Raw genomic sequence first — 57,671 nt, forward strand, 5'->3', positions numbered from 1 at the left:
AAAGAAAAATCTTTTTCTTTACGGGCTTTGAGCCAAGCAGTATGTGCTTTTGACGTAGCTGCGGAAGCCGCCATCGCCAACTCATTGGGTACATTTTTTTGCAATTCATATTCTTCTTTGACTAATTGATACGCAGCTTTCCCTACTTCTGATAATTCATCTGGGTGTTTCCCGAAATAGCTGATCGCTTCTTGGATTGGTTCCCCCACTTTTTTGTCAAAGTATAGACCATATAAATAGCTGTCAACTTCCGCACGGTAATCACTGGCTTTTTCTGGCATCCCTGTTTGATTATCCCAGCCTAAGATCCCCATTGCTTGTTGTAATAGATCGATTTCTTTTAATTCTTTCAGAAATTCTTGTTCTTTCATTCAGCAGACTCCTTTTTGCGTGGCGGACGTTGTCCCCAGTATTGGAAGAGATCGGTACGAATCGCACCGTTGTATAATTTGCGTTTTTTTGTCGCTTTTTCGCCGTAATGGGTCTCAAAAGTCAAGTCACTGGTCAAAAAGTACTTGCTCCAGGTTTTTAGCGGCCGAAACACTTGGCCCATTTCCTGATACAGTCGCTGAACGGACGCTTCTTCTCCTAAGCGTTCACCATAAGGAGGGTTAGCTACAACGACACCATACTCTTTTTCTGTTTTAAAGTCTTTAACGGCTTGTTGTTTGAAGGTGATCGAATCTCCTAGACCGATTTCTTCCGCATTTCTGCGGGCGATCTCAATCATTCGACCATTGATATCCGAACCGGTAATATCTAATTCGACATCATAATCTGCTGCTTCATCTGCTTCTTTCCGTACTTTTTCAAATACTTCTGCTGGGAACCAATCCCACGTTTCGCAAACAAATTCCCGATTAAAGCCAGGGGCGATATTGTGACCGATCAACGCTGCTTCAATGCACAACGTGCCTGATCCACAAACGGGATCGACAAACGGCTTGTCTTTGTACCAATTTGTCAGCATCACTAAAGCCGCAGCCATGTTTTCTTTCAGCGGCGCGCCTCCTTTTTCTAAACGATAGCCACGTTTAAACAAACTAGGGCCAGTCGTATCCAATGTGATCATCGCATGGTCTTTCAATAAAGCGACTTCTAATTGGAAAAAAGCGCCCGTTTCAGTCAGCGGCACACTTGCTGGACGATGGTATACTTCTCTTAAGCGATTGACGATTGCTTTTTTGGTAATCGCTTGACAATCAGGTACACTATACAATTTTGATTTGATTGATTTTCCAGCTACCGGAAATTCAGCATCTAAAGGTAAAAAGTCTTCCCACGGTAACGCTTTAACTTCTTCAAACAGCTGATCGAAAGTCAATACGTCAAATTCCCCGACGACAATTTTGATACGGTCCGCTGTACGGAGCCACAAGTTCGCGGTAGCAATGGTCTCCATCGTCCCTTTAAAACGCGCTCGGCCGTTTTCAACCTCACACTCGATCCCTAAATCCCGTAATTCTTTGCCCACTAGTGCTTCTAAACCGCTCGCAGCGGTGGCAATACAATTAAATGTTTTTTCAGTCATAACGCTCTCCTTCTTGGTATAAAAAAACCTTCCGTTGCTGGAAGGATTCCCTGATAGGTTGTGATTTTCTATAAGCCATGTTTTGTCCGTATTTTCCTCAGGGAGAAGAAAACACTGGGTAATTATCTATCTGCAATTACTTGCCTTCTTGCTCCGTTCATTTCCGTGCAAAAAGTGCCCCTACCATTGTTTGGGTTGCTCGCTCGAGGGGTTTACCGCGTTCCACCAAGACGGTTTCCCGCCTTGCTTCGTCACTGTGGCACTTTCAAGGATACTTTGGCATAGCTTACACCTTAGCCATTTTTCCTGCCGTTACTTTCTCAAGTACCCTAGCTTATGGTTTCGCTAGGCACGAACACTACAAGCATCTCAGCTTGTGCGAGCATGGACTTTCCTCAGCATAATCGAGTTATGCCGCAATTACCCGAAAACCACAACTATCTTTTCTAAAATAGATTAGAATTGACGGGTTTTTTCGTTGTCATCTTCAAAATCAGCATTTGTATAGTTGCTGTTGTAGGAAGAAGAACGAGTGACAGGTTCTGATTCACGATCAAGCTTTTTGCCAAACACTTCTTTTTCAAGATTAGACAAACGTTTCAAAATATCAAAGTTTGTAACGGTTTGGCTTTTCGGCGCTTCTTGTTGAACACGAGATGCGATCGCTTGGTTTTTCGACAATTGATCGATTTTCGCTGTCAGACGGTCATTTTCTTCTTGCAGGGCTAAGATCTCTTTATTGTAGCTTTCGTAGTCTTTAATGATATTATCTAAAAACTCGTCCACTTCAACTGGATCATACCCGCGCATTTTTGTTTTGAATTCTTGTTGCAGAATATCTTTTGGACTATAAATTAAATTTGCCATTATTTACACCTCATTGTTTATTCCAAATGGTTTTCACTTTCTAGACCATTCTATCAAAAAATATACGAAAATCAAAGTAAATTACTATCAAATGTTGCGTTTTGTAGGTCATCCATTGTTATTTGATGAATAAAGTAGGGATTTTGCTCACTATAAGCTTTGGCATCTCTTAAGAAATAATTAGGTTTTCCTGGAAATTCGTCATCATATAACACAAGTGCGCCTTCGGTATGCTCCAGTAAAAATGCCGTGTGATTTCTTAATTGACTGGGGTCTTTGTAAGGCTTATGGCTGGTGGCATTGACATAATCGGCAAATGACTTCGCTGTTTGCAGTGCCTGCTGATTTGTTTCGTTCCAATTTTCACCAAACCCTTCAAATGGAAAAATAATTCCTAGTTTCAGTTCTGGGTATGTCTGTTTTAATTGTTCAACGGCTTCGGCACACCACAGCTCCGCTCCAAGATTCCCGCTGATCAAGAGCCATTCTAACCCTTCTTCGACATAATTGGTCAAAGTCGACATTATTACTTTCTTAATAACTGCAATCTTGGGATCTTTTGCTTGAAAGACACCTAATTCATAATTACGATAGCCAGTAAAGTATAAGGTTTTCATTGTTTCTCTGGTCATCTCTTTTCTTTCCAAACGACTTTTTGGTATAATGTTGCCTAGGAGTGTGAACAACATGGTTATTCGTTACCCGAATGGACAATCTACTACCTATGATGACGGCAAAAAACAAAAAATGCAAGAGAAACTAATAAAGCCAAAAACGTATGCCAATCGTGGGATGCGTTTTGAAGAAGCGATCAATGAAAGCAACCTTTATTATTTGAATCGGAAACTTGCTGTCATTCATAAGAAACCGACACCAATTCAAATCGTGAAAGTAGATTATCCAAGAAGAAGCGCCGCCGTAATCAAAGAAGCCTATTTCCGTGAGGCATCCACCACTGATTACAATGGGGTTTATCAAGGGCAATATATCGACTTTGAAGCGAAAGAGACTCAAAACAAAACGTCATTTCCCTTTAAAAATTTTCATCCACACCAAATCAAGCATATGGAAGACTGTTTGGAACAAGCGGGTTTATGTTTTGTTCTTTTATGGTTTTCTAGTCTACAACGCTGCTTTTTTCTCGATAGCAAGTGCTTAGTTTCTCAATGGCACCTGCAAAAAGAAACGGGAAAAAAATCAATGACACTGGCCTATATTGAAACGAATGGGATTGAAATCATCCCTTCAATTGCGCCGCGTATTCCCTATTTAAAAGCAGTTGATCAATTTTTAACGATGAAGGAGAATGATTAGTATGGCAAATGGATCACAATCGAGGACCTCTCGGCATGATTCTAAAAAAGGTACAGCTAAAAAAGCACCAAAGCCTCCTAAGGCAAAAGGCAAACGAAGCATTGGGAGTATTCTTTTAAAAGTATTTATGGGGCTGTTTTTCTTAGGCTGTATCGGGATTCTATCCGGGATGGGGCTATTCTGGTGGTATGCCAAAGATGCGCCTGCACTTGATGAAACACGTTTGGATTCAACGGTTTCTTCTCGTTTCTATGCGTCAAATGGCGAATTGATCACTGAATTCGGTAGTGAAACCAGAGAAAAAATTACAGCAAGTGAGATTCCTCAACTGCTGGAAGACGCGATCGTCTCTGTCGAAGATCGCCGCTTCTACCAGCATATCGGAGTCGATCCGATTCGGATCGTCGGTTCCGCATTATCCAATGCCACAACCGGCGGTATGCAAGGCGGAAGTACGTTGACACAGCAATTGATCAAGCTGTCCTTCTTTTCTACCAGCGCTGAAGACCAAACATTACGTCGAAAAGCACAAGAAGCATGGATGGCGGTTCGTCTTGAACAAATGAAATCAAAACAAGAGATCCTCACTTACTACATCAATAAAGTATATATGTCCAATGGTGTATATGGGATGCAAACGGCCGCAATGAAGTTTTACGGCAAGCCGTTAGCTGAACTAGACCTTGCGCAAACCGCTTTGATTGCCGGTTTACCAAATGCCCCTTCAGCTTTTGACCCATTTGCGCATCCTGATAATGCGAAAAGTCGGCGAGATGTGGTTTTAGGTGCAATGCTGGAAAATGAAAAAATCACACAAGCGGAATATGATGCGGCCGTTGCCGAGGATATTCAAGAAGGCTTGCAAGACAATCCCCGTGAAAACCAAGAGTGGAAATACTTTGACAACTACTTTAACGAAGTGATCGCTGAAGTCAAAGAAAAAACTGGGAAAGATGTGTATACTGACGGCTTAGATATTTATACTAATGTCGATATCGATGCACAAAAACGATTATATGACATCGTCAACAGTGACGACTACGTTGATTACCCAGATGACAAGATGCAAGTTGCCGCTACCTTAGTTGATGTCAACACAGGCAAGGTGACCGCTCAGATCGGTGCCCGTAATGTTGATGATGTTCTAGCAAATAACTTGGCTGTCAATGTCGCACGAGACTTTGGTTCGACCGTCAAACCAATCACAGACTACGGCCCTGCCTTTCAATTTCTACAAGATTCCACGGGTAGAATGATTTTAGATGAACCTTACACGTATAAAGGGACGAATATTCCTGTTTACAACTGGGATCGCCAATATATGGGCAATATCACCTTGCGGACCGCTCTAGCAGAGTCTAGAAATGTGCCGGCAGTGAAGCTGTTTGATGAAGTCGGCGCGGACAATATCGCAGACTTTCTCAGTGGTTTAGGAATCGAATATGATACGATCACCCAATCCAATGCGATTTCCAGCAATACGGATAAATTGGATGGCACAAAGTATGGGATCTCCAGTCTGAAAATGGCCGCTGCTTATGCTGCGTTTTCAAATGGTGGCACCTATTATGAACCACAGTACGTCAATAAAATCGTCATGCAAGATGGTACAGAAGACGAAGAATCCTTTAAAGTTTCTGGTCAAGAAGCAATGGATGATACGACAGCTTACATGGTGACCGATATCTTGAAAGATGTTATTTCTGTCGGAACTGGAACCAACGCGCAAATCGATGGTTTGTACCAAGCAGGGAAAACGGGAACGTCCAACTACACCGATGACCAGTTAGCACAACTGGATACATCGAATGGTGCCTACCCTGATATTACCTTTGCCGGCTATACTCCCTCCTACTCATTGGCGGTTTGGACAGGCTACAACGACAAAATGACACCGATCACTGATAGTAGTACCCATGTGGCTTCAGATGTCTATCGTGAATTGATGCGCTATGTTTCTGCTTCTGTAGAAAACACGGACTGGACAATGCCTGACGGATTGACACGGATCGGAAGAGAGCTTTATCTTGAAGGGACGTACACCCAACCAAGCTATTCAGCACCAAGTTCGTCCAGCAGCAGTTCCTACGTTGAACCAACGACACCTTCTACAGAAAGTAGCGAATCAACACCATCAAGTACAACAGAATCATCAAGCGAAGTAACACCACCAGTGACAACACCTGATGAGGATGATTCATCATCGGTCGTTACGCCTCCTGCTTCTAGTCAGGATCCCGGTTCAACAACACCTTCCAGCAGTGAGGATAATCCTTCCTCACCACCGGACCCGCCGGAACCAAACGATGGTAGTGTCGAATAATGGAGAATCGCAAAAAAACAGTAGATCAAAATCTGATCTACTGTTTTTTTATAACTAACTGCCATATAAATGTAGAAGCTTACTTTTCAAGCTCTTCAAACAGCAATTTTTTATCGGAAAGCTGATGAACTTGATTATGCAGATCGTCAAACAAGTGAATCACATTTTCTTTCGTCTCGTTCACTTCAAAAAGAATCTCTTTGGCACGATCATGAATCCCATCGATCCGCATTTCTGTTGTACGGATCATTCGTTCAGATTCGATTTTCGCTTCCTGAATTGTGCGATTCGCTTTTCTTCTAGCAAAGACTAAGACCTCACTGATTTCTGTTTGGAACTGCTCGTTTTCGATTTGTAGGGCTGCATTTTCTTCCCTTAATGCTTCGATTGTCGCCTGAAGCTCTGCGACTTCTTCATTTGATTCGCTAGCTGATACATTTGCAGCAAGCTCTTCTTTTTCTGCCAATTGCTGTTTCAAATCAGCAATTACCTCTTGCAGCTGCTGGATTTCTTGCCGCTTCAAGGTCCATTCAGCGCGTTCCTTTTCGTAAGTTTGTTTCTCTTGTTGCTCTTTTTCTTGCTGAACAGCTAACTTGGCTTCTAATTGCTGGATTTTTACTTCAAGTTTTTCTGTATCTACTTTTGCAAGCTGCTCTTCTAGGTCTTTGACTTTCTTATTCGCTTCTACTAGCGAAGCTTTTAATTCTTTTGCCTCTGCTTCTTGTTGAGCCATTACCTTCTGCTGTTTTTTTAACTGATTTTTTTCTTCCTGTAGTTGCTCATTTTCTAAAATCAATTCTTTGATTTCAAAAGATAAATTTTCAATCATATGATCCTTTTCTTGTTCTTTTGACTCTTGCTTATTTGTCTGGTTTGTACTCAATTCTTTCTCCATACGTTCTCCTTTATCTTCAACGAGTTGACTATCCTTGGCGTAGCTATCACGGTTGCCAGAGGACTTTTGCTGCACTGCTATCTTTTTGACACTTTGCTCTTTCTGCTGATCTCCAGCCACTCTTTGGTGAGAAATCGGTTTTGCGAAAGTTTGTGCGACAGGTTTTACTGCTTCTTTCTGGGTTTTAGGGAGTTCATTGTCTGCTGGTCGATTGGTCTCGTCCTCATTTTTTTCAGGGGTAGCCTTTGCGGACCCTTGATCCTCAACGATTCCCTCTTCTTGATTTGTCTCCTCAAATTCATTCAGCTCTTCTATGGATAATTGATTCACTTCATCCATTAGCTTTTGGGCAGAAAACCAACCTTTGTTTTTCTTTTTCATCATTAATTTTTCACACTGCCTTTTTGTTCATTTGTATTGATCGTTTCACTTTGATCCGTTTGAGGAGTAGACGATATGCTCTCGCTCCTCTCGTTGTTGGCTACTTCTTGAGCATCAGTGTTTGGGAATCTGCGTTCTAAAAGGGTCCAGACCCCATTCTCGTCACGAATGATCGTCTGCTCAAAGGACTGATCAGAATCCTTGGAGAATTGGACAGAGAAGGTTCCTTGGGTGATCAGGGGAACGTTCTGCATATCATGGAGTAGACGAGAAAAATTCTCTTCCCATCCGTTTAAGTCATCAATTGATGGTAATTTGCTAGATAGAACAATCGAGATTTCTTGCAAAGGCTGATCAACAAAAATCATCGCTACAGTGCGACCTAGATATGGTGATAACTGATAGGCCAACTCATATTCAGCTGCAAACTGTGCTTCACGATCATTGGAGACGAGTAAATGCTCCCAATCAATCGCTTCAAAAGAAAAGTCGTTCTCAGGATATGCAAAAATCGGCATCCGCATCCATTCCGTTTGTTCAGTTCTTAGCGCGAAGACTTCCTCTTTCAATTGACTGGTTTCTTCTTGCAGCTTTTGCAAATGAATGCCGCCTGTCAGCTGAAAAACTGTTAGTAGCAAGACACTTACGATTATGGCACTACTGCAGCCCAATAAAATTAGCAGGTGCCCACTGCGCAGGTTGTGCTTAAATAAACGCAGTTTCCTTTTGGATAAAGCATCTGACGACAGCTGCTTTTCAACTTTTCTTAATAAATATTCTCGATACAATCGCCAACCGATGATACTACCTGCTCCAATGGCAAGCAGTATCATCCCAATATAGATAAAAATCACAGTCTCTTCCTTCCATCAAAACTAAAATTCGTTTTATTCATCCATTTTGATACAAACTTAGTCTCGTTGATATGTTGCAAGAAATGAATCATCGCAAACTTCCTTTCAAAAAGCTGATGTGTCAGAAGAACGTGGTCACCACACCATAAAAGGTTTTACTTGAAATGATTCCAAATTCTCTACTATCACTTGAAGTGAGCAGTGCATCGCCAACGACAAAGTACTCATCTTCTTTGAGGTACCCCCGAATCGGCAACGCCTCAACGGCTTCATCCTTCACAGTGATCATAAATGAAAAATCAAAGTCAGTATCCTCCGCCCCAATCAACAACCGCTCCTGTGTACGAACGAAGGAATCCCCCGGCACACCAATCACTCTCTTGATCAAAAATTTTCCTTCCTGTTCGAAAGCGATCAGCTGATAGCGATTTGGCTGGCGCTTTTTATGAATCAGCACAACTTGTCGATCCTCGATCGTCGGCAGCATGGACGTTCCTCTGACTAACGCCAGTCGATACGGCTGAAGAAACGCAATAAGCAAAAGGACCATCAAAAAGATACCGCTGATAGGAAGACCTATTTGTCTATGCCTTTTACTCATATTGCCAGCCCTCCATCCTTATTTTGGCATAATATATGAAACACTTGATGAGTGCGCCAATTCATTGCTGATCACGCGATAAGAGATTGTGGTTCCACCATAGACATTTCCTTCTGAAACCAAAATACCATTTGGACCAACGGCTTCAACAAAAGCGACATGACCATAACGAGGATCAGATCCAGCTGTTCCAGGTGCAAAAGAGATCATACTACCTGCTTTAGGCGTTTGACTGACGTTGTAACCTAAACGTCGTCCGGTATTGCCCCATTGACCACCATTTCCCATGTAGTCATCTACTTGACCGCCTAATTGACTCACCCGATTGAACACATACCAAGTACATTGTCCAACAGGATACGAACCAGAAAGATTGTAGTCACGACCGTTGTATTCTGGAAATGTCATGAGGGAGCGATACTCTTCTGGAATTTGTTCTTTTCCTTGGATAAACAAGCCTGTTTCTGTTGCGATCACTTGGTCATATTGCGTCAATCCATAGACCGCAATCAGTGAATTGATTTTTTTACTATAATTAACATCGGTCGCATAAGTGCCCGTCAAAGCATCTGCTGCCCGAAGATAGTTTTTTGATTCAGAGCGCCACACGTCTTGATAAAAGGTTGGATTTCCAGTGATTCCTCCGCGAATCAATTTGACATAATCTGCCATCGAATCTCGATAACTTGAATAGGAACGAAAGGCGGCTTGAATTTGGAATAGTTCTCCGTTGCCTTTATCTTCCATTGTTGGTAAAGTCACGCTGTTTCCTTGATAACTGCCTTTGATCCCAAAAAGGTTATAATGGGGACTGCTTGAAAGCCCGCTGTCGCCACTGCCGCTTTCAAGGATCGCTTGCGCGATTAATACAGAAGCAAAGACATCGTATTCTTGCCCTAAGCTTTGGGCTTCTTGTGCCAATGTTTCAATAAACGTCTGGGTCTTTTGATTCACTGTAAATTCGTAAGGGGCTGGATATTCAGTAACTAGCTTTTCGCCATATGTAGCCAATTCAGGATTTGATAGCCGTCTGATCGATAGCGGCTCTTCGATTGAAACCCGCTGAACTTCGATGGCAGTTTTCGTTGGCTCTTCTTGATTTGTCACTAAACTTGCTTGGTAACCATCTGCGAGGTAGATACCGATTAACTGATTTGCGTCATATAAAAGATCCCCCGGTTGTAATTGTTCAACCTGCTGTTCTTTTTCTCTCCAGCTAGCTTTTCCTTCTATAACCGCTTTGATCCGTTCATTGATCCATTCATCCATTGTCGATGGTTCTTCTAGTTCACCAATTTGCCCGATGATCTCGTAGACCAATGCCGCTTGCCATTGGGCATCATAATCAGCTAATATCGGCAAGGTGAAATCTAACAGATTCGAATCTGCGATCTTCGCTGCCCGAAAACTCTCTGGTAAATCAATGGTACGTCCATCATAAAAAGAATTTTTCAAGTGAGAAGTAGCATCTGGTGATTGAACGACAGGGTTTATTACTTGCTCAGGTGCAATAATCGGAGGTGTTTTCGGCTCCTCTTTTTTTGCATTTTCAGTATTTTCGTTGCTCTCAGTTGAAATTTCATTTTCTTTTGGTGCCAATGACTCATCAATCAAGTCGGTCTCTTTTGGCTTGTTCTCTGTTTCTATTTCTAGATCTTCCGTTTCAGCATCTATTTTTTCCTCTTCCTCGGAAGGTTCCGTGGACTCTAATTCCTCTATTTCGGTCGTTTCCGCTGACTCGGTCGTTTGTGTTGAGTCTGCTTCTTCAGACGAATCAAGAGATTCTATAACGGGATCTGCTGTTTCTGAATCCATAAGCGGTTCATTTGATTCGGAGGATAACTCGGTCGAGTCCTCCGTTTGCTCTTTGCTGACGTCTTCTTGACTCTCTTGGTCTTCTGCTGCCGATGAATCTTGGTCATCAAGTTGCTGTTCGACATTTGTATTTTCTGAATAGTTATCAGGCTGAGGGCTTTCTTTCGCCAGCAATACGGGAGAAACAAAAAGTTGGCTTGCTAAAATCCCAGCACTGAATACTGTCAGATATGACTTCTTTTTTTTACTCTTCATACAGTTTCCTTTCTCTTGTTTCAGCTGGCATCATTGGTTTTGAACAAAACCTGACGAACTGATTCAAAGCTGCTTGAATAGTTTTTGCACGAGTTTAGGTGAACTCTATATCTTCGCGGTTATTATGAAGCAAGCGTGATCTACCGCAAAAAAACAGTAAAACCCACTGCTTTTCAAGCGATTTACTCACTATCTTCCTATCAAGAATGGAAGCTGTCATAGGCGTCAACAGCTTCCATTTGATAAGATTGAGCATTGATCATTCGGTAGATGGGACAAAACTTAACTCCCATTCAATCGTTGCTTGGTAGGTCATGTTACGCGGATTTGATCCAATGGGTACTTCAAGTTTGACACTATCCCCCATCGTCCCCATATCCCCGTAGCGCTGAATCCAGGTACCGCTTCCTTCATTTGCATCTGCTTCAGCGATCAAAGCGGGTACCCCAGGATCAAGGATCATGGATTCACTATAAGTGGGAGGAATTGCTGAATTGGCGGCATTCGTCAGCATAACTGCATTTTCTAAAATAATTCGTGCACCCCGAAGTTCTTCTCCTCGATCATTACGAAATCCTGCAGCGGATAATGTCGCGTTTAGTTCCCAGCCGGTAAATTGAGCGCGCCGGTCAGAAATCTGCACGTAATTTGGCCGTTCCTCAGTTACTGAGCCATCTGCACTGCTAAGACGTTGTGGCAATGCCTTGTACTGTTTGGTATCTGCACTTATTGATACATCTCCAAAGCTATACTGGGAGATGAAATCGATACTGATAAACCCTAAATGTTCTGGTATATCCGGTTTATTTTCTGGATTCACTTCAATATCTGGCGCGATCGGATCTCGTGGATTCATTGTGGCAATCTCTTGAACAACTGTTTCAGCTGTATCAAATTTTCCATTTAAGAAAGCGTAAGCCGTCACCGTATTATGTTTTGTAAACCGATCCCCCTCGGCTAAGGTCAAGCTGAAATCACCATTGGCATCTGCTTGAAGATGAAACAAGCTGTTATCATCAAAAGAGGGTGATTGCAGTTGCGGTGCGGGAATCGCTGGATCTCCGTCAAAACGAATCACACTATAAGGTGTGGCTTTTCCCTTAATGATTCTTGAGCCTTCCAGTGCCGGGTCTTCCGTTAATGGTTCTAAATGAACCTCGACATCTGGAATATATTCAAATAGGATACGTTGTGCTCTTGTGGTAAAATTCGCGCGAAAATGATCAACGATCTCTTGTGAGATGGAAGAAACATTCGAAATCGATGACAAGGTAGAGGCAAAATTCACTTTTAAATTGAAGATTGGACTCCAACTGAAGTCTGGTTCCTCCGTCAAGTTTCCATGCCGCCATTGCTTCGCAGCTTGAATATCCACATCTAATAGCCCGCCGCTGCCGGAAATCGAAATAAGGCTACTATTTGCTGCATTTCCGGTAACCGCCCTTGTTTTCTCTAAATTGATGCGTTGTGCATCCGCAAAAGTGAAGGTTGAGGCCGAGCTCAAAAATGTCATCAAGGAATGAGAGGGATTGGTTCCGTCCGACTTAATATCCAAGACTCCTTCTTTAGCAACAATAAATGTGGCGGCACCGGCTACATGGATCACTCCGGAGGTGGTGGTCCCTTGATTCACTGCATCAATTTCGACACTGCTTTTATTTCCAATAAGCATCGTGCTTCCAGCACCCATGTAGATAATGTTATAGCCCCATCCATTGAGGCTTGTGGTACGTCCGTCAGCTTTGATTACCACTTTGCTATCCTCAGACATTTCAAAGTGGGCGCCGCTAGCATACATACTGATTGCGGGGGAGTTGGCTCGAGCATTCAAATGAAGCTCTGATCGATTACCGATATCGATCCGACCATTTTGAATGTAAATATTTGCCCCATAGGCTTCTCCTCCTGTGCCAGCTGTTCGCAAGGTCATTTTCACATCATCGCCAATAATCATTCGACCCGTTGCATAGTACAAATAAATATTTCCCGCATTAATCGTTGACATGTCAACTACTGCGTTATCGAGAACTTCTAATTGGGTTATTTCCATATTTACCTGATTCGTTGCATTGATCGTTTGTACTCGTCCTGATCGGGACGTATACGTCGGCGATTGATGCGATGTTACCTCGCCAGACATAACGACAGGTGTTGCGTGCGAGTGAATCAATTGATTTCCCGCATTGGTCAAATTATGGTAGCGCATTCTGGATAGATTCTGTTGTGGAATACTCATATTCGTAAAATTCATAAACCCATACCAATTTCCATGAACGACATCGATATTTTGATACGTAATGTCCCATGGCGTTGCACTATTGACGGTACTATCATAAAATCCGACAGCAACAGCTCTAAAGTCGATTTGATACCCATTGCCTTCGATCACAAGCGTTCTTGAAATTTCAGAAGCATTGGTCCAAATATAGGCTAATCCATTTGTTGGGTTGGAAGTTGCACTTCCCACAGCCACTCCAGAAACTCCTTGAGTAGGATTATCCGAAGATTCAAAGTCGTTTACGATATTGATATAATTAACATCTTTATTCACGATTGCCGCCATAAATTCTTGCCAGTTGGAAACATCCCGGTGACTGATTTCGTTTAACGGTGTGACCGGTTCTGTCAACTGGGCAATCGCTTCTGCTTGATCAGCTTCTGTGTCTTGCTGATTCTCGTTTAGGTTCGCGTCATTGGAAGGTTGCGTGGTTCGTTCCCCTTCCTGCGGCGTCTCTGATGGTGAGACTTCTGTCTCGATCGTTTCATTATCTGCATCATCATCCGAGTCCTCTTCCTCGTCATCTTCTGCCTGTACTTCGATCGTTAGTTCCGCTTCACCTATAACCAGTTGATAATCGCCTATTTTATTAAAGACGATAGGAATCTCGAACTCCATTAGCTCTTCATCAAAGGTAAGCGTCCATTCCTGTTCTTCTTCAGACAGCTTTTTACTCTTCACTTCGGCAGCAAATTCTTCTTCCACGATCGCTGCTTCTTTCGCTACAACCAGCGTAATCTCATCTAACGGTTGGCTTGATACGACGAAAACATCGATCGGTTGATCCACGACACCTTCAATCACACTAACTGGAAACTGAAAAAAAGGGGTATGGATGTCAAATTCTTTTGTTTGGATCGGTTGTGTTGCTTTATCAAGCAAGGACATGTTCTGCGTTTCGTCCAATGGTTCAATCGTGTGATCGATGGCGTGGATTTCTGGCAATAGTAAACTGCTCAGACTTGGAAAAAAAGTTTGCACACTTAGTAATCCAATAATGATCGCAATTATTACCTTGTGTGAGGTATTCTTCATTTCAACTTTTCCCACCTTCCTTTGCATTTTTTTTCTGACGAACAATTAGGATGATCGCAAGCAATAGAAACAAGCTGATTAGACCAGCCGTGGCGATCATCCACCAATTGAGTGACGTATCTACAGTGACATCGAGTTCATTTAAGCGGCGAGCATCTTCTGCCTCTACGCTAAATGTCTGTTCCCAAGACCACTCTTCCTCTCCTGACCGCGCAGCAAGATTCAATACATACTCCCCATTACGAAAACGATCACCATTCAAGGGAATTGGGAAATGCATATGTGAATTAGGAGCCATTTGCATCGCTGATTGACTTGTTTCATATAAAATCGTCTCACTGCCAACAGATCGAATTTCAGCTGTTACTTCCAATTGATTGACAAATGTTGAAGTATAATTTTGGATAACAGCACTAAATACGTTTCGGTAGTTTACTTGATCGGCAAAAACATCAAGCAGTTCCAATCCCGGATCCGTTGCGGACCGATTGTTGCTTACTACCACACCAATGACATAGGAAAATGCATTCCGAATGCCTAATCCTTGTTCAGCAGATTGTGTTTGCTCCTCTTCCGAAATAACCTCTTTGATTCGAATGCCACCTGCCAAAACCCCTTTAAATTCCTCTTCTGGCATCGTAATCGGTAAAGAAATGATTCGTTTTTCTAATGGATCGAACGATACGGTTTCAGGCACCTCTACCAGTTCATCAATTGATGCAGGTAAAGTCGGATCAGGGGATTCTGCATCCCGGCCATATTCCACAACACCATTCACATTCGTAAATGCCGTATGGGCAGAAATTTCTATTTCGATCGCTTGATCAGAACCATTTTCGATCTCTAAAGCCAATTCATCACGTTCTCCTGCCCCAAGATTTAAATCAAAATACCCCAACGCCCCTCCTTCCAGCTGACTTTCAGGTAAGATAGGCGTCACATAGAAGTTTAATTCTGATTCTGTCTGAGCATAGCTCAATCTTGGTGAAAAAAAGAATGATAGTAGGATGACCGCACAGGTAACCGTTTTTATCCATTTCATTCTCATACGTTGTTCAGTCAAAAGTGGTTCTCCTTCCAAAAAAGGCAGGAATAATTTACTATTCCTGCCAGTTGTTTCTTGTTGCAAGCTATGATCCTTCTTACGGATTTACTGTTTCGCCACTACTATCAACAGAAGCAGTTAGCGTCCATGTCATTTCCGCAGTATAGTTAGTTGCTAGCTGCGTGGTAGAGCCTGGTACAAATAGTTGAATATCATCATTTCTGATAATTTCGCCTTCTTGTTTATTAAGATTTTGTTCCGTCAATTTTTCTTGATCTCCCCAGTAAATCGATGAAGCGCCCGCGCCTTGACCGACCGAAGCACGCATGACAGGAATGTCTTGATCGTTGACATCTAGGATCAACGCATTTTGTTCTTCATTATTGATAACGGCACTTGGCTGTAAGTCTCGATCACCCTCACCTTTGTTGAACACGATCTCAGGGTTTGCCAACTTGATTTTTGCCCCAGTCAAGACATCCCCTGATTCAGAAGTAAAATCAGTTAGACTAACATTTAATGTCCAACCAGCATGCGTTCCTCGGGTATCTTGTACTTGGGCAAACGATACATACGGTGTCGTACCTGATTGATCAGCCAAATTACGCTCATCAGCAACGATCGAATACCAACGATCACTGGTAGAAATAGCATTCTGACCAAAATCGAATGTTTGTGGTGCATAAGCAATGGTAAATGGACCCGTTTGTCCTGGCGGTGTTGGTTCGATCGTTTCTACTTCTGGGTGCACGACTGGCGGTTGTATCACTGTTAGATCGCTTCCGTCTGAGGTAAATCCTACAACGTTATCGGTAGTCGTTTCTAATGAAGATTGGGCAAAGGCTTGAACGCCTCCTGCTAATAAAGTGGTGGATAATACAGCGACCGTAGCTAAACGAATCTTTTTCATTTCTAGTTCCTTCTTTCTTTTTTATTCAGTACAAAACTAAGTTATTGAACCGTTTCTCCGTCCGGTCCAGCTGTTGCAGCCAATGTCCAAGTAAGGGTTGCTTCATAAAGAGCAGCGTCTTTTGCTGTTGATCCAGGAACAAGTAACTCGATTCCAGCATTTTCAACAACCTCTGCGCCTGCTTCCACTTGTCGATTGATTTCTTCCTGATCGCCCCAAACGACTGACGATACGCCAGCACCTTTTGTTTGAGCAGCGGTCAGAACCGAACGCTCACTATTTGTAGCATCTAAAATCAATCCATCCGCATGAATTTGTGGTTCATTTTCTTGGTTGCTTCCGTTATATTCCAATTTTGGCGAATTAAAACGAATTCTTGCTCCAGTCAGTTCATTATTCTGTGTTCCTGATTCAAAAGCACTTAAGGAAACTTTTAAATCCCAACCAGCATTTGTCCCACGCGTATCTTGGACTTGAGCAAATGAAACATATGGAACTCTTTCTTCACTATCTTCCGCGTCTTTTAGCTTGTGTAATTCAGCCACTAGCTTATATTCTTGATCGGTATTAGAAATCACTTGCTCACCGAAATTAAGCGTAGGTGCGTAAGCAATCGTCAATGGTCCCGTTTGTCCTTCCGGGCCGACTGGATTGATCTCTACATCTGGACCATTAGGACCAGGATTTGGTGGTTGAACCACTGTCGCTTCGCTATCGTTTGGTACAAAGAGAACTTTCCCTTCTGTATCATGGTTTGTTACACTTTCAGTAGCGAAGGCTTGCGCGCTAATAGTAAATAAAGTTGCAGCTAAAACAGCTGCCGATGCAAATCGTACGAATTTCAAATTCATCCCTGCTTTCAAATTATTTGTCTTTTCTTTTTAACCATCATAAATCTTGATCGATGTTTGGTATATTGCACATACAATACAACCAGTACGAGCAGTAATCCAAGTAAGATTACGCCGTAAGTTCTTGTCTCGTTGGTCTTTGGTAAAATACCACCTGGTTTTGCTACCTCGTTTGGTGGCGAGATATTCTCTGTAGGGCCTGCTGGCGGTGCTGGTTCGGGTTGCCCAATAGGCTCATAAACACCGGTAAAAAGCACAGAGCTTTCTGTTTCAACCGACTGCACTTCCTGAGCATTCACCGCTGCCGTAGAAATAGTTATCCCATAAAAAAGAGTGCAAAACAGAACCATACGAACTAATTTCCATACCTTTTCTCCTTTCATTCTCCCTCCTCCTCTATACTTGCCACATCTTATAAGTGATCTTTTCAAAACTGCGTTTGTCTAAGACCCGTTAACAAAAAATGATTTTGAGATCGTTACAGAATCATTTGAACTGTGCAACGCTTTTTCTGTCATTCGTAAAATAGCAGAGAAAGACCTGTCTCTTATACACATCTAGATGTGTATAAGAGACAGATACTGATGATTTTCACAGATTTGAAATACTATTTTTCACCAATAGGTGAATTTTCTTATTAATTTTACGTTTTATTGACTAAAAATAAGCAGTTTTATAAAAAGAAAGGGTAAAAACTGTGCGAAAGAAGCCCATCATACTAAGCTTACAAATAGTTTCAAAAAAAAGGCGTATCGGAAGGTTCATTTCGCATCGAGCATCATCCCTCACACGATCTCTTTGTGAAAAAACACCTAATTTTGAGTGGTGTAATCAAAAAAATTCAGTAAGCTTATGTTTTTCCAGTTACTTGAAAGGGCTTTAATAAAGGGTATTACGTTAATTACCTGTTTTTTTTATCAATTTGTGCAAAAAAAAAAAACGCTAAGCGATTTCGCTTAGCGTCTTGATCCTAGTTACTTTTGGTTTATGTTCACCATTAAATGGTTTTCTTCCCCTTCATCCGAAGTTTTCCTTCTTGGCACATTGTCAACAATGGACAAACCTCACACTTAGGTGCCCGTGCTGTGCAATGATAACGACCAAAGAAAATTAACGTGTGATGCGTTTTGACCCACAACGTATCTGGAATCTTTTTCATCAATGTTTGTTCGACTTCTAATACGTTGGCGTCTAGTTTACAGATGCGCAGCCTTTTTGATACCCGTTCGACATGCGTATCGACAGCGATTGCTGGAATGCCAAATGCATCGCCAAGAACGACGTTCGCTGTTTTTCTGCCGACACCTGGCAAAGAAATTAAGTCTTCTCTGGTTTGAGGCACTTCGCCTCCAAAACGCAGCAACAATTCAGAGGCACAAGCTTTGATATTTTTCGCTTTGTTTCGATAGAGGCCAATCGATTTGATTTTTTCAATAATGTCTTCTAACGGCGCCTCGCTGAGAGCCTGCGGCGTTGGATATGCTTCAAAAAGTGCCGGTGTCACTTTATTAACTGACACGTCCGTTGCCTGTGCGCTTAGAATGACAGCAATCAGCAATTCAAAGGCATTTTTTGACACTAGTTCTCCATGTGCTTCAGGAAACATCTCATACATTATTTCTATCGCAGTCATTGTTTTTTCTTTACTGATCATTGGACGAATTAAACTCCTTGTATCTTACTCTCCTTCTAACCAATTATGCATAGGGATTTTGGGCATTGGGCCATCTTCTTGTGGCGTGGTTTCATTTTGAAGAAACTGTTTTTTTCTTCTTTTTTGCTCTTCTTCTACTTGCGCTTTTGAGGTAATATTCTTGCGTTCCCACGAAAGCAAAATACGATCGATATAGTTTAAACTATACGCTTGATTCAAGACCGCTTCTCGCAAAGCAAACTGGACCAGCTCGGGATCATAGTGGTCCTCATCCAACCACTGCCCGATCCGTTGGTATTCGATCGCCGATAAGGGGCGACCAAATTCTCCTTCAAATAAGCGATACAACTCGCGTATCTTCTCTTCATTTGTTTCAGCGACTTCTTTTTTGGATTGCTGCTGCAAAAGAAACTCGAGCCGTTCATAAATGCCAGTGAAATCATAATAATCAACCATTTTTCCTGCGTCGTCTTTTTTAGAACCCATTCGCAGCACATCTTTTTTCAGCAATTGATTCAACCAATGATAGATCTCTTTTTGGTCGCTGCCCATCACCGAGGCGATCTCACGTAAATCTGGAAAATCATTGCCTTGCTCATGGCTGCGATACAGTTGCAGCCATAACAAAAATTCATCATTCGTCAAACCAAGATGATGGTAATTCTCTAAAAGCAAATTTGAAATCGTCGTTTGCCCTTTTGCCAAATATTCCTTTAACGAAACCATACTACATCCTCTTCTCCTTGGCTCACTTGAAACATTAAGATTCTTCCTATCAGGATCGAATCAATAAAAAGGGGACGACGCAAATGCGGACGTCCCACGATTCTTTGTTGGTTACGCTTTTTCTTTGACTGCTGCGATGATCTCAACTTCAACCAAAACATCTTTTGGTAAGCGAGCAACTTCGACAGCAGAACGTGCAGGTAACGCTTCATTGAACAATGTGCTATACGTATTATTGAAAGGAACGAAATCATTCATATTTTTTAAAAAACATGTCGTCTTAACGATGTCATCTGGCGTAAGTTCCGCCGCTTCAAGAATCGCGTTGATATTTTTCAATACTTGCTGAGTCTGTACTTCAATCGTCGTACCGACAACTTCCCCCGAAACAGGATCTAATGGCACTTGACCAGAAGCAAACAAAAAGCCGTTTGCGATTTTTGCTTGAACATAAGGACCGATTGCTTGTGGTGCTTGATCTGTAGAAATTATCTTCATTTTGTTTCCTCCTCTTTCACTTGGCATTCAGGACATAGGCCATAAACTTCTAGTCGATGGTTATTTATTTGATACCCAGTTAATTTCGAAGCCGCCATTTCGACATCTTCCAATCCTGGATAGTAAAAATCAGCGATCTTTCCACACTTTTGGCAGATAGCATGATAATGAGGCTCCGTTGTAAAATCAAAACGACTGGAGGCATCTCCATAATTCATTTCTTTTACAAAGCCAATTTCTGTGAACAAACGTAAGTTATTGTATACCGTTGCGACACTTATACCAGGAAAATGAACTTCGATCGCCCGATAAATCTCTTCAGCGGTCGGATGGGCATCGTGACTGGCTAAAAATTCTAATATCGCTACTCGCTGCGGTGTAATACGAATATTTTCATGTTTTAATCGTTTGATCGCTTCATCGTAGATCGTACTCACAGGAGTTCCTCCATTTCTCTTATCTTACCTATCATACTATGTAAAACCTAAAAATTCAAACAGCTTTCCTTGTTTTTTTAAAGGAATAACGCATTTGCCCAGCCCGTCTTCCCTCAGTTTTTCGAGAAAGAAAAGCAGACAAACGAATGCCTGCTTTCCCCCTCTTTGCTAGTCTTCAAACTGATACAGTGCCGTAGACAAATAGCGTTCACCATTATCTGGTACGATCGCTAAGACTTTTTTGCCTTTTCCTAAGTCCTTAGCAACCTCTAATGCCGCTTTGATCGCTGCACCAGAAGAAATTCCTACTAAGATTCCTTCTTTCATCCCAACTTGACGCGCAGTTTCCATGGCATCTTCACTAGCGATGGCAATCACCTGATCATAAATCTCAGTGTCTAGTACTTTAGGAACAAATCCCGTGCCGATCCCTTGGATCTTATGGGGACCAGGTTTGCCACCTCCTAAAATAGCTGATTCTGCAGGCTCAACGCCCACGATCTTCAAATTAGGATAGACGCGCTTCAATTCCTTCCCCGCACCAGTGATCGTGCCACCTGTGCCGATCCCAGCAACAAAAGCGTCTAACCCTTTAGATTCAAACGCATCCTCAATTTCTTTCCCTGTCGTTTTTTCATGGACTTCTGGATTGGCTGGGTTTTCAAATTGTAATGGCATATAATAGCCGTCTTGTTCTGCTAATTCTTTTGCTTTATTGATAGAACCAGTGATTCCTTCAGACCCAGGGGTCAAAATCAACTCTGCGCCATAAGCTTGAACAATTTTACGTCTTTCAATACTCATGGTTTCTGGCATAACCAGCACGACACGATAGCCTTTTGCCGTACCGATCATGGCTAAGCCGATCCCAGTATTCCCAGATGTTGGTTCGATGATGGTATCACCAGCTTTTAACAAGCCATTTTTTTCTGCTTTTTCAATCATGGCTAAAGCAATTCTGTCCTTGACACTTCCCCCAGGATTGAAGAACTCTAATTTCAGATACACATCCGCAGAACCTTCTTCTACGATGTGATTTAATTTGACGATTGGCGTATGCCCAACTAACTCATTGACCGATTGATAGATTTTTGTCATTGAAAATCCCTCCCGTTCTTATTCTTCCATTCTACCTAAAATAACCCCGAGTTGCGAATAAAAAGTAAGCAATTTCAATTTTTTTCTTATTTTTTTATATTTGTTTGTACTCACTTTCTTGATTTTGTTTTTCCATTACAAAAAAACCTTAAGAATGATGCCATTTAGAGCAATCATTCTTAAGGCGGTATCAGATAATTAAACGATTAATTCTTGGCCAACAACAATGACCTCACTAGATAACCCATTTGTTGCCATTAGAGCGTCGACCGTTGTGCCAAATTTATTGGCGATATCCCAAAGTGTATCGCCTGAAGCAACGTGATAGCTCTGCGCTGTAGATCCGCTGTTTACCTGAGTCGTCGTTGTAGTTTGCGTAGTACTCGTGCTAGTCGTGCTCGTTGTACTTGTCCATGCGGTACTTTGCGTTGTCCCAGTATCAAAGCGTGTGAGCTGATACGTTTCAATTAACCAGTTCAGTTTTTGTGCATACCCTGGATCGGTAGCATAGCGCCCCGTCAAGTAATTCGTTGCATCATAAAATGAGGTTGTTTGGCTTTTCCAAACACCACTGTAATGAGCAGTTCCTGTCGCGAAACTCGTGCTGCGCAAGACATTCGCATGATCCTGAAACGATTCCCAGTAAGAGTTATATTGACGAAACGGTTCATTCATCTCTACCCACTGACCATTCAAATACTCTTGTGTAGGCATATAGACACTTTGTCCGTTGTAACTGCCTTTGACCCCAAACAAATTGTAATAGGGTGCATTGGATAACGCGGAAGAACCATAGCCGCTTTCCAAAATCGCTTGAGCAATCATCACAGAAGCATAGAGATCATTGTTGGCAGCAACATCTTGTGCTGACCAGCCAATTTGCTCAATAAAACCTGAGATGTCCTGCGTCGCGTATTGATTCTCAGCAGCTTGTACCTGTTGAGGAACGAAAGTGACCGTCATTGGCGCTAACATCATTCCTGCCCCCATCAAAGAGACCACCGCCTTTTTAGTAGGTCTTTTTATCGTCTTCTTTGGTTGATGATGTCTTTCACTTCTTGTTTGATAACTTCCCATTTTTTTCCTCCAGTAACTGTACGTTTTTTCAAATAAATCAATACAGCTATTATACGGAAAAACATCTAACAGTGCAAACAATGTTCACTTTACACACAGCAAAAGACTTTAAAAAAACTATACAGGTATCCCACTTGGTTTGCTAACCACTGAGAAGTTTTTTAAAAAACTATTAGATTGCTATTTTATCGACTCCCTCTTACTATTCACAAATGCTTGTGCCTTGCGGTACAACCATTTTTTGGAAATCTTAGCCACTATTACTTTAAATAAGTCACTCTAACACTTTTAAAGTGGCAAGGATCCAGACAAAAAAACACGCTCGAAAATCGAAAAGATTCTCGAACGTGCTATTTTTGATTGATTGTCGATCAATTAATCGATTGATTTGAAAGTATTCACGACATTCTCAACACTGAAGCCGAATTCCGCTAAGACTTTGTCACCAGGTGCGGATGCACCGAAATGATCGATCGCGATCACTTTTCCATGGCAACCGGTGTAACGTTCCCAACCAAATGGGGAAGCTGCTTCGATCGCTACCCGTTTCCTCACTGCTTTTGGCAAGACGCTTTCTTTGTATTCTGAGCTTTGTGCTTCAAACAGATCAAAGCTTGGTAAGGAGACCACCGATACATCGATGCCTTCTTCTGCCAATTTAGCTTGTGCTTGAACCGCAAGATTCACTTCAGAACCTGTGGCGATCAAAATCCCCGCTGGTGTTTCACCAGCTTGTTTTGAAATCACGTAACCACCTTTTGCGACATTTTCATCCGCACCGGTTTGCGTGCCTTCAATCACTGGTAGATTTTGTCGGCTTAAGACTAAGACCGTTGGTTTATCCGTTGTTGTCATGGCCAATTTCCAGGCAGCACGGGTTTCATTGCCGTCTGCTGGACGAATCACTTGGACATTTGGCATGCAACGGACGCTGGCTAATTGCTCGATTGGCTCATGCGTCGGTCCATCTTCTCCCACCGCCACGGAGTCATGCGTCAAGACATAGATCACAGGTGCATGCTGGATCGCAGACAAGCGCACCGCTGGACGTAAGTAATCAACGAAGACGAAGAAGGTTCCGCCATAGATTCGCGTACCGCCATGCAATTGGATGCCGTTCATCGCTGCCGCCATCGCAAATTCTCGGACGCCAAACCAAATGTTGCGGCCTTCGTATTGGCCAGGTTCAAAGTCTTTTTCTGCTGCCACCATCGTGTTGTTGGATCCAGAAAGGTCAGCCGATCCACCCCAGAGACTAGGGACGGCTTTGGATAAGGCTTGGATCATCTCTTTGCTAGATACTCGACTAGCTTGTGAGCTGCCAACTTCGTAGCTTGGTAATGCTGCATCCCAATCTGCTGGCAATTCACCCGCAAAGGCTTGTTTGAATTGCGCAGCAAGTTCTGGGTAGGCTGCTTCATAGGCACGGAAGGTTTCGTTCCAAGCTGCTTCAGCTTTTTGCCCTTCATCGATCATGGTTTCTTTGAAGCGCGCGGCAACTTCTTCAGGTACGGTAAATTCTGGGTATTCCCAACCATAAATCGCTTTGGCTGCAGAAATGCCTTCGGCACCGATCGGCGCACCATGAACGGCAGAGGTGCCTTGATTTGGCGCACCGTATCCGATCACAGTCTTGATTTCGATCAAGGTTGGTTTGTCGCTTTCAGCTTTTGCTTCGTCGATCGCTTTCGAGATCGCTTCTAAATCATTGCCGTCTTCAACGAGAATGTGTTGCCAGCCATACGCTTCAAAACGCGCACCGACATTTTCTGTAAAGGCTTTTGAAGTTGGGCCATCTAGGGAGATGTCATTTGAATCGTACAAGACGATCAGTTTGTCTAATTTCATGTGACCAGCCATGGATGCAGCTTCTTGCGAAACACCTTCCATCAAGTCGCCATCGCCACATAAAGCGTAGGTATAGTGATCAATGACTTGATACTTGTCGCGATTGTAGGTTGCAGCCAAGTGGGCTTCGGCCATTGCCATACCGACTGCCATGGCGATCCCTTGTCCTAAAGGTCCAGTGGTTGCTTCCACGCCGTCTGTGTGATCGACTTCTGGATGCCCTGGCGTGCGGCTATCCCATTGACGGAAGTTTTTTAGATCCTCAATGGTCACATCGTAGCCAGACACGTGCAACAAGCTGTACAATAACGCCGAACCGTGTCCAGCAGACAAAACAAAACGGTCACGATCCACCCAGTTGCGAGAAGTCGTTGGATTGACTTTCAAGTGTTTCGTCCACAAGGCATAGGCCATGGGTGCTGCCCCCATCGGTAATCCTGGATGTCCTGAATTGGCTTTTTGTACGGCTTCGATACTTAATGTACGAAGGGTGTTCACTCCTAATTGATCGATTTTATCAAACAATGGTAGTTCCTCCTAATTTAGGTTTTTTTTACCTTTATTACATCTTTCATTATACGTGATTCAGAAGCTTATTTCAATAGCAATGAAAAGGAATTCACAATTATCTGCCGTGGAGACCTTTTTTCTTTTGAATCTCTTTTAACTTCTCTGGTGTCACATCAGCACCTTCAGGGTCAACGATTTTCATTCCTTCGATATGGTGTCGCATCCCTCCACGAAAGGCGGTTAAATACTCTTCACGCAGAACTTTTTGTTCGTGGGTCTCAGCCTCAGTCAATCCTTCTGTTTTTTTCTTGTTGGCAAGTTCATTGATTCGAGCTAATTTTTCTTGAGATAGCATAGTTGTTCCTCCTTTTCCCTCTTGATTTTACTACAAACTAGCGAGCAAAAACAATAGCACAAAAAGCGAACATTTGTTTGAATAATCGATATAGCTATGGTACACTAAGGTTATCAAATGAAAGAAGGTGTCAGTTTTGGCAAAACGAACAGAAAATCGACAAATCGAAATTCTTAAGTTCATTCATACACGTGTCACTGAAAAAGGCTATCCGCCGACTGTTCGCGAAATTGGCGAAGCCGTTCAGTTATCTTCTACCTCAACTGTTCATGGCCATTTGTCCCGACTTGAAAAAAAAGGGCTGATCTTACGAGATCCTACAAAACCCAGAGCCATTGAATTAACTGCTTCCGGTCTTGAAAAAATCGATGTTCAACCAGCATCCATTCCGATGCTTGGTGTCGTAACTGCTGGAGAACCGATTTTAGCCGTGGAAGATGCATCCGATTTCTTTCCGATTCCGCCAGATTTAGCGAATAGCACAGGAAGTTTATTCATGTTGACGATCCGAGGAGAAAGTATGATCAATGCTGGCATTCTCGACGGTGATCAAGTAATCGTTCGTAAACAACAAAGTGCTCAAAATGGCGATATCGTGATTGCTATGACAGATGAAGACGAAGCTACGTGCAAACGATTCTATAAAGAAAAGAATTACATTCGTTTACAACCAGAAAATGATTATTTAGAACCAATCATTTTGCCTGACGTAACGATTTTAGGATTGGTTGTTGGATTGTATCGCCATCTGCTTTGATGCTCAACGAGCTGACTAGGAAATCTTCGTTTTTACGAAGATTTTTTTTCTTTCCTCTTTACAAAGCGAACAAACATTCGTATAATAAGTATACAAACATAAGTTCGTATTATTTAAGGAGTGAATGAGATGAAAGCAGTTCGTCGATTTGGTTTTATGTTGTGGGTATTATTGATGGGAATTGTTATTGGCTATTTTGGCGTTTTAAGTGCTGTTCTGATTTTTTGCCCTCTAATGATGCTTTGGTTCATGCTTTGGGATGAAAAGAAATTCCGCCAAGCAGAGCGCAAACGTAACCGCCATTATTATCACGATCATGATTTTTATCGTTATGAACCATGATCCTTCCCCTACATACGCCCATAAGGCAGCAGAAACAAAAAAGGACTCCAACGAGTCCTTTTTTGTTTCTGCTTTTTTAGTATTCCATTAACGTCTTGATTTCGACACCTTGGATCTTGTCTCTTCCATGTAGATCCATCAGTTCGATCAAGAAGGCACAGCCAACAACGATACCACCTAATTTTTCTACGAGTTCGATCGTTGCTTTGATCGTTCCACCAGTTGCTAGTAGATCGTCACAGATCAAGACACGTTGACCTGGTTTGATGGCATCGGCGTGCAGCGTCAAGACATCCACACCGTACTCTTTTTCATATTCTGCTTCAATCGTTTCCCGTGGCAATTTGCCTTTTTTGCGTACTGGGGCAAAGCCAACACCTAATTGATAGGCAACTGGACAACCAACGATAAAGCCGCGGGCTTCAGGTCCTACCACCATATCGATGCCTTTTTCTTGTGCATACTCAACGATTTGTTGTGTCGCATACCGATACGCTTCTCCATCTGCCATCAATGGCGAGATGTCCCGAAAAATAATTCCCTCTTGGGGATAATCAGGAATACTAGCAATATACTCTTTTAAATCCATTTTCTTTCCTCCTAGACTGTCAACCACTGACGAAGGGTTGATAAATCACTCATTAATAAAAATTCTTCTGTTTTGATCAGTTTTTGTCGTTGCTGATACAAATGACTCTCCGTCAATGGACGGGAAACAGGATCAGCAGTTTTATTCAAAACACCATCTTGTATTGTAACAAATTCCAGCTCAGAAAACACCTGAATCATGAAAATAAGTAATTTTTGTGGAATTTTTAGATAGTCAGCGACCATCTTTAGTTTGTAACGAATGTCCAAACGAGGCTGCTGTTTGATCAGTTGAAAGAGACGACTGTATTGCTCTCTTGTCCCTACCCCATCTAAATAAGCATCTTCTGTCGAGTAGAAAACAAAAGCAACTCTTGACGCCTGGAGCGCTTGAACGATCTCTTTGATCACTGCAGGGTCAGCAGGACAATCTAAAAATGCAATCTCTTGGAACTGACCAGCACGAAAAGTATCTTCCAAGGCTGTAACTGAGTCAAATATGGTGGTTTGCTCACAAAAGCCTTGCAATTCCCGAGGAAGTTTCTGCTTGAAAAGAACGCCTAGTGTTTGACTGCCCAGAGAGACACCTTGACGACTTCTTTTCGAACGATAATCAAATAGCTGAATCCCTTCCACTGCAAAATCATCCAACATGAGCTGCGGTTTTTTGTTGCCATTCCATTCATTGATGGAAAGCTGACCAACGATCGATAAGCGGTCGTTTTCAAACGCTACTAAATCTTTTCCAAAACCAAACCCAATGACATCCAGCTGCGTGTTAGACTCATCGCTCATCACTAACTTCAAATGCTGATTTTCTGAACCAATCTGGCGAGCATTTTGAGTCATCAGATTAGAAAATAAAAATTTCGGTAAGGGGTTGTCCGTTCCAAAAGGCGCTAAGACTTTTAATGATTCAATAAAACTGATCGAAACTTCTGTTAACGGTAGCTCCTCATCGATCACTAATGGGATGCCCTGACTGAGGTCAATGGCATTTTCTTCAACGTAACGATTCATTTGGGCTTGCAGCATATCTAAATGATCGATGGGGATACTTAATCCAACTGCTGCATGATGGCCGCCAAAGCTAGTAAACATGTCTTTCATCGTCGACAGCATTTCAAACAGATTCAACGCAGCAATGCTTCTTCCCGACCCTTTGGCTAAGCCATTTTCTTTTTTGGTCAAAACGATCACTGGTTGTCCTGTACTTTGCATGATTCGCCCTGCCACGATCCCTAAAACGCCTTCGTGCCAATGATCTCCCACCACCAAATGAACATGGTTCGCAGGATCGATTTTTTCTTGTGCTTCTTTCATGATTTCTTCAACAAAGGTTTTTCGCTGCTGATTGATTGTATCTAAGGTTTGGGCTAAGCTTACTGCCTCTTCTTCATCGAAGGTAGTCAACAAGCGAACAGCCGGATTGGGGTCCTCCAAACGACCGATCGCATTTAACCGTGGTCCAACGGCGAAGCCAATATCTGTTTCGTTGACTGTTTGTTTTTTTAAACCGCTGACTGACAGCAACTCATTCAGTCCGATGCGATCCGATTGCTGAATCATTTTCAACCCGTTGCTGACTAATAGCCGATTCTCATCGGTTAAAGAAACCATATCAGCGATCGTCCCAATCGCAACAAGATCAAGCAATTCCACTGGCACTTCTTCTAACAAAGCGCAAGCCACTTTAAATGCAACGCCGACTCCAGCCAAATCACCAAAAGGATAATTTCCTTGAGGGTGACGGGGATGGACAATAGCAAACGCCTCCGGTAGTTCTGCAGGTAGTTCATGGTGATCTGTGACGATCACGTCAACTCCTTGTCCTTGAGCATAAGCAATCGCCTCATGACCAGACACCCCATTGTCGACGGTGATGATCAATTGGGCCCCTGCTGCAATTTTATCTTGATAGACAGTTAGATTGGGCCCATATCCATCTGTAAAACGATTAGGCAAATAATACTCAGCTTCCGCCCCTAGCAATTCCAACGTTTCCTTTAACACGGTAGTGCTCGTAATCCCATCCGCATCGTAATCACCATAAATCAAGATTCGTTCGCCATTTAGAATCGCTTCATGGATTCGTTCCACGGCTTTAGCCATATCATGAAATAAAAACGGATCATGAAGATATTGCAGGTCCGTTGATAAAAAAGCATCGAGCGCCTCTGCTGTTCGAATATTTCGCTGCCATAGCAACGCGCCGATCCGCTCAGGGATCTTTCTTTCTTGGATCAGCTCTTTAAATACTGGGGTCGTTTCGCTTTCTTGCGGACGCACCCAATGAAAATTTGCACGTTTCACCAAATCACTCCTAACTAGGATATTATAGCAAAGTTTATGCAAAAAAGAAAAACAACGAGAGAAACAGCACTCGTTTTACAACACAAAAAAAAGAGCTTGCAGCAAATCTTGCACTAGCAAACTCTTTTTTTTGTGAAACGTCGTTGTTTTAGGCTTGCGATTCAAAAGACTTCATTTCCTCATCGATCGTTGGTGGCGTGGATGCGCCCGCAGCACGTGAGGAAAGCTGGGCTTCTTGATCATCGAGCTGCTGCTGTCTTGCCGCTAACTCCGCCTGCTTGTTCGTGTATTCCCGTTCCAAAGCTTCTCGTTGTTCTTGGAGAACCTTCTCGTTATTCGAACGATAATCTGAAAGCTCTTTTCTCAATTGCTTTAGTTCTTTTTTTTGGCGGAACATTGCGCTTGTGGAAACCAACAGCAAAATCAATGCGCCTAACAAAGCAGAACCAATAATGACTAAGATCAGTGGCGATTGAATCGTTGTGAAGCCAAAGTTGATCGGGACAGTCATATTGTTTGCAACGGCAAATAAAACGATCACTAAAATCAGTAAAATACCAACGATAACACGCCATTGATTTTTCATGGGCTTCAACTCCTATTTTTTGTTGAACATCGTTCCCGCCATATAATCGCCGATTGAAGGAAACAGGGTATATAGTTTCGCAGCAGCGCCTAAAATATGTGGGCGATTGATTTCTCGTTTTGGATGGATCATCGCTTTGACGATCGTTTGCGCTAATTTGTTCGGTTCGAGCACTAGGCTGCCCACCGACGATAAGTAACTACCGCTTGGGTCTGCTTGGTCAAAGAATGCCGTTTCGATCGGTCCAGGATTGACCGTTGTTACGTTGATCCCTAATGGTTTTAGTTCTAAACGTAATGCGTTAGAAAAACCGAGCACAGCAAATTTTGTTGCAGAGTAGACGGCCGTTTTTGGCGTAGCGATCTTACCTGCGATCGAAGCAACATTTATGATATGACCATGCTTTTGTTCAGCCATTTGGATCGCTACTTGCTGGGTCAAAACCATCATGCCAAGCACATTGACTTCGAACATATTTCGGATGACCGCCGGGTCCATCTCTGTAAATTCTTGAAAGATCCCGTAGCCAGCATTATTGACGAAGACATCGATCTTACCAACTTTTTCATTGATTTTTTCTAGTAAGCGCTCCACACTTTCAGGATTTGCTACATCCAATTGAAACGCATACGCTTCTTTGCCGCTTAATTCCATACATTGTTCTTTGACTTTTCCAATCAGATTCGTTCTTCGGGCACAAGTCACGACGATCGCACCACGTTTTGCGGCTTCATAACAGATTTGTTCTCCAAGTCCAGCAGAGCCACCTGTTACAACGACAACTTTATTCTCTAAATTCATCTGTTTCTTCCTCTCCGGCAAAAGGGATCTCGACAATATCAAAATCTTTGACGATCAACGTATTCGGAAATACTTCTTTTGCTTCATTTACTAAATTTGTAATATCTTTGCCAACGTAACGCGCACTGATATGGGTCAACAGCAAACGCTTCGCTTGAGCTTCTTGTGCCACTTCGGCAGCTTGCCGCGTCGTCGAGTGAAAATAAGCGCGAGCCAACTTGGCTTCTTCTTTGTTAAAGGTACTTTCATGCACCAATACATCCGCATCTTCTGCTAGCAGTACGGCGTTTTGACATTTACGCGTATCACCTAATATCGCCACGATCCGACCTTTTTTCGCTTGGCCCAAGAAATCAGCCCCATTGATTTGACGTCCATCGTCAAGGGTAACTACTTCACCTTTTTTCAAACGACCGAAGAGCGGCCCAGGTTTCAACCCAAGTTCCAGTAAAGCCTGCACTTGCAATTCCCCTTGATGGCTTGCTTCAACAATCCGATAACCAAAACTGTCAATGCCATGATCAAGACGCAGACACGATACTTCAAATTGCTGATCTTTAAAAAGAATCCCTTCTTCTTCAATCTCGAAAAAATGTAAGGGGTAGCTGACTTTGGTCTGAGAAATCCGCAAAACGGTTTGAACGTATGCTTTGATCCCCTTGGGTCCATAAATCTCTAGAGGCGTGTCGCCTCCTTGAAAGGAGCGGCTGCTGATCAATCCTGGCAACCCATAGATATGGTCACCATGAAGATGAGTGATAAAGATTTTTTCAATCTTTCGTGGACGAATCGTAGAATGCAAAATCTGCATTTGCGTCCCTTCGCCACAATCAAAAAGCCAAACGGCATTCCGTTCATCTAAAAGTCGTAACGCAATGCTGGTCACGTTTCGATGTTTCGCAGGCACACCTGCGCCTGTTCCTAAAAATTCTAATTCCATAAGCTTCTTTCCTTTCATCTCTTTCCAATTTTAGCGGAAAAGAAATCAAGTTGCAATTGAAGCTTGTGGATTTTATTTCTCAGATTGGCGATCTTCTGCGTCGTTATGAGAGTTTTTCCAGTCTTCTTGAACGCGTGCTTTGGTGGATTCTTCGACTTTCTTAGCCGTTTCAATCTCTGCTTCCACTTCATCGTAGTCAAAGCGCGTGATGTCACCGCCTAATTCATTCATGATCAATTGATTCAAAGGACGATTGTCTTCTTCATCTGCGATCAATAATAACCCCGTATCACCAACACCAATTTGGTTTCCGACATGTTCAAAAAGCATTTGCGCATTTTGGATCTCTTTTGCATCACGAGTAGCACCGATCATACTGCCACCAAACCAGCCCAGCATGATTCCTAAAGGTCCGCCTAGCACGCCAACGAGCATCCCGATCAATCCACCCGTTGATGTCTTATTGTTCCCAGTAAAATCGAGAAAGTCCTCGACTTTAAATTGATGCACGCCTTCATTGGTGTGGGTAAGAACTGCCATTTGTTCCCCTTTGATCTTCCGTTCCATATGCATCCGTTTCACTTCCGAAAAGGCTTGGTACGCTTTGGCACTGGCATCAAAATTCATTACAATGACACGTTTTGACATAAAAATCGCTCCCTTTGGTTTATTTGTTCTCTTCTTTATTTTAACAGTAAATCATTTAAATGAAAAAAGAAACCAAAAAGACTACCGATCATTGATTTCTTAGTGAAAATCAATGATCGGTAGTCAAATCCACTGCAGCTAAAAAGGTATTTTTTAGGCAAATGATGTTCTTTTAAACGATTATTCGACAAACTCGAACTCGAAGTTGCCGATCCGAACGATATCGCCGTCTTTGGCACCGCGCGCCCGTAATGCTTCATCGACACCTAAACCACGCAGCTGACGAGCAAAACGCATCACGGTCTCATCATGATCAAAATTCGTCATCTGGAATAGTTTTTCGATTTTTTCACCGCTCAAGATCCAAGTTGCATCAGGATCGCGATCAATTGAGAACTCTGGTTCATCCGATTGGAAGCCATAATGAACAACATCTTCTTCCATTTCTTCATCGTATAAAAGAAACTCAGGGGTGACTTCCAATAGATCCGCTGTCGCATTCAACAAGGCATCGATTCCCTTACGAGTGACACCAGAGATGGGGAAAATCATTGGTTCATCCGCGAACTCATCCGTTTTTTCTTTTGCCAGCTGCTCTTTGAAAAGGGCTAGGTTTTCTTCAGCATCCGGCATATCCATCTTATTGGCAACGATGATTTGTGGTCGCTCTAGTAAGCGCAAGTTATGGGTCGACAATTCATTGTTGATGGACAAATAGTCCTCGTATGGATCGCGTCCTTCCATGCCACTCATATCGATCACATGTAAAATGACGCGGGTCCGTTCGATATGGCGTAAAAACTGAGTCCCTAAACCAACCCCTTGTGAGGCTCCTTCGATCAGACCAGGTAGATCAGCGACCGCAAAACTACGGCCATCAGTAGTTGTTACCATACCTAAATTTGGTACCAGCGTGGTAAAATGATACGCACCAATTTTTGGTCGAGCAGAGGAAATCACAGAGAGTAATGTAGACTTCCCAACTGAAGGGAAACCAACTAGACCAACATCTGCTAAAACTTTTAATTCGAGCTCGATTTTTCTTTCTTGACCAGGTTCTCCATTCTCAGCTAATTCTGGGGCTGGGTTTTTCGGAGAGGCAAACCGAATGTTGCCACGGCCGCCACGGCCACCTTTAGCAATCACTAATGTTTGGCCTTGCTCAATCAAATCACCTAATAAGGCACCTGTTTCAGCGTCACGAACGGTCGTTCCCTGTGGTACTTTGATGTAGGTATCATCTGAGCCACGACCGTGCATTCCTTTACTCATGCCGTTTTCCCCGGGTTGCGCTTTAAAATGACGATTAAAACGGAAATCCATTAATGTACGCAGACCCTCGTCTACGACTAAAATGACATCACCACCACGTCCACCGTCACCACCTGCGGGTCCGCCGTCTGGGACATATTTCTCTCGGCGAAAAGCAACCATTCCGTCGCCGCCTTTTCCTGCTTTGACATCGATTGTCACTTGATCTAAAAACATGGACATTATTTGTCCTCCATTCTTTTTTTACTACCTTCTATACTTTTTGATTATCAGTTATCTCACCTTAAGTGGTTACTATTTCTCTAATAAGAAAGTCTATTTTATTGTAACGACCGAAACGTCTTTTGTCTATCTTTTCTCATGGGTTTCCGTAAGAAATCGCGAATTCTTAAGGGTTATTCTTTGACAGTCACTTGAAATCGTAGCAAACTTTTAAGTGTACCAGACACAATCAAAGGAGGAAACAAGAAATGACAGTAAAAGTTGGAATCAATGGTTTTGGACGAATTGGACGTTTGGCTTTTCGTAGGATCAAAGAAGTTTCTGCCGATATTGAAGTTGTGGCAATCAATGATTTAACGAGTCCAGTCATGTTAGCACACTTATTGCAATTTGACTCGACCCACGGCACGTACCCTGGAACTGTTACTGCAACGGATAATGCTATCGTTGTCGATGGCAAAGAGACCCGTGTGTACGCTGAACCAGACGCAAGCAAAATCCCTTGGGCAAAAGAAAATGGCGTCGATATCGTTTTAGAATGCACGGGTTTTTACACTTCCGCAGAAAAAGCACAAGCCCATCTTGATGCGGGTGTCAAACGAGTCGTTATCTCCGCACCAGCTGGTAATATGAAAACGATCGTTTACAATGTCAACTCCGACACGTTAACACCAGAGGATACTATCATATCCGCAGGTTCTTGTACGACCAACTGCTTAGCTCCGATGGCCTACTTCTTAAATGAGGAATTCGGGATCGAAGTTGGTACGATGACGACGGTACATGCCTATACTTCTACACAAATGCTATTGGATGGTCCGGTAAAAGGCGGAAACTTAAGAGCCGCTCGGTCCGCTGCAGACAACACGATCCCTCACTCGACAGGTGCTGCTAAAGCGATCGGTCTAGTTATCCCAGAATTAAATGGCAAATTACAAGGACACGCCCAACGGGTTCCTGTCGTCGATGGTTCTTTAACAGAATTAGTCTCAATTTTGAAAACCAAAGTAACCGCCGATGAAGTCAATGAAGCGATCAGAAAACACACCGTCGATAATCCGTCATTCGGTTACGATGACCGTGAGATCGTCTCTGGAGATGTGATTGGTACCACTCAAGGTTCTATCTTTGATCCGACACAAACAGAAGTAACCACGGCTGGCGATTTCCAACTGGTGAAAACCGTCGCTTGGTATGATAATGAATATGGCTTTACTTGCCAAATGATTCGTTTGCTAGAAGAATTTGCTCGTTTATAAGCCAAGGGTCAAGCAAAAAGTGCCGGTTCTTTTTTTGAACCGGCACTTTTTTATTCACTTGCTGGGTGATCGTATTTGTCCAAAAAAGCTGCAATTTTTTCTTTGTAAAGCGCTGGATCTGTTTTGTAGCTTTTCGCATGCTCGGCACCTGAAACAACCCACTTTTCTTTTGGTGCATCGGTCGCGTTATACAAAATTTCCAGCATCGAATAAGGAACAAACGTATCCGCATCGCCATGGATAAAAAAAATTGGACGCGTATTCTTTTGCAGTTGTTTGACTGCATCTGCTTCACCAAAGAAATACCCCGCTCGGATTTTTGTGACAAGGCTAGTGACATTCATCAATGGAAAGGCAGGCAGACCAAACAATTGATCGAGTTGATAACCCAATTCTTCATTGACGTTGGTATACCCACAATCTTCAATGATAGAAGTGACATTTTTCGGCAAGTCTTCCCCACTGGTCATCATTACCGTGGCAGCCCCCATACTGATGCCATACAAAGTGATCGTTTCTTCAGGACCATTTTTTGCGAGTACTTCATCGATCCATTGCAGATAATCCTTACGTTCGTGCCACCCAAAACCAATATAATCTCCTTCGCTTTGACCATGCCCTCGAGCGTCTGGAACCAAGACATTATAGCCTAAATCATGATACATCTTAGCATAGTCCGCCATCGTTTCTGCATTCCCCATGTAGCCATGCGCGATGATCGCCGTTTTTCCTCGATTCTTCTCCTCCGCCGGTAGATAAATGGCGGATAATTTTAAATCATCTTCAGAAGTCAGCTGCCATATCTCACGATTTGCTGGATCTGTAAACCAATTTTGCGATTCATTTCCTGTCTGATTTTCATCCGTACCAGGGGTATCTCCTTCCAAAAAATCTTTTTCTGAAGGAACCACCGCATAATCGTAAAAATAGTTTCCTGCATACCCTAATCCTGCAATTGCTAATACAGCCACTCCGATGGCAATCTTCCAGCGCAATTTCACACTTGTCACGTCCTCTTGTTATATAGTCTACATAATATTATTATGGTTTCATCGTTCTTCATGGAAAGAACCCACTACATAAATTACCGTTTTTTGCTCGTGTTTGTCAATTGCAAGCGCCCAAAAATCAACCATTGCCAACACGCTTTGTTGGCAATGGTTGATTTCTCGTGATAATTAATTATTTTCGACCAATTTAAAACTTGACCAAGGTTTCAAAAATTCTAATAAGAATAGTTCCTCATCAGCGATCTTACCAACGACATTGACGCGACCATCATTTTTCATTGCTTTCAAGGCGATTTGCGTCTCACCTTTGTATTGTCCATAGCCAGCATTATCGATCAAGACATCCCCTCTTACCATATCACGGGTATCATGAGGTGGAAATTCCTTGTCTTTATAATAGATCCGCGTCATCGTTGAACGCAAGATGTACTCTGAACGATCTCCTCGATAGCTGTGCAGATTATCGAAGAGACAAATTCGTTCATCTTCAGTGATTCCGTCAACGACATCGACTCTTAATGTCGGATAATCAGCATGAAACGCTTCAGCCATTGCTGCCAATTCTGCTTCTGAAGCATAGGCATTTCCAATAGAGATATCATCGATCAAACCAGTCAACACTAAATGTTTGACTTGTGTAGCTAGTGGCAGATCACGATGGTCTTCCAAAGAGCATAAACCATCTTGTGTTGGCCATGGACCGAAATCAGCTTCGTGAGAATTCACGAAAGCCATCGTATTTAAATTGTATTTGCGGAATTTTTCCGAACAAAAAACAAAATGGTCATAGCCTAACCCTGAATAGCGATGAGGATAGAAGTTATGCGAACCGAGTAAATTTTCAGTATTAGGTGAATAACTCATGATGTTATCCACGTAGCTCGTGCCGCTGCTCATATTGATTTCGATTTTGATCCCGTAAGGATTACGGGTCATTTTGGCTTCTTCTGAACCAGTGAAACCAATATCTAACCGAACACCGTAAGCCCCCATCTCATCAAAGAAGGATAAATCATCATAAGAAATACCTAACTGTTCGAATAAACCAGGATTGATATCTACCATGACTTCCATTCCTAACTGATTGGCATAATCTACGACTTGCTTAAAGTCTGCCAAGACTTTTTCTTTGTCATCGTTGATTTGCAGCAAACTGGTAAATACCCGTTTAAAGCCGTATTTGTGTGCCAAGTCTAGATACGCTTTGTCCTTTTCAAACGTTGAGCGCTCTGGATAAATCGATATCCCTAATTTTCCCATCAAAAAAACCTCCTGTAAATTCTATCCGTTTATTATAATGAATCCTCTTTCATTATAGCAAACATCTAAAAAGTGGTCTACACCTTTCCGTCTGTTTCTTTCTCATTCCACAAAATCTGCGCTTTCTTCTATGTCTCTTTTTTGTTATGATTATCATTAAGAAAACTGGAAGGAATGAAAGAATGAAAAAAATTCTATTCACACTGACAGCAGCTGCTAGCCTTTTATTATTAGCTGCTTGTACAGGTTCAAGTACCACCGATCCCTCATCAAGCAATTCAGCAGAAAGCACGTCAACCTCAGAATCCGTTGACTTGAATGCCCTGGAATTGCCGCAATTATCAACGGATGTGCAAGAGAATGAAGCTTTAGTTGAAATGGTGACGGAAGAAGGCTCGATCAAAATCAAACTTTTCCCAGAGATCGCGCCCAAAGCAGTCGAAAACTTTTTGACCCATGCCAAAGATGGGTATTATGACGGCTTGACTTTCCATCGTGTCGTAGAAGAGTTTATGATCCAAGGGGGCGACCCTAATGGTGATGGCACTGGCGGAGAAAGCATTTGGGGCGAAGGATTCGGCGAAGAATACTCCAACCAGCTTTATCACTTGCGAGGCGCATTAGCAATGGCAAAATCAAGTGCGCCAAACAGCCAAGGCAGTCAGTTCTACATCGTTCAAAATGATCAAGATGTATCCGACGGTCTAGCGATCCAACACTATCCTGAAAAAATCATCGAAGCCTACAAAAATGGTGGAACACCACGATTGGACGGCAGCTATACTGTATTTGGTCAAGTGATCGAAGGCATGGATGTCGTAGATAAAATTGCGCAAGCAGAAACCCAAGACTCTGGCAATGGTGAGAATTCTCAACCAGTTGAGCCAGTGAAGATCGAAACGATCAAGGTCTTACAAGAAGCCAAAGAATAAATAAAAAACCGCTGAAGTCTCCGATATTCGGGAATTTCAGCGGTTTTCTTTTATTTTTGGTCGCCAACGATAAAGGTGAATTCGCATTCCGCAGCTTTTTTGCCGTCCACTGTAGCGACCGCATCAGCAGTTCCTACAGAGCCTTTGATTTTAGTGATCTCGAAAACAAGTTTCATGGTATCTCCCGGAACAACTTTTTGACGGAATTTGGCTTTGTTGATGCCGCCGATATACGCCGTTCTACCTTGGAATTCCTCGGATTTCAAGATCAGGATCGATCCTGCTTGTGCCAATGTTTCTAAAATCAAGGCACCTGGCATTACTGGATTTCCTGGGAAATGTCCTTGGAAAAAGTCTTCGTTGATGGTGACATTTTTCGTTGCGATAATCTTTTTGCCAGACTCGATTTCATCGACGTAATCAATATATATAATTGGGTAGCGATTTGGAATCAAATCCATGACTTCTGTTTCAGTCAATAGTTTTTTCATGGTTTCCCTTCCTTGCTTAAGAATTTATTATAGTTTGATTATCAAAGTATCATAGTTCAGCGAAATTCGCAACTAAATATTTATTAAGAAAAAAATAGTTTGACAATCAAACAATTATGCTTAATAATTAGAAATCAAGATAGTTTGATTTACTATTTGTCATTATACGTATTTTATTATTGTTGAATTTATTAAGGAGTGGAATTATGAGTTTTTTAACTGGTAAAAAAGTTGTCGTCATGGGCGTTGCTAACAAACGCAGTATCGCTTGGGGCTGTGCACAAGCATTAAAAGCACAAGGAGCCGAAGTGATCTACACGTATCAAAACGACCGCATGAAAAAGCCTTTAGAGCGCTTATTGGAATCTGATGAATTTGTAGTGGAATGTGACGTCGCCAATGACGAAAGCATTGCTTCCGCCTTTGAAACGATCAAAGAATATGCAGGTGAGATCCACGGTGTTGTCCATGCCGTTGCTTATGCCAATAAAGAAGATCTATCTGGCGATATTTTGAATATTTCTCGTGACGGTTATGCTTTGGCGCAAGACATCAGCAGTTATTCATTGATTGCCGTCACCAAATATGCCAAACCAATCTTAGCTGAAAATGCTGGAATCGTTACCCTTTCCTACTTAGGTGCCGAACGGGCAGTACCGAACTACAATATGATGGGGATTGCAAAAGCCGCTTTAGAATCAAGCGTTCGCTATTTAGCTGCCGAACTTTCACCGCAAAAAATCCGCGTCAATGCGATTTCAGCTGGTGCCATCAAGACGCTGGCAGTAACTGGTGTAAAAGACTATCAAAAACTGATCCAATTGTCAGAGGATCGGACACCTGATCATATTGGTGTGACGATTGAAGAAGTGGGCAATACTTGTGCCTTCTTGATCAGTCCATTATCAAGCGGGATTATCGGCGAAGTGATTTTTGTTGATAAAGGCGTTCATTTATCTTAATCAATAATTGTCATAGAAAAGTCTGCTATTTGCCTCTCCGTTGGCTGAGCAGGCTTTTTCTGAAAAAAACAGGTATTTCAGAAAACCTCCTTTGCATTTCTATTTTATCTTCGTTAAAATAGATGCAGTAAGACTTGGAGGGATTTTATGAAACAACTGCTACTTGCAGCTAGCACGACCGATTCAAGTGGTTCCAGCATTACCGAACCAGCAGCTGCTCAGCTCAATGCATTACAAAAATGGTGGGCATCGATCGACTGGGAATCGATCATTGGCCTACTGATCCAAAAAGCACTGATGCTGCTTTTTTTGTGTATCTTATTCGGAATTTTATTAAAAATAAGCAACATGATCATTGACCGGATCTATCGGTCCTATGAAAAAAAAGCCACCTTCAATGTGAGTCGAATCAACACGATCCATACCCTGATCCGCAATACGGTTCATTACACATTAGGCTTCTTTTTTGTCTATGCTCTCCTTTCAACCATCGGCGTACCTGTAGGCTCGCTACTAGCCGGTGCCGGAGTCGTCGGTGTCGCACTTGGTTTAGGCGCCCAAGGTTTTATGAACGACTTGATTACTGGCTTCTTTATTATTACCGAGCAACAAATCAATGTTGGTGATTACGTCCGCTTGACCAATCTGACGCTTGAAGGTACGGTGACGGCCGTCGGTATTCGGACTGTTCAATTAAAATCCGTTGATGGAACCGTTCATTATATCCCAAATCGTAACATCACGACCATCAGTAATACATCCAGAGCCAATATGCAAGTCGTGGTCGACGTACGTATCTTACCATCTGAAGGCTTAGATGAAATACGTGCCATCATTGAAGAAGTCAATGAACAGATTGCTCAGCAGCATGAAGAAGAGATTCAAACGGCCCCTACGGTCTTCGGTTTAGTGGATCTGGGGAACAACAACTTTGCAATTCGTACGACCATGTATGTGACCAACGGTACGCAATGGAAAATCAAAGAGGAATTTTTGGCCGCATCGATCGATGCTTTAACTGCCAAAGGCTATACGATCCCCAATGCGCCGATCGTCGGTATTTAAAAAAGGTTATCCCGAAGCTGGGATAACCTTTTTTCTATACCACATGCAGTTCATCTGTCATCTTTGGGGCATCCTCTTTAGAAATCAGCAAATAGCGTCTTTCAATTTCGTGCGCCAAATGATTGACGGATTTTAAAATCTCTTTGCGGGTGATAATCCCAACAAAGACATTGTCATCATCAACGATCGGCAAGAATGCTTGATCTACTAACAAATGCAGCATACTTTCCAACTCATCGTTTTCTTTGATGCAATTCACATTGACTTCCATGACATCTGCCACAGTCAGCCCTTCAATATTTTCCATACTGAAGCCAGTGAGATCCATCATGCGTTCTACGATGTTTGAGAGGCTGATTAAGCCGACTAAATGGTCCTCACTATCTAGTACAGGGATCTTTGAATAGCCCACTTTTGATAAAACAAGCAATGCGTGACTCAAAGGGTGGTTATAAAATACCGATGCCACATTTTCTGCCGGCACCAAGAAATTTTCTTGGTTCTCGAGTAATATTTTTTCTACGGTCTGTCCTATCAATCTAATTGCCTCCATTTCACAGCTACTCTTCTATTTTACTTGAAAATGAGAATAGAAAGTTGAAACCTGCAAAATTATAATGAAATTTTTACTTTTTGATTCCGCTTACTTAGCGTGTGAAAACAAAAGCTAGCTCAGGGACTTTATGAAAGGAACGATCATAGTATTGGATTGCCCATTGTTCTGGCGTACTTTCAATAATCGCAAAGCTTTTGATTTGAATTTGCCCTCGCGGTTGGGAAATACTGCCGGGATTCAAGAAAAGCCGATTCCCAACTTTCTCACAAGCAATTTGATGCGTGTGACCAAACAGTGCGATCGAGGCATCGGCTTGTTGCGCTTGCAGCCCTAATTTCGTTACACCAAAACGGACATCTGCTAAGTGGCCATGAGTCATATAGATGGTGTCCAGCGGCGTTTTGATGATACGCTCATTGGGAAAACCACCGCCATAATCGCAATTGCCGCAAACGACTTGAAAAGTATCCCACAAAGGGTCTGTGTCAGGTAGTTCGGAGTCCCCACAGTGCAGGAATAAATCGACTTGATTTTCGAATTCATTTTTAAGATCAACAAGAATCTCACGATCTGAATGATTGTCACTGACAACTAAATATTTCATGCATTTTCTCCTTCTAACCACTCCTGCCACTGTTCCTGCAGCTTTTTGATTGCTAGACCACGGTGGCTGACTCGGTTCTTTTCTTCTTGACTCATTTGGGCTGCGCTTTGCTCTGAACCATCAGGAATAAACAATGGATCGTAACCGAACCCATTTTCTCCACGAGGGATACGGCCGATTCTTCCCGGCCATTGAGCTTCAACCACCAAACTCTCTTTTCCTGGCGCTGCGAAAACTAACGTACAGTGAAATTGAGCACTGCGCTTGTCATCTTCGACATCCGTCAATTCGTAAAGTAATTTTGCATTATTAGCAGCGTCACTTTTTTGCTCACCAGCAAATCGAGCAGAGTACACCCCTGGTCGCCCCCCTAATGCATCGACTTTCAGTCCTGAGTCATCAGCTAACACCGGTCTTCCCAAAATTCTGGCGATGGTTTCCGCTTTAAGGCGGGCATTTTCTTCAAAGGTGGTGCCGGTTTCTTCAACATCCGGCAAGGAAGGATAGTCTTTTAAGGTGCGGACATCGTAACCTGCTGCGCCAAATACGGCTTTAAACTCCTTGGCTTTTCCTGGATTGCCTGTAGCAATGACAATCGTTTTTTCGGGAATCTCATAAGGGGGTTCATCTGGTAAAAACAGTGCCTCTTTTTGATAGGCAATCAATTCTTCGATAGCTGTTTTTCCGTAGATCAGCATCTCATTCAACTGCTGGCCATCAAAGGTTGCTTCTTCCCCAGTTCCTTGCAATTCGACAAATCGACCAGATTCCGTCATCACCAAATTCATGTCAACAGCAGCTGAAGAATCTTCTTGATAATCGAGATCAGTCACACAGGTACCATCTGGTAAGATCCCGACACTAATTGCTGCCAAATGCTCCTTGATTGGATCTTCCGTCAATGCTTTGTCACGCAACAAGGTATCGATAGCTAAACGCAACGCGACAAAAGCGCCGGTAATACTGGCTGTTCTGGTACCGCCATCCGCTTGGACGACATCACAATCGACGACGATACTACGTTCCCCTAATTTTTCTAAATCGACTACGGCTCGTAAGGAACGAGCGATCAGCCGTTGGATCTCCATCGTACGACCAGAAAGCTTGCCTTTGGCACTTTCTCGACGATTACGAGTGTTGGTCGCTCGTGGGAGCATACTGTATTCGGCTGTGACCCAGCCTTTTCCCGTATCTCGTAAAAACGGAGGGACCCGATCTTCAATCGTTGCCGAACAAATCACGGTTGTGTCACCAAAAGAGATCACAACCGATCCTTCGGGGTGTTTGTAGACGTTGGTTTGAATGTTGACTGGTCTTAACATTGTTTCTTTTCTGCCATCATGTCGCATTTAAAAGCCTCCTAAATCAGTGTGAATCGATGAGATCGTGTCTAAATCAAGCCAATCATTGGCAATCTCATCAAATATTTTCGGTGAACCAGTAGTAAAAAATGCATGTTGCGGATGCGGATCGTCCTGACTCGTTGCTGCAATGGAAAAATAGTCCAACAAGGTACTGACTTCCCCCACCGTTTCTGCCCCTGAATCAATCAGCTGGATATGGGCGCCTAATTCATTTTGGATCAAAGGGCGCAATAGAGGATAATGAGTACAGCCCAGAATCACTGTATCTAACCGCTTGTTTTTCAATGGACGCAACGTTTCTGCCACGATTTTCTTGGCGACCGAGCTATGGTATTGTTTGCTTTCTACGATCGGCACAAACTTTGGGCAAGCCAAACTGACGACTGACGCATGGGGCGCTTTGCCATGAAGAGCGCGCTTGTAAGAGTCGCTTTTGATCGTTCCATTTGTTCCGATGACACCGATTCGCTGGTTTTTGCTTGCTTTGACTGCTGCTCGACTACCGGGCAGGATCACGCCAATCACCGGGATCGCTAGTTTTTCTTTGATTTCTTCAAGGGCGACCGCTGTCGCTGTATTACAAGCGATCACCAACATTTTAATGTTTTTTTCTAATAAAAAACGGGTCATTTGCCACGTATACGCGATAACTTGCTCAGCAGGTCTCGGACCATACGGGCATCTGGCTGTATCTCCCAGATAAAGAATCGATTCGTTGGGTAATTGCTTGATTGCTTCTTTGACGACCGTCAACCCACCAACACCAGAATCGATAAAACCAATTGGTCTGTTGTTTGTCATAGTTTCCATCCTTTACATGAAAAAAAGAGTTTGGTGCGTTTTTCTCTCTTATTCATTTTGGACTTTTTTTGTCTATTTTTCAAGTATTCCTTTCGTTTGCTAAAAAAGCTTTCCCAAAAAATACGAAACGGTCAAAAAGAAAAAAGCCCCAACGATTGGCTCACAACCCACAAGTTGCACTTGCATGGGTAAAAGACCGATCGTGGGGATGTTTTTGTCGATTATTCTTTTTAGTAATCGTACTGACGTTTTTCCAAAAAGCCAGAAAGCAATGACAAGGCATAACAAACCAAAAAGTATAAAACAGTCATTGCCAAAAACATAGGCAAAACATAGTTTGTATTTTGACCATAAATGATTCGAGCATGATGAGTCAGCTCTGGTAAAGAAATAATCACGGCTAATGACGTATCTTTGATCAAAGAGATCAACTGACTGACGATCGCTGGCAACATCGCTTTAAATGCCTGTGGCACGACGATACTCCGCAATACTTCGACATAGCTTAGCCCTGTTGACAAACCAGCTTCCATCTGCCCTTTTGGCACAGCATTCAAACCAGCACGAAAGATTTCAGAGAGCATCGCTGATTCAAAAATCGTCAACGCCACAACCGCTGACCAAAAAATATTAAAGCGGATACCGATCTGCGGCAATGCAAAGTAAGTGAAAAAGATGATCAAGAGCAAAGGCAAGTTACGAATAACATCGATCACGACACCTAATACTTTAGAAAAGACCGGGATCGAGCTGAAGCGCAAAATGCCGGCGATCCCTCCGATAATAAAGCTAAATAAAATCGATAGGATCGACACTTCAACTGTTACCCGCAAGCCATCGATCAAGAAGCGAATGTTAATCGCTGAAAAAGCTTCAAAAAAGTCCATAGTTCGTTAGCTCCTTTCTATGAGCGGACAGCCCAACGCCGTTCCAAGTAAACCATCAAATAAGACAATGGTAGGGTAATGATCAAATAGAAAAGACCAACAATGATATACGTATCAAATGTATTGAAGGTCTCACTTGCGATCAAATCGCCTTGATACATAATATCTAATCCTGCGACCATCGCCAAAATTGATGAATTTTTGACAAGATTGATAAATTGATTGCCTAACGGCGGTACGACGATCTTAAATGCTTGAGGCAAAATAATGTAGCGCATCGCTTGGCTGTAAGTAAAACCAGAAGACAAGGAAGCTTCCATCTGGCCTTTAGGGACCGTTTGAATCCCTGAACGGATCGTCTCAGCGATAAATGCCGATGTATAGATCGTTAAGCCGATCGTTCCCGCTTGAAAGCCGTCAAAAGAAACCCAATACATTGGCACAACGACATAAAAGAACATCACGATGATCAATAAGGGAATATTTCTAAAAAACTCAACATACGCTTTGGCAATCCCTTTGATGAGGCGATTGTCTGACAACTGAAAAATTGCCATTAAGGTTCCGATCAAAAGACTAAAAAACAGTGCGATCAAACTCGCCATGACTGTGTATTTAAAGCCTTCAATAAACTGACCGGTATACGTTTGAAATAATTCAACCATTCAGTTTCCTCCTACTCTACTTTTCCTGATTCGTCTTCAGGGAACCACTTGTTGTAAATCTCATCATAGGTTCCATCTTCACGCATTTCCCGCAAGGCTTGATTCACTGCATCAAGAAACGGCTTTTGTCCTTTATTGATGGCAATCCCATAAGGTTCTTCTGTAAAAGTTTCGCCAACTAAATGGTAATTGGGATTTTCACTCGCCATCCCTAATAAGATCGCATTATCCGTGGTCATAGCATCCCCTTGACCAGATTGTAAAGCAGTAAAGGCTTCCGCATAATTCTCAAGTTCTAAAATTTGCGCTTCTGGTGCTGCTTCACGGATGTTCACAGCTGAGGTAGAGCCTTTAACGACCAATACAGTGGTGTCTGCGGTCAAATCTTCGATCCCTTGAATAGGACTGTCTTTGGCAACTAATAAAGATTGACCTGCATCAAAGTAGACATCGGAAAAATCGACCTGTTTTTTACGTTCTTCTGTGATAGTCATCGTGGCGATGATTGCATCGATGTTGCCGTTTTTCAAAAGAGGAATCCGGGTTTTTGAGGTAACTTCAACAAAGATGGCATTGCCATCACGACCTAAAATTTTCTCAGTGATTGCACGAGCGATATCAATATCGAATCCCCGTACTTCTCTAGTCGCGATATCCATCAATCCAAAAAGACGGGTATCGTTTTTTACGCCCCAAACGATCTGATTCGTCTCTTTGCTGTTTTCTAAAATATCGATATCTGCGGCACTTTGTCCTTTACAACCTGAGAAAGTCACAAGGGCAAAGGCTAAGACTAGAAAGGAAAATATTTTCTTTCTCATAAGGGTTCCTCCTATTGCTTAATGATTTGTGACTTTACTCAAGAATTGTTTTGCACGTTCGTCTCTTGGTGCATCAAAGAATCCATCGACATCGCGCCGGTCTTCTAAGACTTGTCCTTCCGCCATAAAGACGATTCGATCTGCTACTTCACGGGCAAAGCTCATTTCATGGGTAACAACGATCATGGACATACCTTCACTGGCAATTTTTTTCATGACATCCAATACATCACCAATCATTTCTGGATCCAATGCTGACGTTGGCTCATCAAAAAGCAGCATCTCTGGTTTCATCGCAAGCCCTCTGGCAATTGCGACCCGCTGCTGTTGTCCGCCGGATAACATGGAAGGATAGGAATCTTTTTTATCTAACATCCCTACCCGATCAAGAAGTTTTTCCGCCAAATTGATGGCTTCTTGCTCATTTTGTTTTAATACTTTAATCGGTGCCAACGTAATATTTTCTAACACGGTTTTATTTGGATACAAGTTGAAATGTTGAAACACCATGCCGATGTTTTTTCTAATTTCTGTCATTTTGACATCTTTGTCAAACAAGTTCTTACCATTGACCAATAATTGACCACCTGAAATGGTTTCTAGACCATTAATCGTACGGAGCATTGTACTTTTACCAGATCCTGAAGGCCCGATAACAACAACGACCTCACCTTTTTCAAATTCAAGGTTGATGTTTTTTAATGCATGGAACTTTCCGTAATATTTCTCTACGTTCTTAAATTCGATCATTGCCATTGATTCACACTCCTAGCTTTTTTTAAAATTAAATGAGTAATTGGAAAGATTTGATTCATATTATAGCTCAATCTTTTTTCATTTGTAAAGGTTCTTTTCCAATGTTCCCCCCTTATTTCTGAAAAGACAAGTGCTATTTTACTTTGATGTGAGGTTTTTGTCCATGAAAATTTTTCTCACCCCATCAGATCACAAGGAGAACCGGTTGTTTCTTTTGCTAAAAAAAGGTAAGATAAACCATATAACAAAGGAAAAGGTGGAAAAAAAGTGAATACGATTTTAACTGGCGACCGCCCAACTGGCAAATTGCATCTTGGCCATTATGTGGGGTCTTTAAAAAAACGGGTCGAAATGCAAGCTGACCCTGAAAATCAGCTTTATATCATGGTCGCTGACATGCAGGCACTAACAGATAATGCGAAAACACCTGAGAAGGTCTCAGCGAATATTTTAGAAGTTGCTTTGGATTATTTAGCCGTTGGATTGGATCCAGCAAAAACAACGATGTTTATTCAATCGCAAATCCCTCAGCTCTCTGAATTGACGATGTATTATCTCAATCTAGTCAGTGTTGCTCGAGTACGACGCAATCCAACCGTTAAAGCCGAAATTGAACAAAAAAAATTTGGTGAAGGCGTTCCTTCTGGTTTCTTCATCTATCCTGTCTCTCAAGCAGCGGATATCACCGCTTTTAAAGCAAATTTAGTCCCAGTCGGCGAAGATCAAAAACCAATGCTGGAACAAACGCAAGAAATCGTGCATAGTTTTAATTCTACGTATAGTGAAGTATTAGTCGAACCAAAAGCGGTTTTACCGCCAAAAGGCATGGGACGTTTAGCGGGGATCGATGGGAACGGGAAAATGAGCAAATCATTGAACAACGGCATTTACTTAGCTGATCCAGCCGATGTATTACAAAAGAAAGTGATGAGCATGTACACGGACCCAAATCACATTCATGTCAACGACCCCGGACAAGTTGAAGGCAATATGGTCTTCACTTATCTTGATGTATTTGGTACCGAAAAAGAAAAAATTGCTGAATTAAAAGAACATTACACCCGTGGTGGATTAGGCGATGTCAAAATCAAACGCTATTTGATCGATGTTCTAGAAGCCGAATTTGCACCGATTCGTGAACGCCGTGAAGCTTTTGCAAAAGATCCCGGTGAAGTGATGAACTTACTAAAACTTGGTAGTGAAAAAGCTGAACAAGTTGCCGCTCAGACGTTAGCTGAAGTCAAAAATGCAATGGGCATCAATTACTTTGCTTAAAAAAACAAGCCTTTACGGCTTGTTTTTTTGTTTACAAATCGGAATGAATTCTTTCATACAAAACCTATGTGTCAACTCTGTGTTAGATTTCACGAGAACCCTTCCTCCCCAGACTGACACTTTGTGTAATTTGATTTGATGCTGTTTCTTGCACAAAAACCAAGAGAGCTGTCCTAAAAAATAACCTCATAAAATGCGGATTAGAAAATCCTTTTTTCAACCTTGCCAGTGTTTAAAAAAAGTTGTACCAAAAAAGCTGGATTGCCTTCTATAGAGAAATCTTTTACGGCTTTCACTCAACTCCTCACATTCTTGTGTCATCTGAGCATCTATTATAATAGTAGAAAACGTTCCCCACCCAACTTCTTTGTATGGTGGAGAACGTTTTTCTACTTATTTGATTAGCGGATTTCTGCTTGAACGTTTTCTTCTAAGTTACGAGTAATTTTCGCTATTGCTTGATTGATCTCTTCATCCGTCAGGGTAGCTTCTGGATTGCTAAAGGTAAGGCTGTACCCTAATGATTTTTTGCCTGCTTCGATGTTTTTCCCTTGATAAACATCGAATAAACGAATCGCACTTAAGAAGCGACCTGCACTTTCGCGAATGATCTCCATCACGGACTGGTTATCGATCGTTTCATCAAGCAAGAGTGCCATATCCCGCGTTACTGATGGGAACTTAGAAACTGGTTGATAGACCAATTGTTCTGTTTTTGCTGCTAACAGTTGATCTAAGTTCAATTCAGCAACATAGGTTTCACTCACTTCATAATCTTTGGCGATCGATGGGTGGACTTGTCCCAAGAAGCCGATTTCTTGGTCATCTAGCAGGATCATTGCCGTACGGCCAGGATGCATCTCTTTGATAGCTGCCGTTTTTTGATAACGAATACGGTCGGTTAATGCCAACGAATCAAATAGATTTTCTAAAATGCCTTTCAAATGGAAGAAATCAACTTTTTGAGCTTGGGTTTGCCAGTCTTTCTCATGGATATTTCCTGTCAAAGCTAGCCCTAAGTGATTGACTTCTGTTGGCAGCTCGTGCTTACTGTCGCCTGTTTGATAGAAGACGCGACCAATTTCATACAAAGCAACACGATTGTTTTTACGTGCCAAATTGTACGCAACGTCGTCTAACAAGCCTGAAATCAGATTCAAGCGCAAGACGGCACGCTCTTCGGTCATTGGCCAATCCAATCGAGTCACTTGGCTCGATTTATCCGTAAATTGTTGTGCCTTCTCTTCAGTGGTCAAAGCATAGCTAATGGCTTCACTGACCCCGTTGCCTTCCAATAGCGTCCGAACTTCTCTAGTCAGACGTTGCGCTTTGGTTAGATGACCGGCAACCGTTTCTCCTTGCGGTAAAGTCGATGGCAAACGATCATAACCGTAAATACGCGCCACTTCTTCAATGATATCTGCTTCGATCGTAATATCCCAACGACGAGGTGGGACAGAAACAATATATCTGTCTGCTTCTTGACGATGACCAAAGCCTAATGCATCAAAGATTTCTTGCACTTCTTCATCAGTGATTTCTGTGCCTAAATAGCTATTGATTCGAGCTAAAGTGATTGTAACCTCCACAGGTTCTACTGCTACTTGGGAACCTATTACTGCCCCTTTTAAGACCGTTCCGCCAGCAAGTTCTGCAATCAGTGCTGCTGCTGCATCACAAGCTTTTGCAACCGTTGCTTGGTTGATCCCTTTTTCAAAACGAGCAGAGGACTCACTTCTTAAATTGAATTTCTTTGAGGTTAAACGAATCGCTAATGGATCGAACAACGCCGCTTCTAAAGCGACTGTGGTCGTTGTTTCCGTGATTTCAGAATCAAGCCCTCCCATGACGCCTGCGAGCGCAACGGGTGTCGTTCCGTTGGTGATAACGATGTCTTCTGATGAAAGCTGACGTGTTTCTCCATCTAAGGTAACCAGGCTTTCATTTTCTTTGCCGCGACGTACCAGTATTTCCTTGCTGTCTAGCTTTTGATAATCAAAAGCATGCAATGGTTGGCCAAATAATAACAAGATATAATTTGTCACGTCCACAACATTGTTGATTGGACGAATGCCTTCATTCATCAAGCGATTTTGCAGCCATTGTGGACTTGGGGCGATCGTTACACCATCAATGATTCGAATTTGGTAGGCGGGTGCATCGGTTGCTTCCGTGACCTTCACCTGAATTTTATCGGCAGCAGCTACTTCACTTTCATTAAGCGCAATTTCAGGAAACTTCGGTGTTTGCCGATAGATCGCACCGACTTCATAAGCAACCCCCCGCATGCTCAACGCATCCGCACGGTTCGGAGTGATCGATAATTCGATAATGTGATCATCCATATCGAGATAAGGAAAAACCGGTGTTCCTACTTCTGCTTCTGCTGGTAAATAATAGATTCCTTCTGCGTATTCCTTGGGGATTACACTATCAGCATACCCTAGTTCTTGCAATGAACAAATCATGCCGTTCGAAACTTCTCCCCGCATCTTGCTCTTTTTAATTTTTACATTGCCCACGATTCGAGAGCCTGGTAATGCTACGATGACTTTGATGCCACTTTTGACATTTGGTGCCCCACAAACGATTTGCGTGTCTTCTTCCTCACCAATATTTACTTGGCAAATCGATAGATGATCAGAATCTGGATGTGGTCGGCAGTCGGTCACTTCTCCGACAACGATTTTTTTTAAACCCTCTTCAGGCACGTCAATACCTTCGACTTCGATCCCAGTCACTGACATTTTGTCCGCCAGCTCTTTTGGTGTGATCTCAGACAGATCAAGGTATTCATTTAACCATTTGTACGATACTAACATTTATTGTTCCCCCTTGAACTGGCGAATGAAACGCACATCATTTTGATAGAATTGGCGAATGTCGTTTACGCCGTAGCGCAGCATTGCCACTCGATCAGGACCTAAACCAAAAGCAAATCCTGAATATTGGGTTGGATCGATCCCTGACATTTCTAAGACGTTAGGATGCACCATTCCAGCACCGAGGATCTCGATCCAGCCAGTTTGTTTACAAACGTTACAACCCGCACCACCGCACTTGAAGCAGCTGACATCAACTTCGACCGATGGTTCTGTGAAAGGGAAATAGCTTGGTCGCAAGCGAATTTGGCGATCTTCACCAAACATTTTTTGCATCATGACTTCTAAGGTTCCTTTTAAGTCACCCATCGTAATATTTTTATCGATCACCAATCCTTCAATTTGATGGAATTGGTGGCTATGGGTCGCATCATCTGTGTCACGACGGAAAACTTTCCCTGGTGAGATCATCCGCAGCGGCCCTTTAGAAAAATCATGAGTCTCCATTGTTCGCGCTTGCACTGGTGACGTATGGGTCCGAATCAGCACTTCCTCTGAAATATAAAAAGTATCCTGCATGTCTCTGGCTGGATGATCTTTTGGCAGATTCATCCGTTCGAAGTTGTAATGATCTTTTTCCACTTCGTAGCCTTCAACTACTTGGTAGCCCATACCAACAAAGATATCTTCGATTTCTTCCATGATTTGCGTTAGCACATGGCGTGTTCCTCGGTCCATCTTTTTACCAGGCAAAGTCACGTCGATGGATTCTTCAGCAAGGGCTTTTTCCAAGTTTGCTGCTTCGATAGACGATTTTGCTTCTTCGATCGCTTCTGTCAAGATATCACGAATCTCGTTGGCATAGCTCCCCACCTTCGGCCGTTCTTCCGCAGAAAGATCTTTCATCCCCCGTAAAACTTCAGTAATGGGACCTTTTTTTCCAAGCACTTCCACTCGAATCTGATTCAAGTCATTCATGGTTGGACTTTCTTTGATTTTAAGCAATGTCGTTTCCTTCAATGCTTCTAATTTTTCTTGTAAAGACATGTGTTTCCTCCTTCTATACAGTGAATAGTGTAAAAAACGATTTGACTGGAAAAAGTGACGATCTTTTGATAAAAAGACAAAAAAAGACGTCATCCCTAAAAAAAGGAACGACGTCTCGTGTTACCATCCTCATTCGCGGAAAGTTCCGCGCACTCACTTCGGCTAACGACAGCAACACTGCCGACTGATTGTTCTCAGCAAGCTCCAGAAGTGAAATTCATTTTTCGAATACAGGACTTGCTTTCAGTCTGTGACAAGTCTCCCTTTTTCTGATCCAGCCAAATTACTAGTTTCTATCAACGCTTTTTTTACTATTCATTTAAGCTTAGTTTACCTAATTTCCGTTGAGAAATCAACTGCATTCTTCCTCACGTACCCAGGTTTCTGCCCAACGCTTCACACTCATCATACTCTTTTCAAGAGCAATACCTCTTGGCGTCAAGCAGTAAAGATTGTTTTCTTTGCAGACAATTTCTTCCCGCTCTAATTCTTTCAAGCGTTCGACTAACACCCGATCACTCACTTGAGGAATCTTGTTTGCTAACTCAACAAATCTTTGTTTGCCGTCTTCAAGAAGGACATCAATGATCAAGCCGTTCCACTTTTTGCCTAAAATAGAAAAAGCTTTTTCAAATTTAGGACAAAGGGCATAATCCGATTCTACTTTTATCATTCTCCATCACCTCTTTTACCTATTATAGCATATGACTTACGAAATGTAAGAAACTAGGATCGATCAGCTAGAATGCCACGATCATCTTAGGTTTTAACAGCACTAAATAGGTCTGTTTCACTGGTTTGTTCAATGCTTTCTCCAATGCTTGGCAATAGAGTTTTAATTGACCATAATATCGTTCGCGCATTTTCTGTTCAATCTGAGCCTGACTGCCGAACACATCATCCGTTTTAAAGTCATACAAAATGATTTCATCCGCCAATTCAATATAGCCGTCAATAATACCATGGATCAAAAGCGGCGCATCTGGTTCGTCAAACCCTTCAAAGATCGTATCGGCCTCTTTTAGCATCGAAAACGGCTGCTCTCGCTTCACCACATCAGAGAATTGGTTCAACAGTTCACCTAGTTCAGTTTGATAAAACCACAAAATACTCGATCGGTCAATTTTTTTGGCGATTTCTTCAGAAAAAAATTGCTTTTTCACGAGTTCAGCAATCAGGAGCGCCAAAGTATCTTGTGTTGGCTTCATTCCTAAGGGGATCATTTGCAAAACCGTATGTGTTGCGGTTCCGATACTGCTGGCGAGAGGCTTCGTTTCTTGCAGAAATTTGGGTTTCGCCAATTCATCTTGTACGTAGCGATATTGCTGAGGATTCGTCTTCTCGGAAACCGACCGCCATTCCAACAAAGTGGTCTGTTGATCATCAGGATCGTTATAGAGTCTTTTCAATTCTGAAACAGATTGATAACTAGTCGTTTGGGTCGCTTTTTGATAAGGATAGCGATAGGCTAGGCGTTTCAAAAGATCATCGATATTGCTATCTGGCGCAATCAATCGTTTAGGCTCCTCGACTGGCGCAAGCGTCTCTTGGACTTCTTGCGTGATCGTTTCTTGATTCCACCATGACAGACGAAAATGAGCAGGATGATCGATCGTTCGCTTGCGCTCTGACGCTTCGGAGAATACTGCTTCCATATCTGGATGGCGCATCAGGGTCCGTCCGACCCAATCCATCAAGCTCCCCCGTGCCACTAAGCGCAACGCTGGATCAAGAACCATCTCGGATTGTGTCAAGCCAGATTGCCATGTCTTGAAGGCATCCGCTTGATTTTTATAGGAGCCTACTAAGAAAAGCTTCTGCTCTGCTCGTGTCAATGCTACATATAATTTTCGCATCTCTTCTGACAAGGCTTTTTTCAAACGAACTTGCTTGATGGCTTGAAACGGCAGTGTTTCAAATTTAAGGTTTTCTGCGGGTTCCACATATTGGATCCCAGCCCCCAGCTGTTCTTCAAAGATATAGCGTTTTTGAAAATCTTGGTAATTAAAGAATTTTGTTGTATCCAATAAGAAGACTACAGGAAATTCCAAACCTTTACTTGCATGGACGGTCATCACACGAACTGCATCTTCTACTGGTGTAGCTAACGGCTCTGCCAAGTCCTTGTTTTTTTCTTGCATCTTTTCGATGAAGCGAATGAATTGGTACAACCCACGGAAACTGCTCTTTTCGTATTTCTCCGCTCTGTGGACCAATGCCGCTAAATTGGCATAGCGCTGCTGACCTGCAGGCAGTCCCACGACATAATCCAAATAGGCAGTATCTTCATAGATTTGCCAAAGCAAGGTTGGGATTGGTAATCGTCGTGCTTCCTCTCGCCATTGTTCCAGTTTTGTTAAAAACCCATCCACCGTTTGCCACAAGGGTGACGCTTCTTGTTGCCCATGGTAATCCAATACTGCATCGTAGTAGTCGCTGGAACGATTCGCTAAACGGATCTCAGCCAATTGATCTTCTGTTAGGCCGACGATTGGCGAACGCAAAACGGCCACGAGTGGGATATCTTGGTACGGGTTATCAATGATCTGCAGCAAAGAAACGACGGTTTGGATCTCCGTTGCCTGAAAATAGTTTTGAGCATCATTGACCGCCATCGGAATCCCAAACTGCTTAAAGACATCCAAAATGACAAGATTGTTTTTACGTGTGGGGGTCAATAAGACGATGTCATTGTAAGTGATTGGTCGATTTGTTTTGGCTTTTTTGTCATAGATCATGAATTTTGATTCAATCAACTCTCGAATCTTCAAGGCAGTGATCTGCATTTCACCTTCTGTTTTGTCATCGATCAATTGTTCTTCGGATTCATGCTCTTTTTCATATAACAAGAGCTCTGTGGCAAAGGCCTCGCTTTCTGGAAAATCAGGAAAACCGGTAATCAAGGCTGCCGCCTCATCGTAAGGGATTTGTCCAACCCTTTCATCCATCAGTTGTTGAAAAACTAGATTCGTAAAATCCAATACATCGGAACGAGAACGGAAATTTTCTGCTAAGACGATTCTTCGCCCACCATTCTCTGTTTCAAATGCCAAGTATTTTTCGATAAATAGCGTCGGATCTGCTAGTCGAAACGAATAGATCGACTGCTTCACATCCCCCACCATAAACATATTGCCAGGGTTATGATCGACTTGTCTGACCCAATATAAAATTGCCTCTTGCAGCCGATTGACGTCTTGGTATTCATCGACTAATACTTCTTCAAAGCGATCACGATAATAGGTCGACGCCTCACTTCCACTGCCATCTCCTTGTAAAATCTGCAAGGTGAAATGTTCCAAATCATTAAAGTCTAAACGGCCTTTTGAAAGCTTTCTTTCTTGAAATGCTTTCATAAATGCTTCGGTCATCGCTGCCATTTTTTCAACGACAGGTGCTGATCGATGAAGCAGCTCCATCATTTCAGCTGGCGGATACGGGAAGGTGGCCTTCAATTGCTCGACCAATTTTTTCGCATCATCGCGTAAGGGCTTGATTTCTTGGGACAATTCCTTTTGTTCTGGTTTGCGAAAAGCTGGGTAACGACCAAAACGCAATGTTTGGATCTGCTCATAGAAGCCATCGACATCGTCTGCACCCAGCAGAGACTTTAAGGTTTCCACCATGCCCAATTCGGTATCGATCAACTGTGCCGCTTTTTCCATCGCTTCATCAGAACGGGCATAGTCTTGCGCCGCCTGCAGCAAATGCGCCGCTGTCTTCAAATTTTCTTGCAAAGTCGGTTTGATTTGCGATTGATAAAGGATATTTTCAGCAAAGGTTTCTTTGCCGATATAGTGATCACTTAGATGGGCTAACCAGTTGACTGGATCTGGATTGGCTCGGGCAAAGTCATAAAGAGACAGGATCAGATCCCCGACGCCTTCATCAGAACGATCACTTGAAAAATTTTCCGTCAAACGAAAGAAGGCTTCATCATTGGCTTCATATTGTTGATCTCTCAGCTGTGTCCAGATTTCTTCTTTCATCAATAAAATTTCGGTTTCATCGGTCATCATGCGGAAATTAGGATCTAAATCGATCAAATAATAAAAACGCCGAATCACAGTTAAACAAAACGCATGCAAGGTAGAAATGTTAGCTGTCGGCAACAGCTGCAGCTGACGAACGAAGTGCTGGCGCTTTTGCTCGTCACTTTCTTGATTGATGGCCTGTTGCAATGCCACTTGAATCCGTTCTTTCATTTCTCGAGCAGCTGCTTCGGTAAAGGTTACGATCAGTAAAGAATCGATCGTCGTTCCTGCTTTTAGCTTTTCGATCACTCGCCGAACCAAAACGGTGGTTTTGCCTGAACCCGCTGAAGCGGAAACGAGGATATTATCCCCTTTATCAAAAATGGCTTGCCATTGGGTATCCGTAAAGGTTTCATTTTGCGGTTTTAAAGGGATCTTACTCATCTTCTTCCTCCCTTAAGCGATGGATAATCTCATCTTTAGATAAGTTTTCTAAACGGTGGTACTCATTTTCTTTCAACAATACATCAAAGTCACAGATGCTGCGAAACGGACAAAATTCACACGCCCGTTTTTTGTCTTTTATTTTATAAGACGGGTTTAAGGCGATTTCACCGCTCAACAGCTTCTCACCGCTTTGCTGCATGTTTTTACGATTGTGTTTTCTTAATAGTTCAAGCTCTTCTTCTGTATAAAACTTGTTTTTCGCCTGCGTTGTTTTTTGATAATTGCCGTTTTTGTCTTTTCGAACAGGAAATATCGGTGAATTTTTGCTGGCTTCAACATCCTCATCTAGCAACGGGAAAACAGCCGGTTCGTCAATAAACAACCCGTCATACTTGAAACGTTTTAAACGTTCTTCTTCACTGGCTTCTTGTCCATCCAAAAGCGGATTATGCACATGCAGATAATAAGCCCCCGCTGGTCGCACATTTGGCGAACCAACCAGTTGGACAGCATCCGTCAATGCGACATCGAGATAGGTGATCAACTGCATCGCAAGTCCGTAGTATGCTTCAGAAAGGTCAAAATCTCGGCTGCTAGATTTATAGTCAACAACAGAAAGCCATTGTTCTTCTTCCGTTTTCGCCGTATCGACACGATCGATCTTCCCCCGCACATGCAGTTTCCCGCCAGAACTTAATGGCAATTCGATCCCATTGATTCCATTTGAGCCAGCGATCTGACCGAATAGCACCTCCGTCTTTTCAGGACTAAAATGCATTTTTTGTCCTTGTTTCGCTAATGCCCACGCTACTCGCTGAATCGTCTTGCCTAATTGATACCGAATAAAATTCATCCGAGCAGAGCTCGTCAGTAAGCGATAACGGCTTTCGCCAAAAATTTCCTGCAAAACGACTTCCACAAATTGCACGCGTTGGTCAGCAGTTAACTGGGTCAAGGAAATATTTTCAGCAATCAGGACTTTGACAAAGCGGTCCAACGCATCATGGAAAAACTCACCGGTCATTGCTGGATTTAAGCCATAAACT

General features: G+C 42.6%; 53 protein-coding genes and 1 other RNA gene (2 of these 54 cut by a window edge). 9 read left to right on the forward strand and 45 right to left on the reverse strand.

Annotated features, from left to right (window positions below):
- From A5867_RS10115 to A5867_RS10135, 5 genes are all read right to left on the reverse strand, one after another.
- Positions 1–371: the 5' portion of a carboxypeptidase M32 gene (locus A5867_RS10115; protein ID WP_086316111.1), read on the reverse strand. It extends 1,144 nt beyond the left edge of the window; 371 of the gene's 1,515 nt are visible here — the first part of the coding sequence; its start codon is at positions 369–371; its stop codon lies off the left edge, out of view.
- The gene (locus tag A5867_RS10120; RefSeq protein ID WP_010748389.1) at positions 368–1,531 is read right to left on the reverse strand and encodes a class I SAM-dependent RNA methyltransferase; all 1,164 of its coding nucleotides are present in this window, start codon (positions 1,529–1,531) and stop codon (positions 368–370) included. Before A5867_RS10120 ends, A5867_RS10115 begins: the two co-directional genes overlap by 4 nt.
- A gap of 66 nt (positions 1,532–1,597) precedes the next feature.
- Positions 1,598–1,963: RNase P RNA component class B (rnpB, locus tag A5867_RS10125), an RNA gene on the reverse strand.
- Between the two features lie 24 nt (positions 1,964–1,987).
- Positions 1,988–2,398 carry a cell division regulator GpsB gene (gpsB, locus tag A5867_RS10130; RefSeq protein WP_005226142.1) on the reverse strand — a complete coding sequence of 137 codons (411 nt, stop codon included), beginning with the start codon at positions 2,396–2,398 and terminating at the stop codon, positions 1,988–1,990.
- Positions 2,399–2,469: 71 nt separating this feature from the next.
- Positions 2,470–3,015 (reverse strand): DUF1273 domain-containing protein, encoded by a 546-nt coding sequence (locus A5867_RS10135; RefSeq protein ID WP_087628170.1) that lies wholly within the window; start codon positions 3,013–3,015, stop codon positions 2,470–2,472.
- A 70-nt stretch (positions 3,016–3,085) separates the two neighbouring features.
- Between A5867_RS10135 and recU the strand changes: the two genes are divergently transcribed.
- Entirely contained in the window at positions 3,086–3,712 is a 627-nt protein-coding gene (gene recU / locus A5867_RS10140) for a Holliday junction resolvase RecU (protein WP_015509744.1), read from the forward strand.
- A 1-nt stretch (position 3,713) separates the two neighbouring features.
- Positions 3,714–6,035 carry a PBP1A family penicillin-binding protein gene (locus A5867_RS10145; RefSeq protein ID WP_034857413.1) on the forward strand — a complete coding sequence of 774 codons (2,322 nt, stop codon included), beginning with the start codon at positions 3,714–3,716 and terminating at the stop codon, positions 6,033–6,035.
- A 79-nt stretch (positions 6,036–6,114) separates the two neighbouring features.
- Here A5867_RS10145 and A5867_RS10150 read toward each other — a convergent pair whose 3' ends face one another.
- The 17 genes from A5867_RS10150 to A5867_RS10230 form a co-directional block, all read right to left on the reverse strand.
- A complete protein-coding gene (locus A5867_RS10150) occupies positions 6,115–7,314 on the reverse strand; it encodes a hypothetical protein (protein ID WP_087627534.1) in 1,200 nt (399 codons plus the stop codon).
- On the reverse strand, positions 7,314–8,165 hold the full coding sequence (locus A5867_RS10155) for a hypothetical protein (protein WP_249270037.1): 852 nt from the start codon (positions 8,163–8,165) through the stop codon (positions 7,314–7,316). Before A5867_RS10155 ends, A5867_RS10150 begins: the two co-directional genes overlap by 1 nt.
- 121 nt (positions 8,166–8,286) lie before the next feature.
- Entirely contained in the window at positions 8,287–8,766 is a 480-nt protein-coding gene (gene lepB / locus A5867_RS10160; RefSeq protein WP_015509748.1) for a signal peptidase I, read from the reverse strand.
- An 18-nt stretch (positions 8,767–8,784) separates the two neighbouring features.
- Complete coding sequence (locus tag A5867_RS10165; protein ID WP_087627535.1) at positions 8,785–10,836, reverse strand: glucosaminidase domain-containing protein; 2,052 nt, start codon at positions 10,834–10,836, stop codon at positions 8,785–8,787.
- Positions 10,837–11,095: 259 nt separating this feature from the next.
- Entirely contained in the window at positions 11,096–14,149 is a 3,054-nt protein-coding gene (locus A5867_RS10170; protein ID WP_249270038.1) for a WxL domain-containing protein, read from the reverse strand.
- A 1-nt stretch (position 14,150) separates the two neighbouring features.
- Positions 14,151–15,278 carry a DUF916 and DUF3324 domain-containing protein gene (locus A5867_RS10175; protein ID WP_087627537.1) on the reverse strand — a complete coding sequence of 376 codons (1,128 nt, stop codon included), beginning with the start codon at positions 15,276–15,278 and terminating at the stop codon, positions 14,151–14,153.
- Positions 15,279–15,291: 13 nt separating this feature from the next.
- On the reverse strand, positions 15,292–16,104 hold the full coding sequence (locus A5867_RS10180) for a WxL domain-containing protein (protein ID WP_087627538.1): 813 nt from the start codon (positions 16,102–16,104) through the stop codon (positions 15,292–15,294).
- Between the two features lie 41 nt (positions 16,105–16,145).
- Positions 16,146–16,949 (reverse strand): WxL domain-containing protein, encoded by an 804-nt coding sequence (locus A5867_RS10185; protein ID WP_015509752.1) that lies wholly within the window; start codon positions 16,947–16,949, stop codon positions 16,146–16,148.
- Positions 16,950–16,963: 14 nt separating this feature from the next.
- Positions 16,964–17,338 (reverse strand): LPXTG cell wall anchor domain-containing protein, encoded by a 375-nt coding sequence (locus tag A5867_RS10190; protein ID WP_005226154.1) that lies wholly within the window; start codon positions 17,336–17,338, stop codon positions 16,964–16,966.
- A gap of 614 nt (positions 17,339–17,952) precedes the next feature.
- Positions 17,953–18,609: an endonuclease III gene (gene nth, locus A5867_RS10195; RefSeq protein ID WP_005226155.1), complete on the reverse strand. Its 657-nt coding sequence runs from the start codon at positions 18,607–18,609 to the stop codon at positions 17,953–17,955.
- Positions 18,610–18,633: 24 nt separating this feature from the next.
- Complete coding sequence (locus tag A5867_RS10200) at positions 18,634–19,335, reverse strand: DnaD domain protein (protein ID WP_010748401.1); 702 nt, start codon at positions 19,333–19,335, stop codon at positions 18,634–18,636.
- Positions 19,336–19,446: 111 nt separating this feature from the next.
- Positions 19,447–19,833 carry a RidA family protein gene (locus A5867_RS10205; RefSeq protein ID WP_015509753.1) on the reverse strand — a complete coding sequence of 129 codons (387 nt, stop codon included), beginning with the start codon at positions 19,831–19,833 and terminating at the stop codon, positions 19,447–19,449.
- Positions 19,830–20,270 carry a Fur family transcriptional regulator gene (locus tag A5867_RS10210; RefSeq protein WP_005226158.1) on the reverse strand — a complete coding sequence of 147 codons (441 nt, stop codon included), beginning with the start codon at positions 20,268–20,270 and terminating at the stop codon, positions 19,830–19,832. The genes A5867_RS10205 and A5867_RS10210 overlap by 4 nt, the downstream gene beginning before the upstream one ends.
- Before the next feature lie 168 nt (positions 20,271–20,438).
- Positions 20,439–21,368: a cysteine synthase A gene (gene cysK / locus A5867_RS10215; RefSeq protein ID WP_005226159.1), complete on the reverse strand. Its 930-nt coding sequence runs from the start codon at positions 21,366–21,368 to the stop codon at positions 20,439–20,441.
- Between the two features lie 198 nt (positions 21,369–21,566).
- Complete coding sequence (locus A5867_RS10220; protein WP_016609285.1) at positions 21,567–22,445, reverse strand: glucosaminidase domain-containing protein; 879 nt, start codon at positions 22,443–22,445, stop codon at positions 21,567–21,569.
- Between the two features lie 375 nt (positions 22,446–22,820).
- Entirely contained in the window at positions 22,821–24,818 is a 1,998-nt protein-coding gene (gene tkt, locus A5867_RS10225) for a transketolase (protein WP_087627539.1), read from the reverse strand.
- 100 nt (positions 24,819–24,918) lie between these two features.
- Positions 24,919–25,158, reverse strand: a complete 240-nt coding sequence (locus A5867_RS10230) for a DUF896 family protein (protein WP_005226164.1) — start codon at positions 25,156–25,158, stop codon at positions 24,919–24,921.
- Between the two features lie 136 nt (positions 25,159–25,294).
- On the opposite strand from A5867_RS10230, the gene lexA reads away from it, so the two are divergent.
- Together lexA and A5867_RS10240 are read left to right on the forward strand one after the other, a co-directional pair.
- A complete protein-coding gene (gene lexA / locus A5867_RS10235) occupies positions 25,295–25,915 on the forward strand; it encodes a transcriptional repressor LexA (RefSeq protein ID WP_005226165.1) in 621 nt (206 codons plus the stop codon).
- A gap of 129 nt (positions 25,916–26,044) precedes the next feature.
- Positions 26,045–26,257, forward strand: a complete 213-nt coding sequence (locus A5867_RS10240; RefSeq protein ID WP_005236082.1) for a hypothetical protein — start codon at positions 26,045–26,047, stop codon at positions 26,255–26,257.
- Between the two features lie 76 nt (positions 26,258–26,333).
- Here A5867_RS10240 and A5867_RS10245 read toward each other — a convergent pair whose 3' ends face one another.
- From A5867_RS10245 to obgE, 7 genes are all read right to left on the reverse strand, one after another.
- On the reverse strand, positions 26,334–26,846 hold the full coding sequence (locus tag A5867_RS10245) for an adenine phosphoribosyltransferase (protein WP_005226167.1): 513 nt from the start codon (positions 26,844–26,846) through the stop codon (positions 26,334–26,336).
- An 11-nt stretch (positions 26,847–26,857) separates the two neighbouring features.
- Positions 26,858–29,158, reverse strand: coding sequence for a single-stranded-DNA-specific exonuclease RecJ (gene recJ / locus A5867_RS10250; protein ID WP_087627540.1), 2,301 nt, complete (start codon positions 29,156–29,158; stop codon positions 26,858–26,860).
- Positions 29,159–29,306: 148 nt separating this feature from the next.
- Entirely contained in the window at positions 29,307–29,744 is a 438-nt protein-coding gene (locus A5867_RS10255; protein WP_005226169.1) for a lipopolysaccharide assembly protein LapA domain-containing protein, read from the reverse strand.
- Positions 29,745–29,756: 12 nt separating this feature from the next.
- A complete protein-coding gene (locus A5867_RS10260) occupies positions 29,757–30,545 on the reverse strand; it encodes an SDR family oxidoreductase (protein ID WP_015509761.1) in 789 nt (262 codons plus the stop codon).
- On the reverse strand, positions 30,529–31,485 hold the full coding sequence (gene rnz, locus A5867_RS10265; protein WP_034857404.1) for a ribonuclease Z: 957 nt from the start codon (positions 31,483–31,485) through the stop codon (positions 30,529–30,531). Before rnz ends, A5867_RS10260 begins: the two co-directional genes overlap by 17 nt.
- A 72-nt stretch (positions 31,486–31,557) precedes the next feature.
- Complete coding sequence (locus tag A5867_RS10270; RefSeq protein WP_010748409.1) at positions 31,558–32,133, reverse strand: DUF456 domain-containing protein; 576 nt, start codon at positions 32,131–32,133, stop codon at positions 31,558–31,560.
- A gap of 180 nt (positions 32,134–32,313) precedes the next feature.
- The gene (gene obgE / locus A5867_RS10275) at positions 32,314–33,627 is read right to left on the reverse strand and encodes a GTPase ObgE (protein WP_005226173.1); all 1,314 of its coding nucleotides are present in this window, start codon (positions 33,625–33,627) and stop codon (positions 32,314–32,316) included.
- A gap of 248 nt (positions 33,628–33,875) precedes the next feature.
- Here obgE and gap point away from each other — a divergent pair, with 248 nt between their 5' ends.
- Positions 33,876–34,886, forward strand: coding sequence for a type I glyceraldehyde-3-phosphate dehydrogenase (gap, locus tag A5867_RS10280; protein WP_005226174.1), 1,011 nt, complete (start codon positions 33,876–33,878; stop codon positions 34,884–34,886).
- 50 nt (positions 34,887–34,936) lie between these two features.
- Here gap and A5867_RS10285 read toward each other — a convergent pair whose 3' ends face one another.
- Together A5867_RS10285 and A5867_RS10290 are read right to left on the reverse strand one after the other, a co-directional pair.
- Positions 34,937–35,887, reverse strand: a complete 951-nt coding sequence (locus A5867_RS10285; protein ID WP_087627541.1) for an alpha/beta hydrolase — start codon at positions 35,885–35,887, stop codon at positions 34,937–34,939.
- Between the two features lie 177 nt (positions 35,888–36,064).
- Positions 36,065–37,156 carry a DUF871 domain-containing protein gene (locus tag A5867_RS10290; RefSeq protein ID WP_060791964.1) on the reverse strand — a complete coding sequence of 364 codons (1,092 nt, stop codon included), beginning with the start codon at positions 37,154–37,156 and terminating at the stop codon, positions 36,065–36,067.
- Positions 37,157–37,338: 182 nt separating this feature from the next.
- Here A5867_RS10290 and A5867_RS10295 point away from each other — a divergent pair, with 182 nt between their 5' ends.
- Positions 37,339–38,088 carry a peptidylprolyl isomerase gene (locus A5867_RS10295; protein ID WP_010748413.1) on the forward strand — a complete coding sequence of 250 codons (750 nt, stop codon included), beginning with the start codon at positions 37,339–37,341 and terminating at the stop codon, positions 38,086–38,088.
- A 50-nt stretch (positions 38,089–38,138) separates the two neighbouring features.
- Here the strand turns inward: A5867_RS10295 and fabZ are convergent, their stop codons facing one another.
- On the reverse strand, positions 38,139–38,579 hold the full coding sequence (gene fabZ, locus A5867_RS10300) for a 3-hydroxyacyl-ACP dehydratase FabZ (protein WP_005226178.1): 441 nt from the start codon (positions 38,577–38,579) through the stop codon (positions 38,139–38,141).
- A 206-nt stretch (positions 38,580–38,785) separates the two neighbouring features.
- Here fabZ and fabI point away from each other — a divergent pair, with 206 nt between their 5' ends.
- Both fabI and A5867_RS10310 read left to right on the forward strand, forming a co-directional pair.
- Positions 38,786–39,541, forward strand: a complete 756-nt coding sequence (fabI, locus tag A5867_RS10305; protein ID WP_005226179.1) for an enoyl-ACP reductase FabI — start codon at positions 38,786–38,788, stop codon at positions 39,539–39,541.
- Between the two features lie 147 nt (positions 39,542–39,688).
- Entirely contained in the window at positions 39,689–40,606 is a 918-nt protein-coding gene (locus A5867_RS10310; RefSeq protein WP_015509767.1) for a mechanosensitive ion channel family protein, read from the forward strand.
- A gap of 34 nt (positions 40,607–40,640) precedes the next feature.
- On the opposite strand, the gene cbpB is transcribed toward A5867_RS10310, so the two are convergent.
- The 8 genes from cbpB to A5867_RS10350 all read right to left on the reverse strand — a co-directional run bounded on the left by cbpB (position 40,641) and on the right by A5867_RS10350 (position 47,060).
- A complete protein-coding gene (gene cbpB, locus A5867_RS10315) occupies positions 40,641–41,144 on the reverse strand; it encodes a cyclic-di-AMP-binding protein CbpB (protein WP_005226181.1) in 504 nt (167 codons plus the stop codon).
- Positions 41,145–41,253: 109 nt separating this feature from the next.
- Positions 41,254–41,766 carry a metallophosphoesterase gene (locus A5867_RS10320; RefSeq protein WP_005236103.1) on the reverse strand — a complete coding sequence of 171 codons (513 nt, stop codon included), beginning with the start codon at positions 41,764–41,766 and terminating at the stop codon, positions 41,254–41,256.
- On the reverse strand, positions 41,763–43,115 hold the full coding sequence (gene rph, locus A5867_RS10325) for a ribonuclease PH (protein WP_016612128.1): 1,353 nt from the start codon (positions 43,113–43,115) through the stop codon (positions 41,763–41,765). The genes A5867_RS10320 and rph overlap by 4 nt, the downstream gene beginning before the upstream one ends.
- Entirely contained in the window at positions 43,116–43,931 is an 816-nt protein-coding gene (racE, locus tag A5867_RS10330; protein WP_008381904.1) for a glutamate racemase, read from the reverse strand.
- A 230-nt stretch (positions 43,932–44,161) separates the two neighbouring features.
- Positions 44,162–44,818, reverse strand: a complete 657-nt coding sequence (locus A5867_RS10335; protein WP_005236107.1) for an ABC transporter permease subunit — start codon at positions 44,816–44,818, stop codon at positions 44,162–44,164.
- A gap of 17 nt (positions 44,819–44,835) precedes the next feature.
- Positions 44,836–45,483: an amino acid ABC transporter permease gene (locus A5867_RS10340; protein ID WP_005226186.1), complete on the reverse strand. Its 648-nt coding sequence runs from the start codon at positions 45,481–45,483 to the stop codon at positions 44,836–44,838.
- A gap of 11 nt (positions 45,484–45,494) precedes the next feature.
- Positions 45,495–46,304 (reverse strand): transporter substrate-binding domain-containing protein, encoded by an 810-nt coding sequence (locus tag A5867_RS10345; protein WP_008381907.1) that lies wholly within the window; start codon positions 46,302–46,304, stop codon positions 45,495–45,497.
- An 18-nt stretch (positions 46,305–46,322) separates the two neighbouring features.
- Positions 46,323–47,060, reverse strand: a complete 738-nt coding sequence (locus A5867_RS10350) for an amino acid ABC transporter ATP-binding protein (RefSeq protein WP_008381909.1) — start codon at positions 47,058–47,060, stop codon at positions 46,323–46,325.
- 267 nt (positions 47,061–47,327) lie between these two features.
- On the opposite strand from A5867_RS10350, the gene trpS reads away from it, so the two are divergent.
- Complete coding sequence (gene trpS, locus A5867_RS10355; protein WP_005236112.1) at positions 47,328–48,335, forward strand: tryptophan--tRNA ligase; 1,008 nt, start codon at positions 47,328–47,330, stop codon at positions 48,333–48,335.
- 401 nt (positions 48,336–48,736) lie between these two features.
- Here the strand turns inward: trpS and pheT are convergent, their stop codons facing one another.
- The 5 genes from pheT to A5867_RS10385 form a co-directional block, all read right to left on the reverse strand.
- Positions 48,737–51,157, reverse strand: coding sequence for a phenylalanine--tRNA ligase subunit beta (gene pheT, locus A5867_RS10365; RefSeq protein ID WP_087627543.1), 2,421 nt, complete (start codon positions 51,155–51,157; stop codon positions 48,737–48,739).
- Complete coding sequence (gene pheS / locus A5867_RS10370) at positions 51,158–52,204, reverse strand: phenylalanine--tRNA ligase subunit alpha (RefSeq protein ID WP_005226191.1); 1,047 nt, start codon at positions 52,202–52,204, stop codon at positions 51,158–51,160. It lies immediately after the preceding gene.
- 352 nt (positions 52,205–52,556) lie between these two features.
- Entirely contained in the window at positions 52,557–52,877 is a 321-nt protein-coding gene (locus A5867_RS10375) for a winged helix-turn-helix transcriptional regulator (protein WP_005226192.1), read from the reverse strand.
- Positions 52,878–52,944: 67 nt separating this feature from the next.
- Positions 52,945–56,622: a helicase-exonuclease AddAB subunit AddA gene (gene addA / locus A5867_RS10380; protein ID WP_087627544.1), complete on the reverse strand. Its 3,678-nt coding sequence runs from the start codon at positions 56,620–56,622 to the stop codon at positions 52,945–52,947.
- Positions 56,615–57,671 carry the 3' portion of a PD-(D/E)XK nuclease family protein gene (locus tag A5867_RS10385; RefSeq protein ID WP_087627545.1) on the reverse strand. The gene runs 2,561 nt beyond the window's last position, so 1,057 of the gene's 3,618 nt are visible here — the last part of the coding sequence; its start codon lies beyond the right edge, outside the window — the gene reads right to left on this strand; the stop codon is at positions 56,615–56,617. Before A5867_RS10385 ends, addA begins: the two co-directional genes overlap by 8 nt.

Source organism: Enterococcus sp. 6D12_DIV0197, from assembly GCF_002174385.1.
Taxonomy (GTDB): Bacteria; Bacillota; Bacilli; order Lactobacillales; family Enterococcaceae; genus Enterococcus_D; species Enterococcus_D casseliflavus.

Excerpts from the sequence above, each read along its gene's own strand:
- A5867_RS10120 (WP_010748389.1), bottom strand. The coding sequence starts at position 1,531 with ATGACTGAAAAAACATTTAATTGTATTGCCACCGCTGCGAGCGGTTTA.
- gpsB (WP_005226142.1), bottom strand. The coding sequence starts at position 2,398 with ATGGCAAATTTAATTTATAGTCCAAAAGATATTCTGCAACAAGAATTC.
- A5867_RS10135 (WP_087628170.1), bottom strand. The coding sequence starts at position 3,015 with ATGAAAACCTTATACTTTACTGGCTATCGTAATTATGAATTAGGTGTC.
- recU (WP_015509744.1), top strand. The coding sequence starts at position 3,086 with ATGGTTATTCGTTACCCGAATGGACAATCTACTACCTATGATGACGGC.
- A5867_RS10145 (WP_034857413.1), top strand. The coding sequence starts at position 3,714 with ATGGCAAATGGATCACAATCGAGGACCTCTCGGCATGATTCTAAAAAA.
- A5867_RS10150 (WP_087627534.1), bottom strand. The coding sequence starts at position 7,314 with ATGATGAAAAAGAAAAACAAAGGTTGGTTTTCTGCCCAAAAGCTAATG.
- lepB (WP_015509748.1), bottom strand. The coding sequence starts at position 8,766 with ATGAGTAAAAGGCATAGACAAATAGGTCTTCCTATCAGCGGTATCTTT.
- A5867_RS10165 (WP_087627535.1), bottom strand. The coding sequence starts at position 10,836 with ATGAAGAGTAAAAAAAAGAAGTCATATCTGACAGTATTCAGTGCTGGG.
- A5867_RS10170 (WP_249270038.1), bottom strand. The coding sequence starts at position 14,149 with ATGAAGAATACCTCACACAAGGTAATAATTGCGATCATTATTGGATTA.
- A5867_RS10180 (WP_087627538.1), bottom strand. The coding sequence starts at position 16,104 with ATGAAAAAGATTCGTTTAGCTACGGTCGCTGTATTATCCACCACTTTA.
- A5867_RS10190 (WP_005226154.1), bottom strand. The coding sequence starts at position 17,338 with ATGAAAGGAGAAAAGGTATGGAAATTAGTTCGTATGGTTCTGTTTTGC.
- nth (WP_005226155.1), bottom strand. The coding sequence starts at position 18,609 with ATGATCAGTAAAGAAAAAACAATGACTGCGATAGAAATAATGTATGAG.
- A5867_RS10200 (WP_010748401.1), bottom strand. The coding sequence starts at position 19,335 with ATGGTTTCGTTAAAGGAATATTTGGCAAAAGGGCAAACGACGATTTCA.
- A5867_RS10205 (WP_015509753.1), bottom strand. The coding sequence starts at position 19,833 with ATGAAGATAATTTCTACAGATCAAGCACCACAAGCAATCGGTCCTTAT.
- cysK (WP_005226159.1), bottom strand. The coding sequence starts at position 21,368 with ATGACAAAAATCTATCAATCGGTCAATGAGTTAGTTGGGCATACGCCA.
- A5867_RS10220 (WP_016609285.1), bottom strand. The coding sequence starts at position 22,445 with ATGGGAAGTTATCAAACAAGAAGTGAAAGACATCATCAACCAAAGAAG.
- A5867_RS10230 (WP_005226164.1), bottom strand. The coding sequence starts at position 25,158 with ATGCTATCTCAAGAAAAATTAGCTCGAATCAATGAACTTGCCAACAAG.
- A5867_RS10240 (WP_005236082.1), top strand. The coding sequence starts at position 26,045 with ATGAAAGCAGTTCGTCGATTTGGTTTTATGTTGTGGGTATTATTGATG.
- A5867_RS10245 (WP_005226167.1), bottom strand. The coding sequence starts at position 26,846 with ATGGATTTAAAAGAGTATATTGCTAGTATTCCTGATTATCCCCAAGAG.
- A5867_RS10255 (WP_005226169.1), bottom strand. The coding sequence starts at position 29,744 with ATGAAAAATCAATGGCGTGTTATCGTTGGTATTTTACTGATTTTAGTG.
- A5867_RS10260 (WP_015509761.1), bottom strand. The coding sequence starts at position 30,545 with ATGAATTTAGAGAATAAAGTTGTCGTTGTAACAGGTGGCTCTGCTGGA.
- rnz (WP_034857404.1), bottom strand. The coding sequence starts at position 31,485 with ATGGAATTAGAATTTTTAGGAACAGGCGCAGGTGTGCCTGCGAAACAT.
- A5867_RS10270 (WP_010748409.1), bottom strand. The coding sequence starts at position 32,133 with ATGTCAAAACGTGTCATTGTAATGAATTTTGATGCCAGTGCCAAAGCG.
- obgE (WP_005226173.1), bottom strand. The coding sequence starts at position 33,627 with ATGTCCATGTTTTTAGATCAAGTGACAATCGATGTCAAAGCAGGAAAA.
- gap (WP_005226174.1), top strand. The coding sequence starts at position 33,876 with ATGACAGTAAAAGTTGGAATCAATGGTTTTGGACGAATTGGACGTTTG.
- A5867_RS10290 (WP_060791964.1), bottom strand. The coding sequence starts at position 37,156 with ATGGGAAAATTAGGGATATCGATTTATCCAGAGCGCTCAACGTTTGAA.
- A5867_RS10295 (WP_010748413.1), top strand. The coding sequence starts at position 37,339 with ATGAAAAAAATTCTATTCACACTGACAGCAGCTGCTAGCCTTTTATTA.
- fabZ (WP_005226178.1), bottom strand. The coding sequence starts at position 38,579 with ATGAAAAAACTATTGACTGAAACAGAAGTCATGGATTTGATTCCAAAT.
- fabI (WP_005226179.1), top strand. The coding sequence starts at position 38,786 with ATGAGTTTTTTAACTGGTAAAAAAGTTGTCGTCATGGGCGTTGCTAAC.
- A5867_RS10310 (WP_015509767.1), top strand. The coding sequence starts at position 39,689 with ATGAAACAACTGCTACTTGCAGCTAGCACGACCGATTCAAGTGGTTCC.
- A5867_RS10320 (WP_005236103.1), bottom strand. The coding sequence starts at position 41,766 with ATGAAATATTTAGTTGTCAGTGACAATCATTCAGATCGTGAGATTCTT.
- rph (WP_016612128.1), bottom strand. The coding sequence starts at position 43,115 with ATGCGACATGATGGCAGAAAAGAAACAATGTTAAGACCAGTCAACATT.
- racE (WP_008381904.1), bottom strand. The coding sequence starts at position 43,931 with ATGACAAACAACAGACCAATTGGTTTTATCGATTCTGGTGTTGGTGGG.
- A5867_RS10335 (WP_005236107.1), bottom strand. The coding sequence starts at position 44,818 with ATGGACTTTTTTGAAGCTTTTTCAGCGATTAACATTCGCTTCTTGATC.
- A5867_RS10340 (WP_005226186.1), bottom strand. The coding sequence starts at position 45,483 with ATGGTTGAATTATTTCAAACGTATACCGGTCAGTTTATTGAAGGCTTT.
- A5867_RS10345 (WP_008381907.1), bottom strand. The coding sequence starts at position 46,304 with ATGAGAAAGAAAATATTTTCCTTTCTAGTCTTAGCCTTTGCCCTTGTG.
- A5867_RS10350 (WP_008381909.1), bottom strand. The coding sequence starts at position 47,060 with ATGGCAATGATCGAATTTAAGAACGTAGAGAAATATTACGGAAAGTTC.
- pheT (WP_087627543.1), bottom strand. The coding sequence starts at position 51,157 with ATGTTAGTATCGTACAAATGGTTAAATGAATACCTTGATCTGTCTGAG.
- pheS (WP_005226191.1), bottom strand. The coding sequence starts at position 52,204 with ATGTCTTTACAAGAAAAATTAGAAGCATTGAAGGAAACGACATTGCTT.
- A5867_RS10375 (WP_005226192.1), bottom strand. The coding sequence starts at position 52,877 with ATGATAAAAGTAGAATCGGATTATGCCCTTTGTCCTAAATTTGAAAAA.
- addA (WP_087627544.1), bottom strand. The coding sequence starts at position 56,622 with ATGAGTAAGATCCCTTTAAAACCGCAAAATGAAACCTTTACGGATACC.